The organism is Microbacterium californiense (genome assembly GCF_047246625.1).
Classification (GTDB): Bacteria; Actinomycetota; Actinomycetes; order Actinomycetales; family Microbacteriaceae; genus Microbacterium.
In genome coordinates this window covers 896387-953346 of record NZ_JBFOKQ010000001.1, presented here as the reverse complement: position 1 = coordinate 953346, position 56960 = coordinate 896387, and the positions used below count along the sequence as shown (strand labels likewise).

The following is a 56960-nucleotide window of genomic DNA, read 5'->3' as shown; positions in this document are numbered from 1 at the left end:
GACAGCCTCTCCAGGTCGGCACGCTCGACCCGAAGGAGGTCATGCGCGTCATGGGTGCCCGCGAGGTGCAGCGTTACCTCGTCGGCGGCGTCCAGGGCGTCTACCGTTCGCAGGGTGTGCCGATCCACGACAAGCACATCGAGGTCATCGTCCGCCAGATGCTCCGCAAGGTCACCGTCGTCGATCACGCCGACACGACCCTGCTGCCGGGTGAGATGGTCGACCTCAAGCGCTACCAGCAGATCAACCGCGAGGCCGTGGCCGAGGGCAAGCGCCCCGCGTCGGGTCGCCCGGAGCTGATGGGTATCACGAAGGCGTCGCTCGCGACCGAGTCGTGGCTGTCCGCTGCGTCCTTCCAGGAGACGACCCGCGTTCTCACGCAGGCCGCCATGGAGGGCAAGCGCGACCCGCTGGTCGGTCTCAAGGAGAACGTCATCATCGGAAAGCTCATCCCCGCCGGAACCGGTCTCTCGAAGTACCGCAACGTCACGGTCGAGGCGACCGAGGAAGCCAAGAGCGAGCGCTACCCGAACCGGATCTTCGCATCCGACGGGGCGTACTCGGACGGCGACTTCGGATACGTCGACTTCGACGCGTTCTCGACGGACGACATCACTCCCGGTACGTACAACTGAGTGAGGCGAGAGCCGAGCGAGGTTGCGGAGCGATGACGTCGCGACACAACTGATCGACGAGTGAACGAACGAAGGCCCCGGGGTTCTCCCCGGGGCCTTCGTCGTGCACGCCGGCGGTCAGCCGAACAGGCTCTGGATGATGCTGGCCGTGTAGCCGGTGGGGGCGAGGTTCGAGTACGAGGTGTCGATGAGGATGTCGTCGCGCCAGAACAGCGTCCGCCCGTCGGTGACGGGGTACTGCGCGTTCTGCCAGGTCTTCTCGCAGCGCGTGCCGCCGTCCGGGGTGAAGCACGTGTAGCCCTCGGTGTCGGCGAGGGCGTTGAGCAGGTCGAGCGCGGGACCGCGGTTCATGCTCGAGATGGTGGTCACGAGTCCGGTGGTGTCTGCGCCGGGGTCGCGCCAGATGCAGGTGAGGGTCCCGTCGGCTCCCACCCCGGAGGGCCCCATGGCGGGGTCGTTGAGAGGCGTCTCCCCGAGCTGCGACAGCACGTCGTCCGAGAGGATGGCGCGGCAGTCGGTCGGCAAGGCGACGGCGGCCTTCGTCGGGGTCGCCGAGGGTGTCGGCGACGCAGAGCCGGTCGGCTTCTCGGATGCCGAGGGCGTCGGTTTTGCGCTCCCGCCGGCGCCGTCGGAGGCGGGGGAGCCGCAGGCGCTGAGTCCGGCGACGAGCAGGACGGCCGCCGTGGCGGCGAGGAAGCGAGCCTTCATGGCCACACCGTACTCCCGCCGTCCGCCGCACACCGGGAGGCGGGCGTCGGCGGGGCGCGGTAGTGTCGGCGGGTGAGCAGCAACGAGACCACCTCCGGTTCCGCCGTCGTCATCGGAGACGCCCTGATCGACGAGATCCGCGATGACGCCGGCGTCCGCGAGCTCGTGGGCGGCGCTGCCCTGAACGTCGCGGTCGGCCTCCGTCGCCTGGGCGTGGCGACGACGCTCGTCGCCATGGTGGGCGACGACGAGGCGGGCGCGCATATCCGGGAGTACCTCGACGACCACGGCGTGACCCTCATCGCCGGGCCGGCGCCGCACGGCTCGTCCCGCGCCGTCGTGCAGCGCTCATCGACGGGCGAGCCGGAGTACGTGTTCAACGAGGCCGCGCAGAAGCGCAGCATCCGCTACTCCGACGAGGCGCGGCAGGCGATCGCCGGGGCCGACCTCGTGGCGATCAGCTGCTTCCCGTTCGACGTGCCGGCGGAGGTCGACGCCCTGGCGGAGGCGCTGGCGGGCGCCCGCGTCGCCATCGACCCCAATCCCCGCTCGGGCATGCTCCACGACCGCGACGAGTTCGTTCGCGGGTTCGAACGTCTCGCCGCTGCGGCCGAGATCGTGAAGGTCGGAGCCGATGATGCGGCTCTGCTGTACGACGGCGATCTCGACGCGCTGAGGACGCGTCTGCGGTCGCTCGGCGTTCGGGCGGTGCTCGCCACCGCCGGGGCGGACGGCGCGGTCCTCGAGGGGGAGGGCGTCGACGTCTCGGCTCCGATCTCGCCCCTGCCCGGACGCATCGTCGACACGGTCGGCGCGGGCGACGCCACGCTCGCCGCGGTGGCCGCCGGTCTCGTGGCGGCACCTCCGGACGACGCCGCGGGATGGCAGGAGCTGCTGAAGCGGGCGATGGACATCGCCGCCGCCACCTGCCGTGCCGAGGGGGGTCTGCTGCGCACGCCGGAGTCGCTGGCGGAGGCCGATCGGGGCGTCTTCGGCAGCTGAGGCGCCGATTTCACCCACTCGCTCCGTGCAGGTATGATGGATCTTCGTGCCCCCGGTTGGCTGTTCAAGTCGGACGGGTGCGCTCTGGCGAGTTACCCAAGCGGCCAAAGGGATCTGACTGTAAATCAGCCGTCTTCGACTTCGGGGGTTCGAATCCCTCACTCGCCACCGGAGAAGCCCGGACCCCTCGTGGTCCGGGCTTTCCTCGTTCCGGGTGCGCGGTCAGCGCAGGTACGAGGCCCCGTTGAGATCGAGGACCGCGCCGGACGCCCATTGTGCTCCGGGCGACGCGAGGTAGACGACCGCGTCGGCGATCTCCTCGGGGGTGCCGACGCGTCCGAACGGGCTCTGGTTGCGGATGCCGTCGCCCTCGTCGCCCGCGAGCTTCTGCTCCTGCCGCTCGGTGCCGACGAATCCCGGCGCGACGGTCGTGACGGCGATGCCGTGCGGGGCGAGGGAGACGGCCGCGGACTGCCCGAACGCGTGGAGTCCGGCTTTGGCCGCCCCGTAGGCGGGGAAGTCCGGCTCGCCGCGGTTCGCTCCGCGGGAGCCCACGTTCACGATCGCCCCGGATGCTCCGGCGTCGATGAGGCCCCGGGCGACGAGGAAGGTCATGTTCGAGACGGCCACCAGATCGACGTCCAGCATGCGCGACCAGATCCGGCGCCACGTCGCGTAGTCCGTTCGATCGATCCGGTGGAAGGTGTCGGCGGCGGGTGCCACGGCGGCGTTGTTGACGAGCACGTCGATCGTGCCCAGGGCGGCCGATGCCTCGGCGACGACCCGCTCGGCCACATCGGGGTCGGACAGGTCCCCGCCGACGAGCGCATGCCCTGCCCCGTGGAGGAGGGCCACGGTCTGCTGTCCCGACGCGCGATCGGCGCCGTAGTGCACCGCGACCCGGTCGCCCCGCCTGCTCAGAGCGATCGCGATCGCGCGGCCGATCCCGCGCGAGGCGCCGGTGACGAGTGCAGTGGGCATGCGGGACCTCACAGACGGAAAGGGGAGCCACGTGCTCCGCGTCCAGGCTAACCGCGTCGGCGCCGGCATCCGATCTGCGCCGTCGCCCGCAGCGGGGTGGGTGAGCGACGGGTGAACTGGCGCCGTGCCCGATGCGGGACGGCCCGCGATGCGGTTGCATGGGAGCCGCGTGGCGATCCCCAGTCGTCCGCCTCCGCCCCGCGGAGCGGCCGGGCGCCGCCGGCGGGCCCTTCTCATGACAGCCCCGGCGCCCGGCCTTGTCGAGAACTGGGCCCCGCTCCCCGCCCGTTTCCTAGACTGGGACGATGCGAGCGCTCACCGAAGCCGACGTCCGGGCATCGTTCATCAATGCGGACGACGACGAACTCCGGGTGATGGAGATGCCGCACGATTTCGTGCTCGTGGACTGGGACTACCTCGACTTCTTCGCCTGGCGCGACCCCAGCGCCGGCCGCCGCGGATACGTGCTGGTCCCGCACGAGGGCGAGATCGTGGGGATCGTGCTGCGCGCCTCCGACCCGGGCCGGGGGCGCTCGGGCATGTGCAACATCTGCCACACGATGCAGCCGGGCAACCAGGTGGCTCTGTTCTCGGCCCGACGCGGAGGGGACGCCGGGCGCCGGGGCGATTCCATCGGCACCTACATGTGCGCGGACCTCTCCTGCCACGACAACGTCCGACTGGCGCACCCGCTGGCGCCGAACGAGATCCGCGCGGCCGGCCAGGTGGATCACCGTCTCGACGGCACGCGACGGCGGATGGAGTCCTTCGTCTCGCGCGTGCAGGAGACCAGCTGATCGCGATTACGCTGGAGCCGACGTCCTGTGCTCGAAGGAGAAGCCATGAGCGATGCCATCCTGTTCTCGGTCGATGAGGGGATGGCGCGGCTCACGCTGAACCGTCCCTCGCGCCTCAACGCGTTCAACGCGGAGCTCGCGCACGCCTGGCGCGACGCGACGGTCGAGGCGACGTCGCGGGATGACGTGAAGGCCATCCTGATCGACGCCTCGGGCCCGTCGTTCTGCGCGGGCGGCGACGTGATCGACATGGCGACATCGGTGGGGTCCGGAGACGACATCACGGCGCTCGCCGAGGTCATCAACGTCGGGATCCGCGCGCTCGTCGAGTCGGCGATCCCGGTGGTCGCGGCGGCGCACGGCACCACAGCGGGCGGGGGTCTCGGCATCCTCCTGAGCAGCGACTACGCGGTGATCGGCTCCCGTTCGCGCCTGGGCAGCCTCTACGCCAACATCGGACTGACGCCGGACCTGTCGGTGTCGGCACAGCTGGCGCGGGCGGTCGGGCAGCGACGCGCGCTGCAGCTCGTGCTGCAGGACCGACTGCTCACCGCCGAGGAGGCCGTCGAGTGGGGGCTCGCGGCGGAGTCCGTCCGGGGGGAGGATGCCGCGGCGGAGGCGGCGCTGGTGCGGACGCGCGGCGAGGAGATCGCGCGCTTCTGGCTCGCGGGTGCCGCGGAAGCATACGGGCAGGCCAAGCGCCTCGTGCGGGCGCAGCCGGAGCGCAGCTTCGCGGATCAGCTCGCCGACGAGGCGCGCTCGATCGGCGCGGCCCTCCAGACGCCGGAGGCGCAGAAGCGGATCGCCGCCTTCGCGGCGGCTTCCGCGCGCACGAGCGACTGACCTCTCCTGCACAACGGGCACATCGACAGCGTTGTGCCCGATCAGGCGTCGCGGCCGTTTACCGGACCCATCGCGTGGCAGGATGTTGCCCAAGCCGCTCAACGAGAGGATCGTCATGTCCCAGCCGGAGACCGCGACCACCGAGAAGAAGAACACGTCCCTGCTCATCAGGGGTGCCATCTGGATCGCCATCGGCGCTCTCATCGCCGCGGCGCTGGTCTGCGTCGTCTGGGTGCTCGTCGGAGACCAGGACGGCCTGATCGGTCGGGCGTTCCTGACGATCCTGCTCTTCGCGGGCTTCGCCGGGATCGCGATCCTCGAGGCAAGTTTGGCGCCCAAGCGCCCCGACTGGCTCGCGCTCGCGAGCATGGTCAGCTGGATCATCGCGCTGATCGTCGGGGCCTTCAAGATCTGGCTGCCGGACGACGACTACTACTTCAGCGGTGCGGAGCGCTTCCTCCAGCTGCTGCTGGTCGTCGGGATCCTCCAGCTCGCACTGCTGCACGTGCGCCTGTTCACGCCCGCGGCGCATCGCCACCCGACCACCTTCAACCGGGTCATCTACATCGTGACGGTGGTCTTCCTCGGCGCGCTGGTCGCCATGCTCGTCTTCTTCCTCACCTTCCCCGAGACCTTCGACTACGTCGACCTCTACTGGCGCATCGTCGTGGCGCTCACGATCCTCGCCGCCGTGGGCACAACGCTCGTGCCGCTGCTGAACGCGCTGTTCGCGCCGAAGAAGCCGGCCGCGCCGACCGCGAAGCCGGGCGCATTCGTATCGTGGCCCACGTTCGCCGACGGAATCAGCCCCTTGCCGGCGCTCCCGGACGGGACGCCGGACTGGAACGCCTACTACACCGGGTACCCGTCCGCCGCGCAGCCCCAGGCCGCCCTCGCCGCTCCGGTCGCCTCGTACCCGACCGACCCGGCCGGACAGTTCCCCGTGGCGCCGGCTCCGCAGGCCGCGTCGCCCGCACAGCCGGCTCCGCCCGTGCCGTCCCCGCCCACTCACCCCGCGCCGTCCCAGCCGGCGCCGCCGTCGCCGGCCGCTCAGCCTGCGCAACCCGCTCCGCCGGTGCCGCCGGTGCCGCCGCTGCCTTCCCCCGCAGCCCCGCCTTCGACCGACGCCTTCCCGCCGGCTCCGCCGGCTCCGCGGCCGCCCCAGTGAGCGAGGGCATCGAACTCGAGCTCTCGGAGCTGGCCGGCGAGATCGCCCTCGAGGCGGGTGAGCTGGCGCGTCGGCGGAGGAGCGAGGGTGTGCGCCTGGCCGCCACGAAGACGACGCTCGCCGATATCGTGACCGAGGCCGACCGGGAGGTCGAGCAGCTGATCCGCGACCGCCTGCGCCGCGCGCGGCCGTCGGACGGCTTTCTCGGAGAGGAATCCGGAGCCGCGGCCACCGAGTCCGGCATCACCTGGATCGTCGATCCGATCGACGGGACCGTGAACTACGCCGCAGGCATCCCCGCGTACAACGTGAGCATCGCGGCGGTTCGGGGCACGGCCGAGCCGGAAGCCTGGGAGGGCGTGGCCGGCGCTGTGTTCGCGCCCGCCCTGAGAGAGCTCTTCACCGCCGCCCGCGGTCGGGGCGCATGGCTCGACGGCGTGCGACTGGCGGTGAGCGTCTCCACTCCGGCGGGGGCGCTGCTCGCCACCGGATTCGGGTACGACCCGTCGACGCACGACGGTGACATCGCCACCGTCCGGCGCGTGATGCCGATCGCCCGCGACCTGCGGCGGATGGGCGCCGCCGCCCTCGACCTCGCATATGTCGCCGCCGGTCGACTCGACGGGTACTTCGAACGCGGACTCAAGCCGTGGGACTTCGCCGCCGGCGCCCTCCTCGTGCAGGAGGCCGGCGGATCGGTCACGCGGATCGATCCCGGATCGGCGCGACCGATGGTGGTCGCGGGCGGCCCCGACGTGCACGGCCGGCTGCTCGACATCCTCGGCGCCGAAAGGTGAAGCATTCATGGCTTTCCCAGCCCTTGCAGGGTAGGGTTTATCCGATCGTTATTTTCGCTACCCGAAAGCGAAGACCACCCGAGCGCACCCGAGCTTGACGTACGACCCGAGAGAACAGCTTTGCCCTTCGAGAATCCCCAGGCTGGCACTGCGCCCACACGGCGATCCAGTCGACTCCGCATGGCGGCGTCCGAAGTTCCCGCGACGGTGACCGAGACCACGGTTCCCGCGGCCGCTTCGGCGGAGAGCCCCACCCCGGTCGCCTCGTCCACCCGTGTCGCCCCCGCGGCTCCGGTCGACGAGATCGTCACCCCCTCCTCGCGTCGGGCCGCCCGCCTCCGCGCCGCAGCGCTCGCCGCCGACGAGACGCTCGCGGTCGACGCCCCCGCCGAGCCGATCGTCGAGCCCGATGAGGCGGCCTCCGTCCTCGCCGAGCCGACGCCCGAACCCGCCGACGTGCCCGCCGCGCCGCGCGCCGATGCGACGACGCCGATGGCCGAGGTGCTGATCGACGCCTTCGAGCAGGCGTCCCAGGCGTTCCGCGGCAGCTCCTTCCGCGCCACCGAGACGGCATCCGCGACTCCCGCCAGCGCTGCCTTCCCCTCCGCAGCCGAGATCACCCAGGTCGCCCACCGCCGCGCCGGTCGCTTCCGCAAGACGGTGACCGTCGGTGCGACCGTCGGGGTCATGAGCCTCGCCGGCCTCCTGGCCGTCTCGATGACGCTCCCCGCCGAGGCGCTCGCCGCGGTGCAGGGCACGTCGACCGCCTCCACGTCGCTCGTCGCCGCGCCGGCCGAGAAGGGCAAGAAGTCGAACGACGAGATCCAGGCCTTCGTCACGTCGTCCGATGTGCAGAACGCCTCGCTCACCCGCACCGACAACTTCAGCACCATCTCCCTCGTCGAGGTCGCCGCCGAGCAGGGCATCAACTACTCCAACGAGGTCTTCACCAACGACCCGGAGGCGGCCATCCAGTGGCCGTTCCTCGTGGGCGTCGGCATGAGCTACGGCTACGGCATGCGCAGCGGCCGTCTGCACGAGGGCATCGACTTCGTGCCGGGCAACGGCGCACCTGTGCAGGCGATCGCCGACGGCACGGTGCGCATCGCCACCGAGCAGGGCGGCGCCTACGGCGTGACCGTCTACATCGACCACGTCATCGACGGCGAGGTCATCACGAGCCACTACGCGCACATGCAGTACGGCTCGCTCCAGGTCAAGACCGGCGACACCGTCAAGGTCGGAACGACCATCGGCAAGACCGGCAACACCGGACGCTCCTACGGAGCGCACATGCACTTCGAGCTCATCGTCAACGGATCGACCATCGACCCGCTGCCGTGGCTCCGCGCGAACGCCGGTCGGTACGAGTACTGATCGAGCGGATTTCATGAGGACGCCACAGTGATGGTATTCTCGTGTGGTTGCCCCGCGAGGGGCAGCACGCCCCGATAGCTCAGTGGCAGAGCACTTCCATGGTAAGGAAGGGGTCGTCAGTTCAATCCTGACTCGGGGCTCGCAGCATTCGTCTCTGCGACGCGGATGCGATGCGGCAGGGTAGCTCAGCTGGTCAGAGCGCACGACTCATAATCGTGAGGTCGCGGGTTCAAGCCCCGCTCCTGCTACAGATTCAAACCCCGGTCCTCCGACCGGGGTTTTTCCGTACCCTCGCCGATTCCGGTCGCACGAACGGCTGTTCTGAGGCCTGAGAACAGCCGTTCGCGCGACCGGAGCCGCGAGCCGAACCTCAGGCGACAGTGCGCAGACCCTCCACGAGGGGAGTGGTCGGGCGGCCGATGAGCCGTGCGAGCGTGCCGTCCGTGTGGGCGAGGGCACCGTCGCGGATGCCGGCGTCCAGGGCCGTCACGAAGCCGACGGTCCCCGCGTCCAGTCCCGCCGCTTCGAGTGCCGCGGCGTGCTCCTCGGTCGAGAGCGCACGGTACTCGACCGGGCGGCCGACGACCTCGGTGAGAGCTGCTGCGAGGTCGTCGAAGGTCCAGGCGACGTCGCCGCCGAGCTCGTACGCCTGGCCGACGTGCCCGTCCTCGAGCAGGACGACGGCCGCGGCATCCGCGAAGTCCCGGCGGCTGGCCGATGCGACGCGCCCATCGCCGACGCTCGCCGCGATCGTGCCGGTCTCCCGGGCCTGAGCGAGATCGCCGGCGTAGTTCTCGGTGTACCAGTTGTTGCGGAGGATGACGGCGGGCAGGCCGGAAGCCGCGATGAGCTCCTCGGTCGCCTTGTGCTCAGGCGCGAGGATGAGCGCACTCGTCGGCGCCTGCGGCGCGCTCGTGTAGACGAACTTCGACACTCCGGCGGCGACGGCGGCGTCGATGACCGCCCGGTGCTGGTCCACCCGACGCCCGACCTCGGAGCCGGAGATGAGGAGCACAGTATCGACGTCTTCGAGAGCGGCCGCGACGGTCTCGGGGCGGTCGTAGTCGACGACGGCCGTGCGCACGCCGAGCGCAGACAGATCAGCGGCTCTGGCGAGATCGCGCACTCCGGCGACGATCGATGACGGCTCGGCGCCGCGCTCGAGGAGGCCGGCGATGACGAGACGGCCGAGGTGGCCGGTGGCACCGGTGACGAGAGTGGTCATGGAGTGTCCTTTCGTGGATGACACTCTCGACAACTCGGTCCGCCGCCCGAACCTTCCGAAGCAACGGTACCCACTTTCACGTAAGGTACCCACATGTCGGTGAGTTATGCGGGAATCCGCGCGAGCATGCCCCAGGTCTTCGAGGAGGGCTGCAGCACGCGCGTCGTGCTGGACCACATCATGAGCAAGTGGGGCGTGCTGGTGCTGTCGTGCCTGTCCGACGGCACGCTGCGCTGGGGGCAGCTCCGCCGGGAAGTCGACGGCATCAGCGAGAAGATGCTCGCCTCGACGCTGCGCACCCTCGCCGACGACGGCCTGGTGCACCGGGAGTCCTATCCGACCGTCCCGCCCCACGTCGAGTACAGCCTGACGCCGCTCGGACGCGACCTGATGGAGCGGATGCTGCCGCTGATGCAGTGGGTCGCCCAGCACTCCGACACGATGCTCCGTCGGTCGTGAAACTGCGGATTCCGTCGTGACCACCCCGGGCAGACGGCGGAATCCATCACTCGGAGAAAACGATTGACGCGATAACCGCGTGGGTCGTATGTTCTGAGCATGGCAGCGACGACGCCCATCCACTTGGAACGACCCGACGGCAAGGGACTGGCGGCCGGAACGCTGGGGCTCTGGGGCTCCACAGTCATCGGCCTGGCTTCCACGGCGCCCGTGTACTCGCTCGTGGCGACGCTCGGCTTCGTGGTCCTGGCGGTCGGCGCCCAGGCGCCCATCGCGTTCATCATCGCCTTCGTGCCGATGCTGCTGATCGCGTTCGCCTACCGAGAGCTCAACAACGCCGTGCCCGATTGCGGCACGACGTTCACCTGGGGCACCAAGGCCTTCGGGCCGTGGGTGGGCTGGATGGGCGGCTGGGGCGTCGCGGTCGCGGGCATGGTCGTGCTGGCGAACCTCGCGCAGATCGCCTCGGTGTATTTCTGGTCGCTCATCGGGCAGGACCTCGAGAACAACGACTGGCGGGTCGTGGTGGTGGCCGTGCTCTTCATCGCGGCGATGACCTGGGTGAGCTGGCGCGGCGTCGAGATCGGCGAGCGCATCCAGAACATCCTCCTCGGCATCCAGTACCTGGCCCTCGCCATCTTCGTCGTGACCGCCCTCTGGCAGTTCTTCGCGGGCACCGCTCCGGATGCCACGCCGTTCGACTGGGAGTGGTTGAACCCGTTCGCCTTCACCGACTGGTCGGGCTTCACCGAAGCGATCCTCCTCGCCCTCTTCATCTACTGGGGCTGGGACACCTGCCTCGCGCTCAACGAGGAGACGAAGGACCCGAAGCGCATCCCCGGCCGGGCCGCGCTGCTGACCACCGTCATCCTCCTGGTGACCTACGTCGCCGTGACGATCGCGGCCATGATGTACGCGGGTCTCGGCGAGGCGGGCACGGGTCTCGGCAACGAGGCGAACGCCGACGACTTCTTCCTCGCGATCAAGGACGGACTCCTCGGCCCCTTCGGCTGGGTGCTCGTGGTCTCGGTGATCATCTCGGCGGTCTCGTCCACGCAGACGACGATCCTGCCTACGGCTCGCGGAACGCTCGCGATGGGCGTCTACCGGGCACTGCCCGCGAAGTTCAAGGAGGTGCACCCGCGCTACAAGACCCCGTCGTTCTCGACGATCGTCATGGGGGTGGTCGCCTCCCTGTACTACGTCGGGATGACGCTGATCAGCGACAACATCCTGCAGGACTCGATCCTGTCTCTCGGGCTCGCGATCGCGTTCTACTACGCCATCACCGGCTTCGCCTGCGTGTGGTTCTTCCGCGCCGACATCTTCCGTTCGGCGCGGGACTTCTTCTTCAAGGGCCTGTTCCCGCTGCTCGGCGGCGTGCTGCTGACGGGCGCGTTCGTGCAGTCGGCGATCGACATGTGGGACGTCGACTACGGCTACACGGTGCTCTTCGGCATCGGCGGGACGTTCGTGATCGGCATCGGCTCGCTCGCCTTCGGCCTGGTGCTGATGTTCCTCTGGTACCTCTTCCCGCGGTCGAAGCGGTTCTTCCGCGGCGAGAGCCTCAACCGCGAGACGCAGGTCATGGTGCCCGACGAGCCGAGTGTCACGATCCGCTCGATCGACGGCGGCATCTGAGCGCCACGGCTCGACGGGGCCGGTCCCGCGGGGTGGCGGCGCGGGTGTCCTAGGCTTGCTGACGTGCGCATCCGGCTCGACATCGCCTACGACGGGACCCATTTCCGCGGGTGGGCGCGTCAGCCCACGCTGCGCACGGTGCAGGGCACGCTCGAGGCGGCGCTGGGGCGGATCGTGGGGTCTGACGTGCGGTTCGTCGTCGCGGGACGCACGGATGCCGGAGTCCACGCCTCGGGTCAGGTCGCGCACGTCGATCTGGACGAGGAGCAATGGGCGCGCATCGAGTCGCGTCGCGGACGGGCGGTCGCGGATCCCGCCGCGTCGATCGCTGGCCGGATGCGCGGAGTGCTGGGTTCCTACGCCGACGTGACCGTGCACCGCAGCTGCCGGGCGCCCGAGGGTTTCGACGCCCGGTTCTCGGCCGTGTGGCGGCGCTACCGCTACCGTCTCGCCGACGACCGATCCGGCTACGACCCGCTGCGGCGCTTCGACACCACCGGCATCCGCGGCGATCTCGACGCCGAGGCGATGGATGCCGCCGCCCGCACCCTCATCGGGCTCCACGACTTCGCGGCCTACTGCAAGCCGCGGGAGGAGGCCACCACCATCCGCACGCTGCTCGACTACCGGTGGCGGCGCGACGACGACGGGGTGCTGGTGGCCGAGGTCAAGGCCGACGCGTTCTGTCACAGCATGGTGCGGGCCCTGGTCGGCGCGTGCGCCGCCGTGGGGGAGGGGCGCCTCGACGTCGACGATCTGGTCGTGCTGCGCGACGCCCTGACCCGCACGAGCGAGTTCAAGGTCCTCGCCGCGCGGGGGCTGACCCTCACCGAGGTGGGCTACCCGGCCGACGACCTCCTCGGGTCGCGCGCCGACCAGACCCGCGCGCGCCGCGATCAGGAGGGCGACGCGGCATGACGGCGTCCTCCGTCGCGATCGATCGAGACGGAGCCCGTGCACAGCCACGGCGGGTAGCGTGGACGAGACCATGAAGGTGATCTCCTACAACCTGCAGAAGCACCGTGCCGCGGGCGAGCTCGAGGCTCTCGTCGCCGAGCACGACCCCGACATCCTGTGCCTGCAGGAGTGCGACGTGCAGCACCTCCCCGACCGGATCGACGGGCTGGCGCTCGCCGACGCGACGCAGGGCAACCGGCTCGGGCTGGCGCTCTACTACCGGTCGAGCACGTTCCGACCGCGCGAGATCCGGGCGATCGAGCTCAAGAAGTCCCTCCACGACCGGATCGCGAAGCCCGCGCACGAGCGGATGCTGGGGGTGCGCCTGGCCGACATCGACGCGGGCCGGGACATCATCGTCGCGTCGTTCCACGCGGCGCCGCTCACCGCGCTGAACTCGCTTCGCCGCCACCAGATCAAGGCCGCGCTCACGGCGCTGGCCTCTCTGGGCGACGGGCTTCCGCAGCTGATGGTGGGGGACTACAACTACCCGGTGTTCAAGGAGAACCTCGGCCAGGCGGTGCGCGACCACGGGTACGCGCTCACGCTGAGCGACGACCACACCTACACCCGCTACCGGGTGTTCCGCGGGCACTACGACTTCGCGACGTCGATCGGGTTCGCGGTCGACCGCATCACGACGCTCCCGCAGCGCGCGAGCGACCACCGGCCGATCCTCATCACCGCGCAGCCGCACTGACGGGTTTGGGGAACCGCGCCGAGTGGCGTATGCTGTCTCTTTGGTGCCCGCCTCCTCGCGGAGTCCGGTGCATCATCCGAACGTGAGCCCTCCACTGGCGTGTTCCTCCCTGTAGGGAAGAACCACCCCGGAGTGGGATTCACGAACTTCTCCGTTCGACACAAGAAAGCAGCACTATCGTGACGCGCACTTACACCCCGAAGGCCGGCGAGGTCCAGCGTGACTGGGTCGTCATCGACGCCACCGACGTCGTCCTCGGCCGTCTCGCCTCGCACGCGGCAACGCTCCTGCGCGGCAAGCACAAGCCGACCTTCGCCAACCACATCGACTCCGGTGACTTCGTCATCATCGTGAACGCCGACAAGGTCGCGCTCACGGGTCAGAAGCTCCAGAAGAAGCTGGCCTACCGTCACTCGGGCTACCCGGGCGGCCTCAAGTCGGTCACCTACGCCGAGCTCCTCGAGAAGAACCCGGTCCGCGCTGTGGAGAAGGCCATCCGCGGCATGCTCCCCAAGAACAGCCTGGGCCGCCAGCAGCTGTCGAAGCTGAAGGTGTACGTCGGTGCCGAGCACCCGCACGCCGCGCAGCAGCCCCAGCCGTACACCCTCGACCAGGTCGCCCAGTAAGCGCCGTACAGACTTAAGGACATACTCGTGGCTGACATCCAGGACACCACCGAAACCCCCCAGAGCTTCTCGACCTCGACCCCCGAGTCCGAGGCCGTCGAGGCGGCTCCCCGCCCCGTGCTCAGCGTCCCCGGCGCCGCAGTCGGTCGTCGCAAGCAGGCCATCGCCCGCGTGCGTCTGATCCCCGGCTCGGGCACGATCACGGTCAACGGCCGCACGATCGAAGACTACTTCCCGAACAAGCTGCACCAGCAGCTGATCAACGACCCGTTCACGGTCCTCAACCTCGCCGGCGGCTATGACGTCATCGCGCGCATCTCCGGCGGCGGCCCCTCGGGCCAGGCCGGCGCGCTGCGTCTCGGCATCGCCCGTGCCCTCAACGGCATCGACGAGGAGAACAACCGTCCGACCCTGAAGAAGGCCGGCTTCCTCTCGCGCGACGCCCGCGTCAAGGAGCGCAAGAAGGCCGGTCTCAAGAAGGCCCGCAAGGCGCCTCAGTACTCGAAGCGTTAAGGTCCACTGCTCCGATGCCGATCTTTGGCACGGACGGCGTGCGAGGACTCGCCAATGGCATCCTCACCGCCGACCTGGCGCTCACCCTGGCCCAGGCGACTGCTGTCGTCCTGGGCCAGGGCCGTACTGCGGAGGCTCGCAAGGCCGAAGGCAAGCGACTCACCGCAGTGGTCGCCCGGGACCCCCGCGTCTCGGGTCACTTCCTGACCGCCGCCGTCGCGGCCGGCCTCGCCTCCTCCGGAGTGGACGTGCTCGAGGCGGGCGTCATCCCGACTCCCGCGCTCGCGTTCCTCGTCGCCGATCGTGACGCCGACTTCGGGGTGATGATCTCCGCGTCGCACAACGCGGCGCCCGACAACGGGATCAAGATCTTCGCCCGCGGCGGGGTCAAGCTGCCCGACATCGTCGAGCAGCGGATCGAGGCCGCGATGGACGGCGACAAGCTGCGTCCCACGGGTGCGGGAGTCGGTCGCATCGACCGGTTCTCGGATGCCGAGGACCGCTACGTCGTGCACCTGCTCGGCTCGCTGCCCCATCGCCTCGGGGGCATCCATGTGGTCCTCGACTGCGCGCACGGCGCGGCGTCCGGCGTCTCGCCGGAGACCTTCCGCGACGCCGGGGCCGAGGTGACCGTGATCGGCGCCGAGCCCGACGGCCTCAACATCAACGACGGCGTCGGCTCGACTCACCTCGAGAACCTGGCGGAGGCCGTGGTGCGTCTCGGCGCCGATGTCGGCATCGCGCACGACGGCGACGCCGACCGCTGCCTTGCGGTCGACGCGCAGGGCAACGTGATCGACGGCGACCAGATCATGGCGATCCTCGCGGTGGCGATGAAGGAGCGCGGTCACCTGACCGACGACACCCTCGTCGCGACCGTGATGAGCAACCTCGGACTGCACATGGCCATGCGCGAGCACGGGATCACCGTCCGGCAGACGGCCGTGGGCGACCGCTACGTGCTGGAGGACATGAACGCGGGCGGCTACGCGCTCGGCGGCGAGCAGTCCGGTCACGTGATCATGAGCGAGTACGCCACAACCGGCGACGGCCTGCTCACGGGCCTCCACCTCGTGGCCGAGATGGCGCGTCAGGGCAAGACCCTCGCCGAGCTCGCCTCGGTCATGACGGTCTACCCGCAGGTGCTCATCAACGTCCGCGACGTCGACAAGGACCGCGTCGCCGAGGACGAGGCCGTCCAGGCCGCCGTGCGCGAGCTCGAGGATGAACTGGGCGACACCGGCCGTGTGCTGCTGCGCAAGTCCGGCACCGAGCCGCTCGTCCGGGTGATGGTCGAGGCGGCCGACGGCGACTCCGCACAGGCCTACGCCGACCGGCTGGCCGGCGTCGTGCGCGAGCGTCTGGCCCTCTCCGACGCCTGAGGCTCGGACTTCTCGTCCCGCCCCTCACCGGTGCCCCCGATGCGCTGGTGAGGGCGCGCGACGGGAACCTGCCGTCGCCCTCCCGGTCCGCCGCGACTCAGGACGGTTCGCGCCCGAGCTGCTCGATGTAGCGCAGGAGCACGCCTTCGCGCAGCGCCCAGGGCGAGACCTCGAGCTCGTCCACCCGCAGTGCCGTCATCGCGGCGTGCAGCGAGACCGCCGCCGCGACGATCTGGAAGGTGCGGTCGGGGGTGATGCCCGGCAGCTCCTGACGAGCGGATGCCGGGATCCGCGCGAGCCGCGGGATCCAGGATCCCAGGGCGGCGCGGGGGAGCAGCATCCGCTCCGATCCCGACCACCCGGGCGCGGGATACCCGACCAGACGCGCGAGCGACCGGATGGCCTTCGACGACCCGACGACGTGATCGGGGCGCGGCAGCGGCGCGAAGCGCGGCAGGACCGCGTCGAGCGTGCGCGTCGCATGGGCGCGGAGCCGCTCGACGTCGTCCTCTCCGGGCGGGTCGTGCGGCAGGAACTGCACCGTCATGCGCCCCGCGCCGAGGGGGACGGATGCCGCGGCATCCGGCAGCTCCTCCCCGCCGGCGGCGATCTCGAGAGAGCCTCCGCCGATGTCGAGCAGCAGGATCTGACCGGCCGACCACCCGAACCACCGGCGCACCGCGAGGAAGGTCAGCTCGGCCTCGGTCTCGCCGTCCAGCACCTGCAGCGGCTGGCCGAGCGCCGCTTCGATGCGCGCGATGACGTCGGCGCCGTTCGCGGCATCGCGCACGGCGCTGGTCGCGGTCGCGAGGAGCGCGTCGACGCGTTCGGCCTCGGCGACCCGCCGCGCCTGGACGACGGCGGTCTCGAGCGCGCGCACGCCGTCCTCGGAGATCGCGCCGTCGGGTGTGAGGTACCGCATCAGCCGCAGGACCGAGCGATCGCTCGTCGTCGCGAGCGGGCGCCCTCCCGGGCGCACGTCCGCCGCCAGCATGTGGACGGTGTTGGAACCGATGTCGAGGACTCCCAGGCGCACGGCAAGAGACTACTCCCGCCCCGATACGATGAGTGCGTGACCACCGTCGACCCCACCGAGCCCCTGTCGCCGTATCGCGAGATCGGTCGAGCGGACTGGGCGAAGCTGGCTGCGGACCTCGATCAGCCGCTCACGGAGACCGAGGTGGTCGAGATCCGCGGCATCGGCGATCGGCTCAGCCTGACCGAGGTGCGCGAGGTCTACCTGCCCCTGAGCCGTCTGCTCAGCCTGTACGCCACGTCCACCAAGCGGCTGGGCGCGGCGACGAGCTCCTTCCTGCAGGAGGAGGACACCACGACGCCGTTCGTCGTCGGCGTCGCCGGTTCGGTGGCCGTGGGCAAGTCCACGATCGCCCGGCTGCTGCGCGAGCTGATGAGCCGCTGGCCCGGGACCCCCCGCGTGGAGCTGGTGACCACCGACGGGTTCCTGTATCCGAACGCCGAGCTCGAGCGGCGCGGGCTGATGGAGCGCAAGGGGTTCCCCGAGTCGTACGACCGTCGGTCCCTGATCGAGTTCCTGACGGAGGTCAAGAGCGGCGCCCCCGAGGTGCGGGCGCCCTTCTACTCGCACATGCGATACGACATCGTGCCCGACGCGCACGTCGTCGTGCGGCGTCCCGATGTCGTGATCGTCGAGGGGCTGAACGTGCTCCAGCCGCCGGCGGCGCCCAACGACGTGGCCGTCAGCGACCTCTTCGACTTCTCGATCTACGTGGACGCCGACAGTGCGCACATCGAGAACTGGTACGTCGAGCGCTTCCTCGCGCTGCGCCAGGGGGCGTTCAGCAACCCCTCCTCGTACTTCAACGTGTTCGCGCACCTCACGGACGACGAGGCGATCACGACCGCTCTCGGCTACTGGAACGACATCAACATGCCGAACCTGGTCGAGAACGTGATGCCCACTCGGCACCGCGCCCGCCTGGTGCTGCGCAAGGGCGCCGATCACAGCGTCGAGAGCGTGCTCCTGCGCAAGCTCTGACCGCAGGCGTCCTCCGCGCGTATGTTCGGACGGCTTGCAAAAAGTCCGGCTTACCCTTGTCCCTATGTGTGGAATCGTCGGATACGTGGGCCCGCGCCCCAGCCAGGACATCCTTCTCTCCGGTCTCGCCCGTCTCGAGTACCGCGGCTATGACTCCGCCGGCGTCGCCGTGATCGACGGCGAGGGCACCCTGGGCATGCGCAAGAAGGCAGGCAAGCTCAGCGCGCTGCGCGAGTCGCTCGCCGACGCGCCGCTCCCGGAGGGCACGACCGGCATCGGTCACACCCGGTGGGCCACCCACGGCGGCCCCACCGACGTCAACGCGCACCCGCACCTCGCAGACGACGACAAGCTCGCGCTCATCCACAACGGCATCATCGAGAACTTCGCCGCACTCCGCGACGAGCTCCTCGCCGACGGCGTCGCCTTCCGCAGCGAGACCGACACCGAGGTGGCGGCCGCCCTGCTCGGCCGGGAGTACGCCGGCAACGGCGGAGACCTCGAGCTGGCCTTCCGCGCGGTCGTGAACCGCCTCGAAGGCGCCTTCACTCTCCTGGCGGTGCATCGGGACCACCCGGACCTCGTGGTCGGCGCACGCCGCAACTCCCCGCTCGTGATCGGTCTCGGCGAGGGCGAGAACTTCCTCGGCTCGGACGTCGCCGCATTCGTCGAGCACACGCGCAAGGCGCTGGCCATCGGGCAGGACCAGATCGTGTCGATCACGCCGGACGCCGTGACGGTCGTCGACTTCGCCGGCACCCCCGTGACGCCGGAGCCCTTCGACGTCTCCTGGGACGCCGCGGCGGCCGAAAAGGGCGGCTGGGCGAGCTTCATGGCCAAGGAGGTCTCCGAGCAGCCCGAGGCCGTGGCCAACACGATCCGCGGACGCATCGCCGACGGACAGGTCGTGATCCCGGAGCTCGACGGCCTCGACGAGCTGTTCCTCGGCATCACCCGGGTCATCATCACGGCGTGCGGCACGGCATCCTATGCCGCGCTCGTCGGCAAATACGCGATCGAGCAGTGGGCCCGCGTCGCCGTCGACGTCGAGCTGGCGCACGAGTTCCGCTACCGCGACCCGGTGATCGGCGCCGACACCCTGGTGATCTCCATCAGCCAGTCCGGCGAGACGATGGACACCCTGATGGCCGTCAAGTACGCCCGCGAGCGCGGGGCCCGCACGCTGTCGGTCTGCAACACGCAGGGCGCGACCATCCCGCGCGAGTCGGATGCCGTCGTCTACACGCACGCCGGTCCGGAGGTCGCCGTGGCGTCGACCAAGGCGTTCTCGGCCCAGATCACGGCGCTGCTGCTGCTGGGCCTGCACATGGGGCGCGTGCGCGGCACGGTCGCCGACGCCTCGACCGACGTCACCGAGCTCGCGGAGCTGCCCGAGAAGATCGCCCAGGTGCTCGCCGAGGAGAACGAGCACGTCACCCAGCTCGCGGGCTGGATGGCCGACACCCGCTCGGTGCTGTTCCTCGGCCGCCACGTCGGGTACCCGATCGCGCTCGAGGGCGCGCTCAAGCTCAAGGAGATCTCCTACATCCACGCCGAGGGCTTCGCGGCCGGCGAGCTGAAGCACGGCCCGATCGCGCTGATCGAGCCCGGCCAGCCGGTGTTCGTCCTCGTGCCGTCGCCGCGCCACTCGGCGCTGGTGCACTCCAAGGTCGTCTCGAACATCCAGGAGATCCGCGCCCGCGGCGCCCGGGTCATCGTGATCGCCGAAGAGGGCGACGCCGCCGTGCTCCCGTTCGCCGACGAGGTCATCCGCATCCCGCTCGCGGGCCCGATGTTCGAGCCGCTGCTCGCCGTGGTGCCGCTGCAGGTGTTCGCGATGGCGCTGGCCACCGCCAAGGGCCTCGACGTCGACCAGCCGCGCAACCTCGCCAAGTCCGTCACCGTCGAGTGACGTCGGCCTCGCGGCGCGCGGGTCGATGCGCGCGCCGCGAGTAGGCTGAACGGGTGATCATCGGGACCGGCATCGACCTCGTGGACGTCCCCCGGTTCGAGCGGACCCTCGAGCGCACCCCTCGCCTGCTGGAGCGCCTCTTCGCTCCGGCCGAGCGCGGCCTGCGGCTGCCGTCGCTCGCCGCGCGCTACGCCGCGAAGGAAGCGCTCATCAAGGCGCTGGGCGGATCGGACGGCGTGCACTGGACCGAGATCGAGATCGCCTCGGAGGCGTCCGGCAAGCCCTACTTCGTGCTCTCCGGCTCGACGGCCGACGTCGTCGTCGAGCGGGGCATCCGCACGGTCCATCTCACACTCACTCACGACGCGGGTCTGGCGGCCGCGTTCGTCGTCGCCGAAGGAGAGCCGCTGTGACCGCGCCGTTCCGCGAAGCCACCATCGACATCGACGCCATCGCCGACAACGTCCGTCACTTCCGCCGCCTCACCGGGGCCGAGGTCATCGCGGTCGTGAAGGCCGACGCCTACGGGCACGGCGCCGCCGCCTCCGCGGTGGCCGCGCTCGCGGGAGGCGCCGCGCGACTGGGCGTCGCGGAGATCCCCGAGGCGCTGGAGCTGCGGCGCCAGGGCGTCCACGCGCCGATCGTGGCCTGGCTGCATGCCCCGGGGGAGCGGTTCGACGCGGCGGCCGCGCAGAGCATCGAGGTCGGCATCTCCTCGGTGGATCAGCTCGAGGCCGCCTCCGCCGTCGCGAGTGTGGACCGTCCCCTGGCCGTGCACCTGAAGTTCGAGACGGGCCTGTCGCGCAACGGCATCGCGCCGGCGGACTGGGGACGCGTGCTCGCCGAGGCCGCTCGCCTGGAGCGAATCGGCCGCGTGCGGGTCGTGGGCCTGTTCAGTCATCTGTCGAACACGTCCGAGGCCGACGACCGGGCGGCGCTGGCGAAGTTCGAGGAGGCGGTCGCCGCGGCGGCATCCTTCGGCATCCGCCCGGAGATCCGTCACCTCGCGGCCACGGCGGCGGCGATCGATCTGCCCGAGACCCGATTGGACGCCGTGCGCGTCGGCGTCGGCCTGTACGGGCTGTCGCCGTTCGACGACCGCACCTCGGCGCAGCTCGGGCTGCGTCCTGCCATGACGCTCCGCGGTGCGGTCGCCGCCGTCCGCCGCGTGCCCGCGGGCGCCGGGGTCTCGTACGGCTACGACCATCGGACGACCCGCGACACCACGCTCGTGCTCGTGCCGCTCGGGTATGCGGACGGCGTGCCGCGGCACGCCTCCGGCCGCCTCCCGGTCTCGATCGGCGGGCGCAGGTACACGAACGTCGGCCGGGTCGCGATGGATCAGTTCGTCGTCGACGTGGGCGATGCGGACGTCTCGGTGGGCGACGAGGTGGTCCTGTTCGGCGACCCCACGCTCGGCGTGCCGTCGGCGGCGGACTGGGCGGATGCCGCGGGCACGATCAACTACGAGATCGTCACGCGCATCGGCCCCCGCGTGCCCCGGAGGACGGTATGAGCGTCGACCCGGCCTTCCTCGGCCGTCGGGAGATCCCGACCGCCGGTGAGATGGAGCGCCTCGGGTTCCTGCTCGGAGAGCAGCTCGAGGCGGGCGACCTGCTGATCCTCACGGGACCGCTCGGAGCGGGCAAGACGACCTTCACCCGCGGCCTCGCCGAGGGACTGGGGGTCCGTGGACCCGTGCAGAGCCCGACCTTCGTGATCGCCCGCACCCATCCGTCGCTCGTCGGCCGCGCGCCCCTGGTGCACGTCGACGCGTATCGCCTGGGCTCGGCGGCCGAGCTGGACGACCTCGATCTGGATCTCGAGCGCGCGGTCGTGGTGATCGAGTGGGGTCGGGGCATGGCCGAGGAGCTGGCCGACACCTGGTGGGACGTCGAGCTGGAGAGGCCGGTCGGCGGCGCCGGCGACGACCTGGACGCGTCGGAGCTCGACGCGGACGCGCCGCGCATCGTCACCATCCGGCGGCTCGAGCGCAGCGAGGTCTGAACGCACCTCGTCGACGCGCGGCGCCGAACTCCCGGGGCTCCCCGGGCCCCGTGACGACTACCCTGGAAGGGTGATCCTCGCCGTCGACACCTCTCTCGGAAGCGCTGTCGCGCTCATCGATCCCGACGGCGCGCCCCGCGCCGCGGCCGCCACCGCCGACGCGCTGGGCCATGCCGAGGTGATCGGCGACCTGCTCGTCACGGCTCTGCAGGAGTCGGGCGCCTCCGACGTCTCGCACGTGGTCGCCGGCATGGGGCCGGGACCCTTCACCGGACTGCGGATCGGCATCGCCGCGGCCCGCACCTTCGCGCTCGGCCGCGGCATCCCGGTCGTGCCGGTCCCGAGCCACTACGCCGCCGCCCTCACCGTCATCGAGAGCGAGGGCGTCGCCGGCCCGTTCGCGATCGTCACCGACGCCCGGCGCCGCGAGGTGGCCGTCACCCTCTTCGACGGAACGGATGCCGACGGCATCCCGCGCCTGCTCGCCGACACGGTCCTCGTGCCCCGCGCGGATGCCGGGGCGCATCTCGACGGTATCCGCGCGGTCGAGACCGCCGAGCTGTCGGCCGTGGATCTCGCGCGGGTCGGGGCGCGCGCGCTCGCCGCGGGACGCACGCTCGGCGATGACGAACCGCTCTACCTGCGCCACCCCGACGTGACGCTCCCCGGCGCTCCCAAGCGGGTGGGATCATGAGCCTCCGCCCGGCAACGCCCGCCGATCTCGACGCGATCATGGCGATCGAGCATCGGTCCTTCCCGACCGACGCCTGGAGCGCCGAGGCGATGGCCGCGGAGCTCGCGAGCCCGCACGGGAGCTACCTCGTGGACGAGATCGACGGCGTCGTGGTCGGATACGGGGGCGTGCGGGCGCTTCAGGGCGGTGCGGATGCCGACATCCAGACCATCGCGCTCGACGCCGATCACCGGGGTTCAGGGCGGGGACGCGCGCTGCTCCGGGCGCTGCTCTCCGCCACGGCCGCACGGGGGGCGCGCGAGGTGTTCCTCGAGGTCCGCGCCGACAACCCGGTGGCGGAGCGGCTGTACGCGTCGGAGGGATTCGAGGAGATCGGCCGCCGCCCCCGCTACTACCAGCCGGACGACGTCGACGCGATCGTCATGCGCCTCGACCTGCGCCGGCGCCCGATAGAGACCGCCGCGACGGCGGGAGAGGCGACAGCATGAGCGAGCCCCTGGTCCTCGGCATCGAGACGAGCTGCGACGAGACCGGCATCGGCATCGTCCGCGGTCGCACGCTGCTGTCGAACACCATCGCCTCGAGCATGGACGAGCATGCCCGCTACGGCGGGGTCGTGCCCGAGGTCGCCGCTCGCGCGCACCTGGAGGCGCTGCAGCCGTCCATCGACGCGGCCCTCGCGGAGGCGGGCGTGGAGCTGGCCGATCTCGACGCGGTCGCGGTGACGAGCGGACCGGGACTCGCCGGGGCGCTCATGGTCGGCGTGGGCGCGGCGAAGGGCCTCGCGGTGTCGCTCGGCACGCCGTTGTACGCCGTCAACCACCTCGTCGGCCACATCGCCGCCGACATCCTCACCCCCGACTCGGACCCGCTCGAGTACCCGACCATCGCGCTCCTGGTGTCGGGCGGGCACACCTCTCTGCTGCACGTGCGCGACCTGACCACCGACGTCGAGCTGCTCGGCGAGACCATGGACGACGCGGCGGGCGAGGCGTTCGACAAGGTGGCCCGGCTGCTGTCGCTGCCCTACCCCGGCGGGCCGGAGATCGACCGTGCCGCGCTCGACGGCGATCCGCACGCGATCCGCTTCCCGCGGGGGCTGTCCCGAGCATCCGACATGGCCGCGCACCGGTACGACTTCTCATTTTCGGGCCTCAAGACCGCCGTCGCCCGCTGGGTCGAGCGCTGTGAGGCCGAGGGCCTCGACGTACCCGTCGCCGATGTCGCGGCGAGCTTCCGCGAGGCCGTGGTCGACGTGCTGGTGACCAAGGCGCTCGCCGCCTGCGCCGACCTCGGCGTGCCCCGCCTGCTGCTGGGCGGGGGGGTGATCGCCAACCGACGGCTGCGCGACGTCGCCCTCGAGCGGGCGGCGGCGGCCGGCGTGACCGTGCGCATCCCGCCGCTCTCGCTGTGCACCGACAACGGGGCCATGATCGCGGCGCTCGCCGCCGAGCTCATCTCCTCGGGGCGCGCCCCCTCATCCCTGGAGTTCGGTGCGGACTCGACGCTGCCGGTCACCGAGATCCAGATGGCGGAGGCGGTCCGGGCATGAGCGAGCCGCAGGGCCGCGGAGCGGCGGACCGGACGGACGCCGGCGCGGCATCCCTCTCGGATCGCGCTGCGGGCTTGCCCCCCACGCGGATCGAGCGACCGAGTGGCGAAGTCGAGAATCCCGCCGGCGCGGCCCGTCTGCCCGGAGCGCGACGAGACGGGTACACGAAGATGCCGACGGGTCCGGTCGGCATCGAGCCGATCGTCGCGCGCGGCCCGGAGCTCGACGCGCCGCCGTCGCGAGCGGAGTGGGAGCCGTCTGCCGGTGGAACTCCCGGCGACGACGCCCGCCTCGCGCCGTGGGCGCTGCTGGCGGCGATCGCGGCCCTGTGCGCGTCGTTCTTCGTCGGCTGGGGCATCCCGCTCGCGGTCGTGGCGGTGATCGCGGCGGTGATGTCGCTGCGTCGGCCGGTCGAGAGCCGCATGATGGCGCGATGGGCGCTCGTCCTGGGGCTCTGCGCCATGGTGTACAGCCTCGGCTGGCTCGTCTGGGCGGGGATGCAGTTCGAGAGCTGGGGATGATCCCATGGCCGACGCCGATGAAGTCGTCGAACTCCGGGCTCTGCAGCGCAAGGCGTACGGTCGCGACGGGCGACTGACGCCGCACGACGCGGCCCGTCTGGAACACCTCCTCGCCCACCGGCCGCACGTCGACCCTGCGACGCCGCCCGCCGTGGGCGTCCCCCCGGAGGACCCGTCGGCCTCCGTCGGCCCCTCCGATCCCCTGGGGGCGGCGTTCGAGCCCGGGGCGGAGGCGTCCCCCGCGCCGACGACCCGCCGACCCCTCGGAGGCGCATGGCGGCAGTGGGCGGGGGCGGCGGCCGGAGCGCTCCTGGTGGGCCTCGGCGCGGGATGGCTGCTGTTCCACCCGGTCGGGAGCCCCGCGGTGCCGCTGACGTCGGAGCAGCAGCGGTGGCAGGACGCGTTCGCCGCGGAAGAGGGCTACGACCGCGGATCGGTCCGCGCGATCACCGTCGTGGACGATGTCGTCGTATGGATCGGCACGAAGCAGCAGGGGGACTGGACCTGCCTGGTGCTCGGCGACGGCACGACCACCTCCCCGGCGTGCAACCCGACCGAGTCGGTGCGCACGAGCGGACTCTACGCCTCGCTCACCTCCTACGTCTCGGAGGGGACGATGCGCCAGGTCTCCGCGAATCTGCACCTCGCCGCCGACGGCGCGCCGGCGGTCGTGACGAACACCGCGCAGTACTCGCCGACCACCACGACCGGCTGGGCGAGCGCCCGGGAGGAGCGCATCGCGGCCAACCTCGTGCGGCTCGGCTTCGATCCCTTCAGCGTGTGGATCGCGGGATACGACGACGGCGTCCCGGTGTGGATCGGCGTGCGGTCGGCCGCCGGGCAGACATGCCTCGTCTACGACGGCTCCGGCGATGCGCCCGAGATGGCGTGCGACCAGTTCGAGGCGGAGAACACCGGCCGCCCGGGCATCACGCTCGTGCATGTCGACCCCGAGACCGGGCTCAGTTCCACGCTGGTGTATACCCTGGGGCCGGGGGCGCAATACCTGACGATCACGCGGGAGCAGGGATTCGTGGGAGAACGGGATGACTGACGTCGAGGAGCTGCGGGCGCTGCAGCGCAAGGCCTACGGTCCGGAGGGCGGACTCACCGGGGCGGAGGCGTCGCGGCTCGACGTGCTGCAGGAACGCGTCCGCCTCTCGAGCGCCGGGAGCGCGGTCGCCGCGGAGCCGCGAGACCCGGTGGCCGGAACGGACGGTCCGCCCGTCGAGGACCGGGGCCGCACGCAGGTCGTGCCCGTCCGCTCGGCGGACATCGCTTCCCCCGTCCCGTCCCGGTCCGGCTCCGACCCCTCCGACCCCGCCCCGGACGCCGACGGCGCAGCGGCCGGGTCCTCCGGCAGTGCGGGGTGGCGCAGCCGGCCCTTGCGAGAGCAGTGGCGGCTCGCGCTCGGCGCGGCCGCGGTGCTGCTCGCGGTGGGCGTCGGCGCGGGATGGATGCTGTTCGCCCCGCACTCCGGAGGCATCCCCCTGACCGCCGAGCAGGAGGAACGGGGCCGGGACTTCGCGGACGCCGGGGACTTCGATCCCGGAACGCTGCGCGCCGTCGGACGCGATGAGGACGCGGTCGCGTGGTACGGGACCAAGAAGGACGGCGAGCTCGCGTGTCTGCTGCTGGACGTCGGCGGCGTCAGCGACACCGAGTGCGTGACGGCGGCGGACGTGCAGCCCTTCGCGCTCTCCACGTCCGTCATGGCGCCCGTGGGGACGACGGACGACGGCGGCGAACCCACGAGCGTGAGCGCCTATGTCGCCCTGTCGACCGACGGGCAGCCCATGGTCGGCATCCACCGATGGACCGCCGCCAGCACGGTGCTGTCCGGCTTCGCGGGCGACGAGCGCGACCGCGCGGAGGAGCTCGTCGCGGACGGGTACGTCGGCAATCTGTCGATCATCGGCTCGTTCGCAGACGGGCCCGTGTGGCTGGCCGAGCGCTTCACCGACGAGAGCGAGCCGGAGACCTGCCTGATCGTCGACGGAGCCGACAGAGCGACCCAGTGCGCGCCGAGCGAGACGGCGCGGCAGGACGGCATCTCCGTCGTGGCGGTGGACGGAGGTCGCGATCCGTCGCGCGCGACGGTGCTGACGCTGTCGTACACCCAGACCCAGGTGCCGTACCTCACCATCGCCGAGAACGTCGAGACGACGGCCATCCGCGTCGAGGGCGATCGGCTCGACGTCGGCGGCGAGCACGGCGACCCCATCGAGGTCCGTTCCGACGACCCTGACAACTGATCGCCCGCGGAGGGCTACGCGGCGGCGCTCACCCGGTCCGCCAGGACCGCCCTCCGCTGGTCGCCGACGCGCACCAGCAGCAGTGTGGCCTGCTGCGTGCCGCGCAGCGACAGTTTGCGGCGGAAGACCGCCGGATCGATGTCGACGCCGCGCTTCTTGATCTCGAGGCTCCCGATGTCATTCGCCGCCAGCACCGCGTTGATCGCCTTCGGGTTCGCAGCCACGGTCTCTCGCACGCGGAAGGACTGCACGAACGGGCTCGTCACCGCGGCATCCGACGTGAGGTAGGCGATGCGAGGGTCGAGCATGCCGGCGTCCAGGCTGCGGGCGACGTCGCCGATCAGCCGCGCGCGGATCACGGCGCCGTCCGGCTCGTGCAGGAATGCCCCCAGCTGCCGCACCGGGGCGTCTTCGGCATCGGCCTCCGCCGTGAGCTCGTGCGAGCGGTCGCCGCGGATCACGAGCGCCGCGCGTCGCACACCGGGACGCGCCAGCATCCCCGTCCAGAGCACCAGCTCGACCACGCTGCCGTCCGCACTCACCCACTGGGCCTCCGCGTCGGCGGGAAGCGCGTCGCGGTCGTGCGCCGGACCGAGTTTGATGCCGGTGGGCACCCGCGAGGCGAGGGCGAACGCCCAGTCGAGCGAGGGGGAATAGTCGTCAGCGGAGACGCGACGCGTCTCGCTGTGGCCCGCGGTGCGACGGGCGGGGTCCATCCACACCGCGTCGCAGCCGTCGAGATCCGCCTCCTCGGCGGGGCCGTGCTGCACGTGGGCGTCGTCGCCGAAGGGAGCGAGGTTGTAGGCGGCGATGGCGGCCGTGACCTCGTCGGCGTCGACGGCGCGCACGCCGAGCCCCGCGCCGGCGAACGCGAGGGCGTCGCCGCCGATGCCGCAGCCCAGGTCGGCGACGCGGGTGACGCCGGACTGCCGCAGACGCTGCGCGTGCCGAGCGCCCACGCCCAGGCGGGTGGCCTGCTCGAGTCCCGCGCGGGTGAACAGCATCCGCCCGGCGAACGGGCCGAACTTCGCCGCGGCTCGGGAGCGCAGATGCGCCTGTCCCACCACCGCCGAGACGAGGTCGGGGGAGTGGCCGGCGCTCCGCAGCCGGGACACCGCCCGCGCGACCTCGGCGGTCGACTCGATCGGGCCGAGCCCGTCGAGGAGGGCCAGACCCTCGGGGGTCAGCAGGGCGCGCAGCTCGGACATCTCCACCCGATCAGCCTACGGCGGCGGTCGATTGGCACTCGCATTGCATGAGTGCCAGCCGAGCGCCTAGACTGGCGTTAGCACTCTCGGGTTGAGAGTGCGAACAAGTCTTTCGTGTCAGCGTCAAGAAAGAAGAGGTAGACCGTGTCGGTTTCCATCAAGCCGCTCGAGGACCGCATCGTCATCAAGCAGGTCGAGGCCGAGCAGACCACCGCGAGTGGCCTGGTCATCCCCGACACCGCCAAGGAGAAGCCCCAGGAGGGCGAGGTCGTGGCGGTCGGCCCCGGTCGCATCGATGACAACGGCAACCGCGTTCCGCTCGACGTCGCCGTGGGCGACCGCGTGCTCTACAGCAAGTACGGCGGCACCGAGGTGAAGTTCGGTGCGGACGAGTTCCTCGTGCTCTCCGCTCGCGACGTCCTGGCGGTCGTCGTCCGCTGAGACCGCGTCTCTCGGGAGGGCCCGGATGCTTCGGCATCCGGGCCCTCTCTGCATCCGGCCAGATCCCGTCGGAATCCTGCCGAAGTCGAACGCGGGGACTGCGGCCGCGGGGGCGCGCCTCGCCCCGGGCATAGGGTTGTGCGGTGAGTTCCGCGTCGCGCATTCCCTCCCGGCAGGCATCGGGCGTCGCGTTCGCCGGCGGAGCCTACGTCCTCTGGGGGTTCCTGCCCCTGTACTTCCTGCTGCTCGCCCCGACCGGTCCGTGGGAGGTCGTCGCATGGCGGGTGATCCTGTCCCTGGTCTTCTGCATGATCCTGCTCACGGTCCTGCGGGGGTGGGCGGCGCTGCGCGTGATCCTGCGTCAGCCGAGGCTGCTCGGCTGGACGGCCCTGGCGGGGCTGCTGATCTACGTCAACTGGCAGGTGTTCCTCATCGGCACGCTCACCGGGCACGTCGTCGAGACCAGCCTCGGCTACTTCATCAACCCGATCACGACCGTGCTCCTCGGTGTCTTCGTCCTCCGGGAGCGGATCCGCCGCCTGCAGTGGGCGGCCATCGCGATCGCCGCCGTCGCCGTCGTCGTGATCGTCGTCGCCTACGGCGACTTCCCCTGGATCGCCCTCTCGCTCACGCTCTCGTTCGGCGTCTACGGCCTCATCAAGAAGAAGATCGGACCGGCCGTCGATGCCGTGAGCGGGCTGACCCTCGAATCCTTCTGGCTGGTCCCCATCGCGGTGGTGCAGCTCGTCCTGGTGGCGCAGACGCCGGAGGGGATCACGATGGGCGCCCACGGCGCGGTCCATGCGGTCCTCCTCGCGTGCGCCGGCATCGCCACGGCCGTGCCTCTGCTGCTGTTCGCGGCCGGGACGCGACGCATCGACCTCACCGTGATCGGGATGATCCAGTTCATCACCCCCGTGATGCAGTTCGTCATCGGCGTCGTCTTCCTCCGCGAGCCGATGCCGGCCGAGCGCTGGGCGGGTTTCGTGATCATCTGGATCGCCATCCTGGTCTTCGTGATCGACCTCGTGCTCGCGGGCCGACGCGGCCGCCGGACGCCCCGCCCCGAGATGGCCTGAATCCCGCGCGTCTCCGGGTGTGTCGGATCGTTAACGCACCGAAACACTTGCGACGCCTGCGCGAGGACTTCACGCCCTAGTGTTAGAGCACCCGACTGTGGTCCCGTCCACTTTCAGTTACGCAAGGGAGCATTATGAAAGCACTGAAGGGCTCGCGCTCTGCGAAGGTCTTCGCCGGCATCGCGCTGCTCAGCGCGTCCGCCATCGTCGTCGCCGGCTGCACCAGCACGCCGTCCGAGGACTCGGACGGCGGCGGCGAGCAGCCCGCGGCCGACCTCACGCTCAAGCTCGGTTCGCTGCTGCCGCAGACCGGTTCGCTGGCGTTCCTCGGCCCGCCCATGGAGTCGGGTTCCGGCCTCGCGGTCCAGGAGATCAACGAGGCGGATGCCGGCATCACCATCGATCTGACCGCTGAGGACGAGGGCGACACCGACACCAAGGCGTACGAGACGTCGATCACGAAGCTGCAGGGTGCCGGTGTGTCCGCCATCGTCGGCGCCGCGGCCTCCGGAGTCTCGAAGCTGATCCTCGACGGAAACGTCAGCTCCGGCATCCTCCAGATCTCGGCGTCGAACACCTCGCCGGACTTCACCGACTGGGACGACGACGGCCTGTACTTCCGCACCGCGCCGAGCGACCTGCTCCAGGGCGAGGTGCTCGGCAACCTGATCGCCGAGGACGGCGCGAAGACGCTGGGCATCATCTACCAGAACGACGCCTACGGCACGGGCCTGAACGCCGCCATCACGGAGACGTTCGAGGGCACCGGCGGCGAGGTCGTCGAGTCGGTCTCGTTCAACGTGGGTGACGCGCAGTTCGACGCCCAGGTCGAGTCGATCAAGGCTCAGAACCCGGACGCCGTGGCGATCGTCTCGTTCGACCAGTTCCTGACGATCGGCCCGCTGCTGGTGAACGCCGGCATCTCGGCCGACAAGTTCTACATGGTCGACGGCAACCTGTCGGACTACGGCGACGAGATCCCGGTCTCGCTCGAGGGCGCGCAGGGCACCAAGGCCGGCCCGGCGCTCGAGGACGACTTCACCGAGCGTCTCCAGACGTACTGGACCGGTGAGGGCAACCCCGAGGTCAACGACTTCACGTACGCGGCAGAGGCTTACGACGCCGTCGTGCTGGTCGCTCTCGCTTCGCTCGCCGCCGGCTCGACCGAGGGTGCGGCGATCGCCGAGAAGATGCAGGAGGTCTCGGGCGGTTCCGGCGACGGCGAGAAGTGCACGAGCTTCGCCGAGTGCGCCGAGATCATCAACGGCGGCGGCACGGCCGACTACGACGGCTACTCCGGCGACGTCACGTTCGACGAGAACGGCGACCCGCAGGGTGCCACGATCGGCATCTACAAGTACACCGCCGAGAACGTCATCGAGCGCACCAACTGAGATCGCGTGATCTGATCACCTGATCCACCGCGAAGGCCCCGGATGCTGCATCCGGGGCCTTCGTCGTGTGCGAGCAGCCGCGGGCACGGCAGCTGCGGGCTCGAGGGGCATGGAGAAGGGGGCGGGATGCCGATGCATCCCGCCCCCTCGGTCCGTTCGTGCAGCCGTCAGGCGGCGTCCGTGCCGAGCGTGCCCAGATACAGCCCGATCACCTTCGGGTCGTTCAGCAGCTCGCGTCCGGTGCCCTCGTATGCGTCCTTGCCCTGGTCGAGGACGTAGCCCCGGTCGCAGATCTGCAGGCACCGACGGGCGTTCTGCTCGACCATGATGGTCGTCACGCCCGCCTTGTTGATGTCGGAGACGCGGATGAAGGCGTCGTCCTGCCGCACGGGGGAGAGGCCGGCGGACGGCTCGTCGAGCAGCAGCACCGACGGGTCCATCATGAGGGCGCGGGACATCGCGACCATCTGGCGCTCGCCTCCCGAGAGCGAGCCCGCGCGCTGCTTGAGGCGCTTGCCCAGCTCGGCGAAGATGCTGGTGACGAACTCGAGGCGCTCCGCGTAGATCCTGGGGTTCTGATAGAGCCCCATCTGCAGGTTCTCCTCGATGGAGAGCGACGGGAAGACGTTGTTCGTCTGCGGGACGAACGCGACGCCGCGCTTCACGAGCTTGTCGGCCTTGAGGCCCACGATGCTCTCGCCGTTCAGGGTGATCTCGCCCTCGCGGACGTTGACGAGCCCGAACATGGCCTTCAGCAGCGTCGACTTGCCGGCGCCGTTCGGCCCGATGATCCCGATCAGCTCGCCCTGACGGGCGACCAGGTTGGCGCCGTTGAGGATGTTGACACCGGGCAGGTAGCCCGCGTGCACGTCCCTGAGCTCGACGACCACGTCGCCATCCGGCTGCACGGAGCCGCTCGTTGCTTGCTCGCTCATGCGGTGCCCTCCTTGTCGGGGTCGGTCGAGCCGGTCGACTCGAGCTCTGCTTCGGCCTCGGCCTCGATCTGCTCCCGGAGCCGGGCGGCCTCGGCATCCGCGACGACCGGGATGCGCCCGGTGACCGCGCCGAGATCGACGTCCTGGTGCGCACCCAGGTAGGCGTCGACCACCGCGGGGTCGTCCATGACCTGGTCGGGCGGGCCCTCGGCCACGACGCGGCCCTCCGCCATGACGACGACCCAGTCGGCGATGTGCCGGACCATGTGCATGTCGTGCTCGACGAAGAGCACGGTCATGCCCTCGTCCTTCAGGTCGAGGATGTGATCGAGCAGCGACTGCGTCAGAGCCGGGTTCACGCCGGCCATGGGCTCGTCGAGCATCACGAGGGTGGGGTCGCTCATGAGCGCGCGGGCCATCTCGAGGAGCTTGCGCTGGCCGCCCGAGAGTGCCGCCGCGAAGTCCTTCTCCTTGGCGTCGAGCTTGAAGCGGGTCAGCAGCTCGCGCGCCTTCACCTCGATGTCGGCATCCTGCTTGCGCCACAGAGCCGGGATCAGGCTGGACCAGAAGCCCTCGCCGCGCTGGCCGGTCGCCCCGAGCTTCATGTTCTCGAGAACGGTGAGCAGCGACAGCGACTTCGTGAGCTGGAAGGTGCGGACCTGCCCCATCCGGGCGACCTTGAATGACGGGATGCCCGAGAGGTTCCGGCCGTCGAACGACCAGGTGCCGCTGTTGGGGCGGTCGAAGCCGCAGAGCAGGTTGAACAGTGTGGTCTTGCCCGCACCGTTGGGCCCGATCAGCGCCGTGATGGCGCCGCGCGGGATCTCGAGGTGGTCGACGTCGACCGCGGTCATGCCGCCGAAGCGGCGCTGCACGGCGTCGACCACGAGGATCGGGTCGACCTTCTCCACGCCCGGGCGCGCCGGGCCCTTCGTCAGGCCGGTCGTCTTCGGACGACGGATGCTGCCCGTGGTCGGCACGACCGCGGGGGTCTCCGGCACGGGTTCGGGGGTCAGTTCATTTGACAAAGGTCATCTCCCTCTTGTCTCCGAGGATGCCCTGCGGGCGGAAGATCACGAGCAGCATGAGCGCGATGCCGACGAAGATGTAGACCAGCGTCGCGGCCTGGCTGTCGGACATCGGCAGGAGGCCGGCCTGCGCCATCTGGGGCAGCAGGTTCGCCATGAAGGCGAAGACCAGCCAGAACAGGACCGCGCCGAGCGTCGGACCGAACACGGTCGCGGCGCCGCCGAGGAGCAGGATCGTCCAGAGGAAGAACGTCAGCGACGTCGAGTAGCTGCCCGGGACGACGGCCGACGGGAGGACGAAGACGATACCGCCCGCGGCCCCGATCACACCACCCACGACGAGCGCCTGCATCTTGTAGGCGAAGACGTTCTTCCCGAGCGAGCGCACGGCGTCCTCGTCCTCGCGGATGCCCTTGAGGACCCGTCCCCAGGGGCTGCGCATGAGCGCCCAGACGAGGAGGATCGCGATCGCCAGCAGGATGATGCCGAACACGCGGTTCCACAGGTCGTTCGCGCTGTAGGTCCACGGTCCGAAGCCGTAGGTGCCCTGCGGGAACGGGTTCGCGTCGCGGAAGCCGCCGTTGTACTGCGCGAGGCCGTCGGCCGAGTTGGTCCACTCGTCGAACAGCTGCGTCGTGAAGAGCAGGCGCACGATCTCGCCGGCGGCGATGGTCGCGATGGCCAGGTAGTCCGCGCGCAGGCGGAGCGTCGGGATGCCGAGGAGCACGGCGAACAGGGCGCCGCCGAGGAGGCCGATCAGCATGCCGACGAACCAGGGCAGGCCGAAGCTGAGCACCGAGATCGCGTAGCCGTAGCCGCCGATGGCCATGAAGGCCGCCATGCCGAAGTTGAGCAGACCGGCGTATCCGAAGTGCACGGCCAGGCCGGTCGCGGCCATCGCGTAGGCGATGGTGACCGGGCTGAACAGGTAGACGGCCGTGTTGGAGAAGATGCTTCCGAAGTCCATGGCGGTCAGCCCAACCTTTCCTTGCGACCGAGCAGTCCCTGGGGCCTGACGAGGAGGATCACGATGAGCACCACGAGGGCGCTCGCGTACTTCAGGTCGGACGGGATCCAGAGGGTGGAGACCTCGACCGCGATGCCGACGATGAGGGAGCCGACGAGGGCGCCGAACGCCGTGCCGAGTCCGCCGAGCGTGATCGCCGCGAAGATCAGCAGCAGCATCTGCATGCCCATGTCCCACTTCACGCCGGGGCGGAAGTAGCCCCAGAGCACGCCCGAGATGGCGGCCAGCGTGCCCGCGAGGATCCACACGTACCGGATGACCCGGTCGACGTCGATGCCCGAGGCCGCTGCGAGCTGCGGGTTGTCCGAGATCGCGCGCGTGGCCTTGCCGATGCGGGTGCGGGTGAGGAAGAACGCGACCGCGAGGATCACGACGATGCTGACGCCCATCGCGATCATGTCGATGTAGGACAGCGAGATCGGTCCGAGCTGAATGGGCGTGGGGCTGGCGCCGGGCAGCTGCCGCGTGCCGCCGCCGATGAAGTACTGGAAGAGGTACCGCAGCGCCAGCGAGAGGCCGATGCTGACGATCATCAGCTGCACGACCCCGAGGCCGCGGCGCCGCAGCGGGCGCCACAGGCCGGCGTCGAGGGCCCAGCCGAACAGACCGCCGCCGATGACCGCCGCGGCGATGCCGAGCCAGAGCGGCAGGTGCCAGAAGGTCGTCGTCACGAGGGCGACGAGGCCGCCCCAGGTGACCATCTCGGCGTGCGCGAAGTTCGACAGGCGCGTCGTGCCGTAGATCAGCGCCGCGCCCATCGACGCGAGCGCCAGGAGCAGGCCGAAGTTCAGGCCGCCGACGAGCCGCGACAGCAGCTGGTCGAGGAACGTCACGGTGACGCGCTCGCCCTCGCCGAGGAAGAGGTTGAGGATCTTCGTACCGGTCAGACCGAACTCGACCTCGAAGGACGCCGTCGTCCCGGAGATCGGCTGCGTGCCCTCGGGCAGCTGCGTCGCGTCGACGATCACGCCGTCGGGGAGGGTGTCCTCGTCGACTGTGATCGTGTACGTCTCCTTCTCGGGCACGTACAGACGCCACTTGCCGTCGGCATCGGTCTCGGTCTCGGCCTCGAAGCCCTTGCCCTCGATCGACAGCTCGACGCCCTCGACGGGCTCGTTCTCGAACGTGATCACGCCGCCGAAGTAGTAGTCGGTGACCTCTTGGCCGTCATCGGTCGTCTCGGCCGACGCGGAGAGGGCGGGCTGCAGCACGATCGCGCCGAGTGCGACGAGCACTCCGATGAACGCGACGAGCCAGGGCCTCTTCCGCTGGACGGCGATTGTTGTGGGTCTCACGCAACCTCCACTGTGAGTGCTGCTTCGCACGGGACTGTCCGCCTCGGGTTGGACGACGAACTTGACTGTAGTGTGCGCCGTGCGTTTCGCCTACACCCGCGCGCCGATCGAGATGAGAGCGGTACCGAAGGACCGGGGCCGCCGCCGGGAATGTTCTCGCAGGCGAGACGCTTAGAATCTTCATACGGTTTCCGGTCGGTCCGACCGATCGCACGTTCTCGGAGTCGCGCGGCACGCGCAGGAGGAGCATTCATGGAACAGCACGATCCCTTCGGCTTCGTCGGCCTGACGTACGACGACGTGCTCCTCCTCCCGGGGCACACCGATGTGATCCCCAGCGAGGCCGACACCTCCTCGCGGGTGACGCGCCGCATCTCGGTCGCGACGCCGCTGCTGTCCAGCGCGATGGACACGGTGACGGAGGCCCGCATGGCCATCGCCATGGCGCGCGAGGGCGGGCTCGGCATCCTGCACCGCAACCTCTCCATCGCCGACCAGGCCGCGCAGGTCGACCGGGTCAAGCGCAGCGAGTCGGGCATGATCACCGACCCCATCACCACGACGCCGGACGCGACGGTCGAAGAGGTCGACGCGCTGTGCGCGCAGTACCGGATCTCCGGCCTTCCCGTGGTCGACGCGGACGGCCGCCTCGTCGGCATCATCACCAACCGCGACATGCGTTTCGTGTCGGGCTTCGAGCGCCAGTCCACGCTCGTGAAGGACGTCATGACCTCGGAGGGCCTCGTCACGGCCCCGGTCGGCGTCGCGGCGGGCGAGGTCATCGCGCTGTTCGCGAAGCACCGTGTCGAGAAGCTCCCGCTCATCGACGAGGACGGCAAGCTCGCCGGGCTCATCACCATCAAGGACTTCGACAAGAGCGAGAAGTACCCGCTGGCCACCAAGGACGATCAGGGCCGCCTGCGCGTCGGCGCCGCCATCGGCTTCTTCGGCGACGCCTGGGAGCGGGCCGAGGCCCTCCGCGACGCCGGGGTCGACGTGCTCGTCGTCGACACCGCCAACGGCCAGTCCCAGGGCGTCATCGATCTGGTGAAGCGCCTCAAGGCGGACTCGTCGTTCGCGCACATCGATGTCATCGGCGGCAACGTCGCGACCCGCGAGGGCGCGCAGGCGCTGGTGGACGCCGGTGTCGACGCGGTCAAGGTGGGCGTGGGCCCCGGCTCGATCTGCACCACCCGCGTCGTCGCCGGCGTGGGCGTGCCGCAGGTCACGGCGGTGTACGAGGCCTCGCTGGCCGCGCGTCCCGCCGGCGTGCCGGTCATCGCCGACGGCGGGCTGCAGTACTCGGGCGACATCGCGAAGGCGCTGGTGGCCGGGGCCGACGCGGTCATGCTCGGCTCGCTGCTCGCCGGGACCGACGAGTCGCCCGGCGAGATCGTCTTCCAATCGGGCAAGCAGTTCAAGCAGTACCGGGGCATGGGCTCGCTGGGCGCGATGCAGACCCGCGGCAAGCAGACCTCGTACTCGAAGGACCGCTACTTCCAGGCCGACGTCCCCAGCGACGACAAGCTCATCCCCGAGGGCATCGAGGGGCAGGTGCCGTACCGCGGCCCGCTGTCCGCCGTGGCCTACCAGCTCGTCGGCGGCCTTCGGCAGTCGATGTTCTACGTCGGGGCGCGCACGATCGAGGAGCTGAAGCAGCGCGGCAAGTTCGTGCGCATCACGTCCGCCGGGCTGAAGGAGTCGCACCCGCACGACGTGCAGATCGTCGTCGAGGCGCCCAACTACAAGAAGTAGGGCCCGCGAGGCGCACGAAAGGAACGGATGCCGCGGCATCCGTTCCTTTCGTTTTTCGGTGCAGACCGCAGCGGCCCCGGTCCGATGGGGTATGCCACAATCGTGATGAACCACCCGCTCGCCCTTCCCGCGTGCTCCGGATGATGAAGGCATCCTCTGCATGACCGTCCCCACGGTCGGGAACTCCCCAAGGAGAGCCGAACATGTCAGAAGATGTGACCCGAGTTCTGGTCGTCGACGACGACGAAGACCTCGCGCTGCTGGTCAAGACGGTGCTCCAGCGTCGGGCCGGCTGCGTGGTCGACATCGCGCCCGACGGGCTGGCCGCCGTGGCGCGCGTCTCGGAGATCCGCCCGGACGTCGTGATCACCGACATCGAGATGCCGGGACTCAACGGCCTCGACCTCCTCGCGCAGCTGCGCACCCGTCTGCCGGCCGTTCCCGTCGTGGTGATGACGGCCCACGTGTCTGTGGAGTACGCGGTCTCGGCGCTGCGGGCGCAGGCCGATGAGTTCCTCACGAAGCCGCTCGACAACACCCGCCTGGTCGAGGTGGTCACCCGTCTCGCCGAGGAGGGGCGTCGCCGTCGCGCGGAGGGCCGCCGCACCGAGAAGGTGCTCGCGGTCGGCGCGCACCCGGACGACGTCGAGATCGGCGTCGGCGGAGCCCTCTCGGCGCACGCGGCCGCAGGCGACGAGATCACGATCCTCACGCTCTCGCGAGGAGCCCGCGGGGGCGATGCCGACAGCCGGCAGCACGAGTCCCTGGCCGCCGCAGAGCTCCTCGGCGCGCGGCTGTTCCTCAAGGACCTCGTCGACACCGAGATCTCGGGCGGCGGATCGACCGTGCGACTGATCGAGGAGGTGGTCCAGCAGATCGAGCCGACCATCGTCTACACGCACTCGCCCCACGACCGGCACCAGGACCACCGGGCCGTGAACGAGGCGACGACCGTCGCCACCCGTCGCGTCGGCACCGTCGCCTGCTACCAGAGCCCGTCGTCGACGATCGAGTTCCGCCCGACGCGCTTCGTGCGCATCGACGGGTTCGTCGAGGCGAAGCTGCGGCTGCTCGAGTGCTTCGGCTCGCAGACCTCGAGCCGCGACTACCTCGCCCCGGACTTCGTGCGCGCGACGGCCCGCTACTGGTCCCGCTTCGGCGAGGGCGAGTCGGTCGAGCCGTTGGAGATCATCCGCGAGTCGGCGGCGTTCGCCGTCGCCCGCGAGCACCTCGCGAAGCAGGAGGGCTGACATGGCGCGCGTTCTCGTGACCGGCGTCGGCGGTCCCGCCGGCGTGGCCGTCATCCGCTCGCTCCTGCGTCGTCCGGAGCTCACCGTCTTCGCCGCCGACATGGACGGATGGGCGGCGGGACTGTATCTGGTGCCCGCCGAGCAGCGCCGTCTGGTGCCGCCCGGGAAGGCCGAGGACTTCGTGCCCGCGCTGGCCCGCATGGTCGCCGACGACCGGCTCGACCTCGTCATCTCCACCGTCGACGTCGAGCTCATCGCGCTCGCGCGTCGTCGCGACGAGCTCGCGCCGGCCGTGCTCGCCGCGCCCTCCGCCGACACGCTCGACACCGCGCTCGACAAGCTGCTGCTCGCCGAGCGCTGCGCGCCGACCGGTCGCGCCCCGCGGACGGTCCTCGCCGGTCCCGACGCGCTGGCCGTGGACTGGGAGTTCCCCGTCTTCGCCAAGCCCCGACAGGGTGCGGGGAGCCGCGGCATCCGCCTGGTCGCGGACCGGGCCGCGCTCGAGGACCTGCCCCTCGACGAGGGACTCATCGTGCAGGACTACCTGCCGGGGGAGGAGTACTCGGTCGACGTCATCGCGGATGCCGAAGGCCGGGTCGTCGCCGCCGTCCCCCGCACACGCGCCCGGGTGGACTCGGGAGTGGCTATCGCCGGTCGCACGGTCCACGACCCGGAGCTCGAGGAGACCGCCGCCGCCGTGGCGCAGGCGATCGGGCTCGTGGGCGTCGCGAACGTCCAGCTCCGGCGCGACCGGTCCGGGGCGGCCGTCCTGCTCGAGGTGAACCCGCGTTTCCCCGGCGCGCTGCCGCTCACGATCGCCGCCGGCGTGGACATCCCGTCGCTGGTCGTCGACCTGTTCCTCGGCGAGACGCTGCCGGAGCGCCTGGCGTTCCGCGAGATCGCCTCCGTGCGCTTCCTCGAGGACATCACGGTCGAGATCGACGACGTGCTCGTGTCGGAGCACGCCGGCCACCAGGACGAGTCATGAGCGCGGACATACTCCGCGGCGACCACCACGTGCACTCCACCTTCTCGGACGACGCGGTCTCGACGCCGGAGGAGAACGTGGCGGCGGCGGTCGCGGCCGGCCTCGACACGCTCCGTCTCGTCGACCACGTGCGCCGCGACACGACCTGGGTGCCCGAGTACGTGCGGGCGATGCGGGCCCTCGAGGTCCCGGACGGTCTGACGGTGCTCACCGGCGTGGAGGCGAAGGTGCTCGACACGGCGGGGACGCTGGACATCCCCGCTCTGCCCGAGGGCATCGACCGGATCCTCATCGCGGATCACCAGTTCCCCGGATCCGAGGGGCCGCTGGGGCCGACCGCCGTCCGCGAGCGCATGACCGCCGGGTGGTCGTCGTCGGACGTGCTCGACGACTTCGTCGCCGGCATCGTCGCCGCCATGGAGCGGCACCCGGGCAACCAGCTCGCCCACTGCTTCTCGCTTCTGCCGAAGATCGGTCTCTCGGAGGACGATCTGGGCCCCGAGCGCCTGCGGGCGTGGGCGGAGACCGCCGCCCGCACCGACACCCTCGTGGAAGTGAACGAGAAATGGGCATGCCCGGAACCCGCGGCCCTCGGCGCGTTGCGCGCGGCGGGAGCGACGCTCGTCGCCTCGACCGACAGCCATGAGGCGGGCACCGTCGGGAAGTACACCCGCGTGAAGGCGCTGGTGGAGAAGGAGGTGGCGTCGTGATCGCCGACCTGGAGTGGTGGCAGACCGTCATCGTGGTCATCCTGATGCTCTGCATCCTGCTGGGCACGCTCCCCGTCATCAACACCGGCATCCAGTTCCTGTCGCTGCCGCTGCACGCCTTCCGCAACCACTACGGGCAGGCGGCGCCGTACCACCCGAACGTCGCCGTGATCATCCCCGCCTGGAACGAGGGCAAGGTCATCGGCCCGGCGATCGAGCGGCTCCTGCAGCTCGAGTACCCGACCGACCGTCTGCGGATCTACGTGGTCGACGACGCCTCCACCGACGACACCCCCGACATCGTGCTCGCGAAGGCGGCGGCCTACCCCGGCCGCGTCATCCACCTGCGTCGCGAGGTGGGAGGCCAGGGGAAGGCCCACACGCTCAACCACGGGCTGGACACGGCGCTGGCGGACCCCTGGACCGAGGCCGTCCTGATCATGGACGCCGACGTGATCTTCGCCCGCAACGCGCTGCGCAAGCTCACGCGGCACCTCGCCGACGAGAAGGTCGGCGCGGTCACCGCCTACATCGCCGAGGGCAGCCGCGACCGCAACTACCTCACCCGCTTCATCGCGGTCGAGTACGTGATCGGGCAGCTCTCCTCGCGACGGACCCAGAACGTGCTCGGCGCGATCGCCTGCCTGGCCGGAGGCGCCCAGCTGCACTCCCGCGCCAACCTGGAGGCGATCGGCGGACGCATCCCGACCGGGACGCTCGCGGAAGACACCATGACGACCTTCGAGGGGCAGCTGAAGGGGCGGCGGGCGGTCTTCGAGCCGCACGCCGTCGTGCTCGCCGAGGAACCGCGCACGATCGACTCGCTCTGGAAGCAGCGCCTGCGCTGGGCGCGCGGGAACGTGCAGCTCACCGGGATCTACCGCAAGCTCTGGTTCCGACCGAGCCGGCACCACCAGCTGGGCAGCTTCTCGTTCGGACTGGCCTGGTTCACGATCCTGCTGCTCCCGGCGTTCATGCTGTTCGCGGCCGTCTCGCTGCTCGCCCTGCTGCTGTTCCACAGCGACGTCGCCGAGTTCGTTTTCCGGTTCATGTGGATCTCCGCCGCATGCATCTACATCTTCTCCATCCTGTTCTCCGTGCAGCTCGACGGACGGATCGGCTGGCAGTCCTGGCGCGAGGCGATCATGTTCCCCGGGCTGGGAGCGCTCCTGCTGATGGTGGTGGCGCTGTTCCCCGGGGCTCTCGACGGCATCGTCCGTGCGCTCGGGGGCACGGTCACGGACCAGACCCTCCTGGTCTGGACGATCTTCTTCTACCTGTGGGGTCCGATCTCGATGCTCGGCATCTGGCTGGCGAGGGCGGTCGAGCCCCTCCCGGGCGGGCGCTTCTTCGCGGGGCTCCTGCTCTACGTCTGCGGGTACGGCTCGCTCCTGTGCGCCATCACCGTGGACTCGTACGTCAAGGAGTGGCGTCGTGCCGACGCCGCGTGGATCAAGACCGAGAAGGTCGGACGGGTCGACTCATGAGCGAGATGCCATCACCGGAGACCGAAGCGCAGGAGATCGCGGCGGACGCGCGCGCCGAGCGTCGGCTGATCTGGCAGGCGGCGCTCGCCCTGGTGGTCGTCGTCGGCGTGGTCGTCGTCCGAGAGCTGTTCCTTCGATGAGCGGACGGCCGCTGGCGCTGGTGGTGGAGGACGACTCCGACCAGATGTCGCTGCTGCGCCGCTACCTCGACCGGGAGGGGTACGACGTCTTCCCGGCGTGCGACGCGGAGACCGCGATCGCGGCCTTCCCCGACATCGATCCGGAGCTGGCGGTGCTCGACCTGCTCCTGCCGGGGATCTCCGGTCACGAGTGCGCGCGGCTCGTGCAGGAGGCCTTCCCCCGGTGCTTCCTGGTCATCAGCTCGGTGCTCGATCCGCTGGAGTACCCCCGGGCCGACGCGGCGCTGCCGAAGCCCGTGATCCGCTCCGCCCTGCACCACGCCCTCGCCGGAGCGGGACGATGACCGCGTCGACCGAGATCGCCCCCGAGCGCGGGTGGCGGCGGTACTTCGACGACCCCACGCCGCTGATCAAGCAGGCGCCGACGCTCATCGCCGTGGTCATCGCCGCGCTGCTGATCGTCGTCCTGCCCGACTTCCCCCTCACGGAGATGGCGGTCGCGCTGACCGGCATCGGCATCGTGCTGGCCGTCACCGTGCTGGCGGCGGTGCTGGGCGCCCAGGGCATCCGTGACGGATGGCTGGTCATGATGATCCCGATCATCGACATCCTCAGCATCGGTCTTCTCCGCGCGGGCACCGGCGGATCGCAGTCGCTGTTCACGTCGCTCGTGCTCCTGCCGGTGATCTGGATCGCCGCGGCGCCGGGCTTCCGGCACGTCTTCATCGTCGCCATCACGACGTCGTTCGTCTTCCTCATGCCGTACGTCGTCGATCCGCCGTCCGACACGGTCTCGTGGCTCCGCGCGGTGATCAGTCCGCTGGTGTTCGCCGCGGTCGGCGCGATCGTCAACGAGCTGTCCCGCCTGCAGCGTCTGCGCACGGCGCAGGCCGAGGCGCTGGTCTCGGAGCGCACGGCCGCGCTCGCCGCCAACGTCGAGATGGTCGAGCAGGTGCGTGCCAGCGAGCAGGAGTACCGCGAGCTGACGGAGTCGTTCCAGAGCCTCTGGAAGTCGATCACGGGCCAGGCGGTGATCGCGACCGACAACGACGGGATGATCACGAACTGGAACCCCGGCGCGGTGCGCCTGCTGGGCATGTCCGCCGAGGACGCCGTGCAGCAGGTGCGCGTGGATCGGTTCTTCCCGCCCGACGTCCTCGCGCAGTTCGCGGACGCCGACGACGCGGGGGACGCCTCGTCCGGAGGTCTGCCCGCGGGCCTGGCCGCCCTGTTCCGCAAGGCCGACTCCGGTCTCTCGGTCGAGGCGGACGTCGATGTCGCGACGGTCGCGGGCACGACGGTTCCGGCCCGCGTCACCATCACGCCCTACCAGAACGCCCACGGCGCCCGTCAGGGCTACCTCCTCGTCATCACCGACGAGACGAAGGCGGTCGAGGTGGCCCGCATGAAGGATCAGTTCGTGGGCATGGTCTCGCACGAGCTGCGCACGCCGCTGAGTTCCATCATCGGATTCCTCGACCTGCTCCAGGACGACCCGGCGCAGCCTCTCACCGACGAGCAGAAGGAGTTCGTCTCGGTCATCGAACGCAACGCGAAGCGACTGCTCAACCTGGTCGGCGATCTGCTCTTCACAGCGCAGGCCGAGTCGGGTCGGTTCCCGCTGGAGCGGGAGGATGCCGATCTGCGCGAGATCGTCGAGTCCGCCGTCGCGTCGGCCGGTCCGCAGGCCCAGAGGGAGGGCATCGAGGTGCTGTCCGAGGTGCCCGCCGAGCCGGTGCGGATGTCGGTGGATCCCGGAAGGCTCGGACAGGCGCTCGACAACCTCCTCTCCAACGCGATCAAATTCACGCCGGAGGGTGGCAGCGTCACCGTGCGGGTCGACGTGCAGGACGGGATGGTCCGGCTGTCGGTGGCCGACACCGGGATCGGCATTCCGGAGGACGAGCAGGGGATGCTGTTCACCCGCTTCTTCCGGGCGTCCACGGCCACCCGCAACGCGGTGCCGGGCGTGGGGCTGGGGCTCACGATCACCCGGGCCATCGTGCTCGCGCACGGCGGGGCGATGGACGTGAGCAGTCAGGAGGGCGTGGGCACGGAGTTCCGCATCCTCCTTCCCCTGGCGCCCCGGACGGAGGCGCTGCGTCTCACCGACCTGCGCGGCGCCTGATAGCCTGGTCGGCTCGCTCTCCTGCGGGCGGAAGGACGGCACCGCACCGTGGGCTATATCGATGTTTCCGGCGTCTCGCTGACGCTGCCGGATGGCAGGCCGCTGCTCGACGAGGCGACGTTCCGCGTCGGACAGGGATCCACCAGCGCGCTCATCGGACCCAACGGCGCGGGGAAGACCACCCTGCTGCGCATCATCCGCGGTGAGCAGAGAGCCGACGACGGCGTGGTGACGATCGACGGCGGCCTGGGCGTCATGGACCAGTTCGTCGGGCACGGGACCGCGGGGCAGACGGTGCACGAGCTCCTCGTGCAGGTGGCGCCCCGGCGCATCCGCGCCGCCGCCGAGGCGCTCGAAGCGGCTGAGGACGCCCTGATCGATCGCGACGAGCACGACACCCAGATCGCCTACGCGACGGCGATCGCCGAGTACGCGGATGCCGGCGGCTACGAGCACGAGACCGTGTGGGACCAGTGCACGGTCGCCGCGCTCGGCCTCCCGTTCGAGCGCGCGCGGTTCCGGGAGCTCACCTCGCTCTCGGGCGGCGAGCAGAAGCGCCTGGCCCTGGAGGCGCTGCTCCGCGGCCCGGACGAGGTCCTGCTCCTCGACGAGCCGGACAACTACCTCGACGTGCCGGCGAAACGGTGGCTCGAGGAGCAGCTCCGGCAGACGTCGAAGACCGTCCTCCTCGTCTCCCACGACCGAGAGCTGCTGGCCCGTGCGGCCGACCGCATCATCACCCTGGAGCCCGGGGGAGCGGGCGCGTCGGCGTGGGTGCACGGCGGCGGCTTCGGCACCTACGCGCAGGCGCGGAGCGACCGGCTGGACCGTCTCGACGAGCTGCGTCGCCGGTGGGACGAGCAGCACGAGAAGCTGCGGATCCTCGTGGCGAACCTCAAGGTCAAGGCGTCCGCGAACGACGGCTTCGCCTCCCGCTACCAGGCGGCGCAGACCCGCCTGCGCCGGTTCGAGGACGCGGGGCCGCCCGAGGAGCGGCCGCCCGCGCAGGACTTCGACATGCGCCTGCGCGGCGCGCGCACCGGCAAGCGGTCGGTGATCGCCGAGCGCCTCGAGCTCACCGGTCTGATGCGGCCCTTCGACGCCGAGATCTGGTACGGAGACCGCATCGCGGTCCTGGGATCGAACGGATCAGGCAAGTCGCACTTCCTGCGCCTCCTCGCCCGCGGAGGCAGCGACCCGGATCCGTCGCTCGGACACGTGACCTCCACGGGCGAGCAGCTGAGCGAGGTCGCGCACACCGGACGGGCGGTGCTCGGGGCGCGCGTCGTGCCGGGGCTCTTCGCGCAGACGCACGCGCACCCGGAGTTCGTCGGGCGCACGCTGCTGGAGATCCTGCATCGCGGCGACGACCGGCGCGCAGGTCTGCCGCGGGATGCCGCGAGCTCCGCACTGGACCGCTACGGCCTGGTGCGCCAGGCGCAGCAGACCTTCGAGTCGCTGTCGGGCGGGCAGCAGGCGCGGTTCCAGGTGCTGCTGCTGGAGCTCTCCGGCGCAACGCTGCTGCTGCTCGACGAGCCGACCGACAACCTCGACCTCGAGTCGGCGGAGGCGCTCGAAGGCGCGCTCGGGCGCTTCGACGGCACGGTGCTGGCCGTGACGCACGACCGCTGGTTCGCGCGCTCGTTCGACCGGTTCCTCGTCTTCGGCTCGGACGGCTCCGTGTACGAGTCGCCCGAGCCGGTGTGGGACGAGCGCCGGGTGGTGCGACCGCGCTGAACCCTGCGGCGGGCGGCCGCCGACGGATGCCGATGCCGCGGCCCCGGCGATCCGCTCGGGGGTCTCAGGGCAGTCGGAAAGGCGCGGCGGCGCGTGCGCCGTCGTCGAGGGCGAGTTCGGCGAGCGTCTCCCCGATGCCGGTCGCGAACTTGAAGCCGTGGCCCGAGAACCCCGCGCCGACGACGATCCGACCGCGCCGATCGAGCACGAAGCGGCCGTCGGCGGTCGAGGTGTAGGTGCAGCTGATCGGCACGGCGCTCGCGGGATCGAGCCCCGGCATCCATTCCCGGACGTACTCCGCCACAGCCGCCTGGTGCGTGGGCCGGTGCGGACGGGCGTCCGGATCGACCTCGTCGCCGACCCCGTGGAAGCCGACCTTGACGCCCTCGCCGGGCGTCGGCATGCCGTAGACCGTCGCCGGATGGCGCTCGGGGTCGACGTAGTGGTTGAACGACGGCCAGGCGTGCCCCGTCCGGGGCGCGAAGTGGGCGGGGGTCTCCTCGGTGACCCTCAGCGGCGGCAGACCGATCCCCGGGAGGATGCCGGTCGACCAGGCCCCGACCGTCACCACGACCGTCTCCGCCTGCAGCACGGCGCCCTCGGCGAGTCGGATCCGGACGTCGCCGCCCTCGTCGTCGATGCCCGTGGCCGGGGTGCTCCATCGCACCTCGCCGCCGGCCGCGACGATGCGCCGCTCCAGCTCGACCAGGGCGTCCGCGGCGCGCACGACCCCGGCATCCCGCGACCACAGGACGTCGTCGTCGAAGCGCATGCCCGCCCAGCGGGCGCGCGCCTCCCCGGCGCTGAGCATCGACGCCGCGATGCCGCGGTCCGACAGACGCGCGGCGATCGTCGGCAGGTCGACCGATCCGTGGGTGACGAGCCCGTGCAGACGGAGCAGCGGCGCCCCGCCGACCACGCCCAGCGCGTCCCAGCCCGCGCGCGAGCGCTGCAGGAGGTCGAGGTAGTGATCCTCGATGTAGGCGTCGTTGAAGTTGCGGGTCGCGCCGTGCGACGCCCCCTGGCGGTGCCCGCGTGCAAAGCGCTCCAGCACCAGCGGTCGCTCTCCGCGGCGCGCGAGCGCCCAGGCCGTCGCCAGACCCATCACGCCGCCGCCGATCACGACGATCCTCCCGGCATCCCTGTGCATGCACCCTCCGCTGCGTCGGTTCCAGTCTCGCAGCCGTCGTCGCGTCCGGTGCCCGGGTAGGCTGGGGTGGTGACCATGGAGATCGAGCTCGGCCGAGGCAAGCGCGCCCGTCGCGCATACACGTTCGACGACATCGCGGTGGTGCCCTCGCGACGCACCCGCAACCCGGAGGATGTGTCGACCGCGTGGACGATCGACGCCTTCGGCTTCGAGATCCCCGTGCTGGGTGCGCCGATGGACTCCGTCGTCAGCCCCCGCACGGCCATCATGCTCGGTCAGTTGGGCGGCCTCGGCGTGCTCGACCTCGAGGGCCTGTGGACGCGGTACGAGAACCCCGAGCCGCTGTTCGCCGAGATCGCCGGTCTCGGTGACGACGAGGCGACCGTGCGCATGCAGCAGCTGTACTCGGAGCCGATCAAGCCGGAGCTCATCACGCAGCGGCTCGCCGAGATCCGCGAGGCGGGCGTCACCGTCGCCGGCTCCCTGACCCCGCAGCGCACGCAGGAGCACTACGACACCGTCGCCGCCGCCGGCGTCGACCTCTTCGTGATCCGCGGCACCACGGTGTCGGCCGAGCACGTCTCGAGCGTGGCCGAGCCCCTCAACCTCAAGAAGTTCATCTACGACCTCGACGTGCCGGTCATCGTCGGCGGGGCCGCGACGTACACCGCGGCGCTGCACCTGATGCGCACCGGCGCGGCCGGCGTGCTGGTCGGATTCGGCGGGGGAGCGGCGTCGACCACCCGGGCGACCCTCGGCATCCACGCCCCGATGGCCACGGCCGTCTCCGACGTCGCGGCCGCACGGCGCGACTACCTGGACGAGTCGGGCGGCCGGTACGTGCACGTCATCGCCGACGGCGGCGTGGGCACCTCGGGCGACGTGGTGAAGGCCCTCGCGATGGGGGCGGATGCCGTCATGCTCGGCGTGGCCCTGGCCCGCGCCACCGACGCTCCGGGCGGCGGGTTCCACTGGGGGCCCGAGGCCCACCACCCGAAGCTCCCGCGCGGACGCCGCGTGCGGGTCGGCGGCATCGGCACCCTCGAGGAGATCCTCTACGGTCCCGCTCCGGTCGCCGACGGCACGGCCAACCTGATCGGCGCGCTGCGCAAGTCGATGGCGACCACCGGATACTCCGATCTCAAGGAGTTCCAGCGGGTCGAGGTCGTGCTCGCCCCCTACGAGGCCTGAGACCCCGAACGTCGTCGTGTCGTCGCCTGCGCCGCTGTTTCCGCCGACCCTCCGCGAGGTGATGCTCCGCGGGCGCTGGATCGGCATGCTGCTGTTCTGCCTCCTCGTCGCCGGCGTGTTCGCGTGGCTGGGGCAGTGGCAGCTGGAGCGCGCGATCGAGACCGATCCGCCGGAGCCGGGAGCCACGGAGCAGGTGCAGCCGCTGACCGAGGTCGTCGAGCCGGGTCAGTACCTCGCCGAGCCGCTCGTCGGCCAGAAGGTCGAGACCTCGGGAACATGGGTGCCCGAGGACTTCCTCGTGGTGTCGGAGCGCTTCAACGACGGAGTCGAGGGCTACTGGGTCACCGGTCAGCTGCGGGTGGCGGAGCGCACCTCCCTCGCGGTGGCGTTGGGCTGGGCCGCCGACCGCGAGACGGCGGATGCCGCGATCGCCGAGCTGGAGGAGTCGGCGGGAGAGGATGCCGTGCAGATCACCGGTCGTGTGATCTCCGACGAGGGGCCCGCGGTGCCCCCGCACGACGAGCCCGACCGCATCGACCGCATGTCACCCGCCGCCCTGCTGGGTTTCTGGCACGACACCGAGCAGCTGGACGTGTACCGTCCCTATCTCGCGGCCTCGGAGGCGACCTCCGGGCTCGAGGACATCTCGTCACCGGCGCCCGACGAGCGGTCCGCGGTGAACTGGCTCAACATCTTCTACGCCGCGGAGTGGGCGATCTTCGCCGGGTTCGCGTTCTACCTCTGGTACCGCCTCGCGAAGGACGCCTGGGAGCGCGAGGTCGAGGACTTCGAAGAGGCGAGCGCGGCCTCCGCCTGACGCGGCGCGACGACGCCGACCGGCATCCGAGCCGTCCGGTGAGCAGTGGGTGACCAATCGACGAACACTGTTGAGGATGTCGGACCCTCTCCGTAGGCTCGCTGGCATGCGCTCGCTCGGGGATCCCGGGCGTACGCGCGACAGGCTCCACGAGGGCCCGCCGTCACCGAAATCCACAACGTCGAGGAGACCGAACGCATGTCAGCCCCCCACGACGACGCCCGCCCGGGCGTCGAGTCGTCTGCACATCGGAAGCGGGGGCGCAGCGGCGCTCTCGCCGTGACCACGGCCGTCGCGCTGACCCTCGGGTCGCTCGGCACCGTCCCCGCCTTCGCCGAGGAGCCGAGCGAGGGCTCGACGGCCCCCGCTTCGCCGACGCCGGCCGAGACGCTCGCACCCCCGGCCGCTTCCGAGACGCCGGCTCCGGAGCCGAGCGCCCCCGGTGCGACGACTCCCGCACCGGCGGAGGAGGCCGCGCCGGCGGCCCCGGTCGAGCAGACCGCGCCGGCTGCGCCGCCGGCCGCGCCCGCCGAACAGACGGCGGCACAGGCCGCCGTCGCCGCCACGCACACGATCGCCGAGGTGCAGGGCTCGACCGACGTCTCGCCGGTGAACGGGCAGACCGTCACGGTCGAGGGCGTCGTCACGGCGGACTACCGCACGGGCGGGTACAAGGGCATCGTCATCCAGACCCAGGGATCGGGCGGCGCCGACGACGCGACGCCCGGGGCCTCCGACGGCATCTTCGTGTATCTCAACGCGCTCGCGCCGACGCTCGACATCGGCGATCTCGTCTCGGTGACGGGATCGGTCAGCGAGTACTTCGGCCAGACCCAGCTCTCCCCGTCGACCCTCGCGGGCATCGAGGTGCTGGCGGAGGACGCCGGGGTGCCTGCGGCCACCCCGCTCCCCGACACCGTCCTCGGCACCGACCGGGAACAGTACGAGAACATGCTCGTCGCTCCCGCGGGCACCTACCGCGTCGCCTCCAGCCACCAGCTGTACAACTTCGGCACGCTGTGGCTCAACGCCGGCGACCTGAACGTCAAGAGCACCGAGACGACGCGTCCCGGTGACGAGGCCGCGGCGATCGCCGCCGCCAACCGGGCGAACCGCATCCTGCTCGACGACGCCTGGTCGCTGCAGATCAACAACCGCAACCACCCCGGCGACCAGCCCTACTTCACGGCCGACACCGTCGTGCGCAACGGCGACGTCGTCGACTTCAGCGACACGGGCTACATCCTCCAGTGGGGCTTCGACGACTGGCGCCTGCAGCCGACCGTGCCGATCGACGACGCGTCTCCGGCCGAGCTCAAGGCCGGCTTCGAGTCGACCAACCCGCGGACCGAGACGGCTCCGGACGTGGGCGGCGACGTGCAGGTCGCGTCGTTCAACGTGTTCAACTACTTCACGACGCTCCAGACCGAGAACGCCGATGCGCGCGGGGCGGCGGACGCGGAGGAGTTCGCGATCCAGCGGTCCAAGATCGTCGCCGCCATCAACGGTCTCGATGCCGACATCGTGTCGCTCATGGAGATCGAGAACTCGGTCAAGCTGGGCAAGCCGATCGACACCGCGCTGGCCGATCTGGTCGACGGGCTGAACGATGCCGCCGGCAGCGAGGTCTGGGCCTACGTCCCGACGCCGACCGCCCTGAGCGATGCGGCCACGACCGACTTCATCACCAACGCGATCATCTACAAGAAGGATGCGGTCTCGCCGGTCGGCGACAGCGCCACCGTGATCGACGAGTCGGTGTGGGGCAACGCCCGTGAGCCGATCGCCCAGGCGTTCGACATCGACGGCCGCGTGGTCACGGTCGTCGCGAACCACCTGAAGTCGAAGTCGCCGCCCGAGAACGCGGGCGCCGAACCGGCCGACGGCCAGGGCTTCTTCAACGCGGACCGCGTGGCCCAGGCGGAGTCGATCCTCGACTTCACCGCGCAGCTCGAGGAGACCAGCGGCAGCAGCGACATGCTGCTCATCGGCGACTTCAACGCCTACAGCGAGGAGGACCCGATCGAGGTCTTCACCGCGGCGGGGTGGAGCGACGTGGTCGCCGACGAGACCGACGGCCAGTACACCTACACGTTCGACGGCGAGCTGGGCTCGCTGGACCACGTGATCGCCTCGCCCTCGCTCTCCCCCTCCCTCACCGGCGCCGGCGTCTGGGGCATCAACTCGCCGGAGTGGAGCGACCGCGGGTACGCATTCGGCGCGACCGAGGCGGGCACTCCGTACCGGTCGAGCGACCACGACCCGATCATCGTCGGCATCGACGGCGACGTTCCGCCGGTGAGCATCGACGTCGTCACGATCAACGACTTCCACGGGAGGATCGAGGCCGACGGTGCCGCGGCAGGAGCCGCAGTGGTGGCCGGAGCGGTGCAGCAGTTCCGCGCCGCGAACCCGAACACGATCTTCGCCGGCGTCGGCGACCTGATCGGCGCGTCGACGTTCACCTCGTTCATCAACGACGACAACCCCACGATCGACGCGCTCAACGCCGCCGGTCTCGAGGTGAGCGCCGCCGGGAACCACGAGTTCGACCAGGGCTGGGAGGACCTGCGCGATCGTGTGCAGGACCGCGCGGACTGGGAGTACATCTCGTCCAACGTCTTCGTGACCGAGACGGGCGAGCCCGCGCTCGCACCCGCCTGGATCAAGGAGCTGCAGGGCGTGCGCGTCGGCTTCGTGGGCGCCGTGACCGAAGACCTCGATTCGCTCGTCTCGCCGGAAGGCATCGCCGACCTCGAGGTGCGCAGCATCGTCGACTCGGTGAACGACGTGGCCGACGACCTGCGTGACGGCGACGAGTCCAACGGCGAGGCGGATGTCGTCATCCTCCTCGTGCACGAAGGGGCGGAGAGCACCGACCTCGCCGCCGTCACGCCCGACTCGCCGCTCGGCGAGATCGTCTACGGGGTGGACGGCGACGTCGACGCGATCGTGTCGGCGCACACCCATCTCGCCTACAACCACGTCATCGACGGCCGACCGGTCATCTCGGCGGGGCAGTACGGCGAGAACCTCGGGCTCATGAACCTGCAGGTCGACCCGGTCAGCAAGGAGCTGCTCTCCATCACCAACGAGATCAAACCGCTCACCCAGGACGGCAAGGCGCTGTACCCGGCCGTGCCCGAGGTCGCCGCGATCGTCGCGACGGCCAAGGCCGAGGCCGATGAGCTGGGTGCGATCCAGGTCGGTGCGATCACAGCCGACTTCAACCGCGCACGGCAGTCCAACGGCGCCGAGAACCGCGGCGGCGAGTCGACCATCGGCAACTTCGTCGCGGACGTCCAGAAGTGGTCGACGGGCGCCGACATCGCGCTGATGAACCCGGGTGGGCTGCGCGCGAACCTCGCGTACGCGTCCACGGGGCCCTCGGATCCCGCCGGCACCGTCACCTACCGCGAGGCCGCGAACGTGCAGCCCTTCGCCAACACCCTCGTCACGCTCACCATGACGGGCGAGCAGATCGAGGGGGTGCTCGAGGAGCAGTGGCAGCCCACCGGGGCGGCGCGGCCGTTCCTCAAGCTCGGCGTCTCCGAGGGTCTGGTGTACACCTACGACCCGACGGCGGCCCAGGGAGAGAGGATCACGTCGATCACACTCGACGGCGCACCGATCGATCCCGCGGGCTCGTACACGGTCGCAGCGAACTCCTTCCTCGCCGCCGGGGGTGACAACTTCGTCACCTTCCGCGAGGGTACGGACAAGCGCGACACCGGCAAGATCGACCTGCAGTCGATGGTGGACTGGTTCGACGAGAACGGCACGGCCCGACCGGATCAGGCGCAGCGCGCGGTCGGCGTCACGGTCAGCCCCGCGGATGCCGACGGCTTCAGCGCCGGCGACCAGGTGACCGTGTCGCTGTCGTCCCTCGCCTTCAGCGGGGGAGAGGCGGCGCCGGGCGAGGTGACGCTGTCGCTCGGCGACACCGTGCTGGCGACGTCGGCGGTCGACCCCACGATCGTGGACACCACCGACGAGGCGGGGCGCGCGACGCTGACCTTCGCGGTTCCGTCCGGGGTGTCGGGCGAGCAGCAGCTCACGGCGGCGGTCGCATCGACCGGGACGTCGGTGCAGATCCCGATCACGATCGCGGGCGAGGAGGAGTTCGCCGGCACGATCGGACTCGGCAGCTCGAAGGTGGCTGCGGGCAAGAAGCTCGAGGTCACCGGCACGGGCTACGAGCCCGGCGAGAACGTGACGCTGCAGCTGCGTCCGAACAAGGGCGCGGCGATCGACGCGGGCACGGCGCAGGTCCGGGACGACGGGTCGTTCACGGCTTCCGTGACGGTGCCGAAGAGCGCCCCGGCCGGGAAGTACACGGTCGCGGCGACGCAGGCCGACGGCGACGAGGCCACCGCCTCCGTCACCGTCACCCGCGCGGGCGGAATCGGGGGCGTCATCCGTGACATCTTCGACTGGCTGTGGGATCTCCTGACCGGGTGGTTCTGACCCCCACCGAGGTGCGATGACGCGGAGGCCGTCGGGAGCGATCCCGGGGGCCTCCGGCGTCGTGCCCGGCTCCGCCGCCGACGGATTCGCGGCCGACGCGCGCCGACTAGACTGGTCGCATGCCCGAACCGAAAGTCGCCAGCTTTCCGGCGATCCGCGGCGCGCTGAAGTTCTACCAGATCGCCTCGATCATCACAGGAGTCATGCTGCTCCTGCTGCTCGCCGAGATGGTGCTCAAGTACACGCCGATCCACCTCGAGCTCTTCCTGGGCGGATCGGGCGGGCCGCTCTGGTTCGCGGGCGTCATCGCCGGGGCGGACTGCCAGTGGTGGTCGCTCTTCGCCCCGTGGACGAACTCCTGCGAGATGACCTCGCTGGGTGACGGTTTCAACCTGTCGCTCTTCATCCTGGTCGCGCACGGCTGGTTCTACGTCGTCTACCTCTTCGCCTGCTTCCGCATGTGGAGCCTCATGCGCTGGCCGTTCCCGCGCTTCATCCTCCTCGCGCTCGGCGGTGTCGTCCCGCTCCTCTCGTTCTTCATGGAGACGGTGGTCGCCCGCGAGGTCAAGACCTATCTCGCCACCCGCGAAGCCGCCGAGGCGCCTGCGACGGGTTCAGGGACCGACGTGTCCAAGGAAGGTGTCCGTTGACCGAGAAGTCCGAGACCCCGCAGTCCGAGACCGAGCAGCGCCCGGCGCTCGTCGTCGACTTCGGAGCCCAGTACGCCCAGCTCATCGCCCGGCGCGTGCGCGAAGCCGGCGTCTACAGCGAGATCGTGCCGCACACCGCCTCGGCGGAGGAGATCGCCGCCCGCAACCCGGTGGCCATCATCCTCTCCGGCGGTCCCTCGTCGGTCTACGAGGAGGGCGCCCCGCGCCTCGACCCGGGCGTCTTCGACCTCGGGGTCCCGACCCTCGGCATCTGCTACGGCTTCCAGTACATGGCGCAGACGCTCGGCGGCGAGGTCGCCCACACGGGTCTGCGTGAGTACGGCGCGACGGATGCCGTCATCACGGGTGACGGCGGCACGCTGCTCGCCGGTCAGCCGGCCGAGCAGAACGTCTGGATGAGCCACGGCGACCAGGTGTCACGCGCCCCCGAGGGCTTCGACGTGCTCGCGGCCACCGACGCCACCCAGGTGGCGGCGTTCGCGAACGAGGAGCGCGGGCTCTACGGCGTGCAGTGGCACCCCGAGGTGAAGCACTCCGACCACGGCCAGCGGGTGCTCGAGAACTTCCTCCACCGCGGCGCGGGCCTCGCCTCCGACTGGAACAGCGACAACGTGATCGCGGAGCAGGTCGAGCGCATCCGCCAGCAGGTCGGCGACGCGCGCGTCATCTCGGCGCTGTCCGGCGGCGTGGACTCGGCGGTGTCGACCGCCCTCGTCCACAAGGCGATCGGCGACCAGCTGACGGCGGTGTTCGTCGACCACGGCCTCCTGCGCAAGGGCGAGCGCGAACAGGTCGAGAAGGACTACGTCGAGTCCACCGGCGTGCGCCTGATCACGGTGGACGCCGCAGAGACCTTCCTCGGCCATCTGAGGGGCGTCACCGACCCCGAGGAGAAGCGCAAGATCATCGGGCGAGAGTTCATCCGTGCCTTCGAGAAGGTGCAGCTCGACCTCGTCGAGGAGGCGAAGGCCGACGGCGGCGCCCCGGTCAAGTTCCTCGTGCAGGGCACCCTCTACCCGGATGTCGTCGAGTCCGGCGGAGGCGCCGGCACGGCCAACATCAAGTCGCACCACAACGTGGGCGGCCTCCCGGAAGACCTCGACTTCGAGCTGATCGAGCCGCTCCGCGCGCTCTTCAAGGACGAGGTCCGCGCGATCGGACGCGAGCTCGGCATCCCCGAGGCGATCGTCGGCCGTCAGCCCTTCCCGGGCCCCGGCCTCGGCATCCGCATCATCGGCGAGGTCACGGCTGAGCGCCTCGAGATCCTGCGTGAGGCCGACGCCATCGCCCGCGAGGAGCTCACGAAGGCCGGGCTCGATCAGGAGATCTGGCAGTGCCCGGTGGTCCTGCTCGCCGACGTCCGCTCGGTGGGCGTGCAGGGCGACGGACGCACCTATGGTCACCCGATCGTCCTGCGTCCCGTGTCGAGCGAAGACGCGATGACCGCCGACTGGACGCGCCTGCCCTACGACGTGCTGTCGAAGATCTCCAACCGGATCACGAACAGCGTGCGCGACGTCAACCGTGTGGTGCTCGATGTGACGTCGAAGCCCCCGGGGACGATCGAGTGGGAGTGACGGGCGAGGGTGCGTCCGTCGCCTGAGGTCGGGCAGTCGCTGCCGGACGCCGAATACCTGGTGCTCTCGAGCCGGCTGATCCCGGACCTCGACGGCGGGTACACGATCGCGACCCTGTCGCGCGCGCGTCAGCTCGCCGGGGCCGGCGTGGCCGACGGGCTCGGACCGCAGCTGCTGACGTTCGATCCGGGCACCGCCGAGGACCATGCGCGACACCGGGAGACATTCGTGTCGCGCGGGATGCTCACCGACGCCTCGCGTCTGCGGAACCTCTTCGACGAGGCGACGGATCCCGGCGGCGGGGCTGCGGCATGGCTGCGCAAAGCCGCCGATCCCGTGCTGTACGCGAGCGAGGGCGTGGAGTACCGGGTGCTCAGGGATGCCGCCTCCCGGCCTTTCGCCGCCCTTCCCGTGATCGCGGGCGACCCGGACTGGCACCGGACCGTCGAGCCCGTGCAGGTGTACGACGCCGCCGGGCAGGTCATCGGGGGTGTGCCCGGCTTCGGCGGCCTGTACCGAGCGTGGCTCGCGCATCTCGTGGCCGGCTTCGGCGAGCGGCCGATCGTCGTGATCTGCGAGGCGCGGCAGCTGGGCGAGCTGATCTCGGAGTGGTCCGACCCCCGGGTCCGCATCCTGCACACCATTCACACCATCCACCTGGAGGCGCCCTATACCGCCGACGCCCCGGTGAATGCGCTGTGGACGCGGTGGCTCGGCATCGCCGACCGGTTCGATGCGGTGATCTGGCCGACCGCCACGCAGCGCGACGACGTCTTCGCGCGTTTCGGCGGAGATGCGCGGCACGAGGTGGTCCCCAACCCCATACCCGCCGTCGAGAGCCGGGACGACCTGCGCGAGCCCGGCCTGGTGGTGGTGCTCGGTCGCCTCGCGCCGGGGAAGCGGATCGACCAGGCCATCCGGGCGTTCCTCGCCGCGGACGTCCCGGGAACGCGCCTGGAGATCTGGGGCGGAGGTCCCGAGCAGCAGCGCCTCGCCGACCTCATCGACGAACTCGGCGTGGGAGACCGCGTGGTGCTCGCCGGATTCACCGACGATCCGGGCCGTGTGCTCGATCGGGCGTCCGTCGTGCTCACCGCCACCGCGTTCGAGGGGCAGCCGCTCTCGGTGGTGGAGGCCCTGCTGCACGGCACACCGGTCGTCTCGTACGACGTGCGCTACGGCATCCGCGATGTGCTCGCCGGGGGCGGCGGGGTGCTCGCGCCCAGCGGTGACGTCGACGCCCTGGCCGTGGCTCTGCGCGGCGTATTGAGCGACCCCGAGCACTGGGCGCGGCTGAGCGCCGAAGCCCCGGCGGCGGCCGCGGAGTGGAGTCCCGAGACCTCGCTGGACGCTCTGACCGCCGTGATCGCCGGCGCCGTGGGGCGCCCGGCGCGCCGCTGATCCGAGCGCCTCGACCGGGATTCGCAAGAAAGTTCGGCGGATGTGTCGATCCGACCCGTTCGCGTTCGACGTCTTTGATGAGAGGGTCGAGAGACGATCCCACGATCAAGGAGAACATCATGAAGTTCATGCTCATCATGCGTGCGACCGACGAGGCCGTCGAGGCGTATAAGGACCTCCCGTTCGACGAGGTCATCGCGGCCATGGGCGCGTACAACGAGTCGATGATGAAGGCGGGCGTGCTCGCCGCCGGCGAGGGCCTCACCGACGCCGCCGAGGGCTTCGTCGTCGACTTCAGCGCGGAGACGCCGCTGG

54 protein-coding genes and 3 tRNA genes (2 of these 57 running past the window's edge) are annotated in these 56960 nt (G+C 70.7%); 47 read left to right on the top strand and 10 right to left on the bottom strand.

The genetic code is table 11. The features are described from left to right. Positions 1-635, top strand: partial view of a DNA-directed RNA polymerase subunit beta' gene (gene rpoC / locus AB3M82_RS04570; protein ID WP_412955850.1) — the end only. Its footprint begins 3241 nt before the window's first position; the window shows 635 of its 3876 coding nt (coding positions 3242-3876); its start codon lies off the left edge, out of view; the stop codon is at positions 633-635. A gap of 117 nt (positions 636-752) precedes the next feature. Here rpoC and AB3M82_RS04565 read toward each other — a convergent pair whose 3' ends face one another. Further along, the gene (locus AB3M82_RS04565) at positions 753-1343 is read right to left on the bottom strand and encodes a DUF3558 domain-containing protein (protein WP_412955848.1); all 591 of its coding nucleotides are present in this window, start codon (positions 1341-1343) and stop codon (positions 753-755) included. Positions 1344-1415: 72 nt separating this feature from the next. On the opposite strand from AB3M82_RS04565, the gene AB3M82_RS04560 reads away from it, so the two are divergent. Together AB3M82_RS04560 and AB3M82_RS04555 are read left to right on the top strand one after the other, a co-directional pair. After that, positions 1416-2345 (top strand): PfkB family carbohydrate kinase, encoded by a 930-nt coding sequence (locus tag AB3M82_RS04560; protein WP_412955847.1) that lies wholly within the window; start codon positions 1416-1418, stop codon positions 2343-2345. 86 nt (positions 2346-2431) lie between these two features. Further along, positions 2432-2513 (top strand) — tRNA-Tyr (locus AB3M82_RS04555). A gap of 54 nt (positions 2514-2567) precedes the next feature. On the opposite strand, the gene AB3M82_RS04550 is transcribed toward AB3M82_RS04555, so the two are convergent. Continuing rightward, positions 2568-3326, bottom strand: a complete 759-nt coding sequence (locus AB3M82_RS04550; RefSeq protein WP_412955846.1) for an SDR family NAD(P)-dependent oxidoreductase — start codon at positions 3324-3326, stop codon at positions 2568-2570. A gap of 305 nt (positions 3327-3631) precedes the next feature. Here AB3M82_RS04550 and AB3M82_RS04545 point away from each other — a divergent pair, with 305 nt between their 5' ends. The 7 genes from AB3M82_RS04545 to AB3M82_RS04515 all read left to right on the top strand — a co-directional run bounded on the left by AB3M82_RS04545 (position 3632) and on the right by AB3M82_RS04515 (position 8556). Beyond that, positions 3632-4123, top strand: coding sequence for an FBP domain-containing protein (locus AB3M82_RS04545; protein WP_412955844.1), 492 nt, complete (start codon positions 3632-3634; stop codon positions 4121-4123). Between the two features lie 45 nt (positions 4124-4168). Next, positions 4169-4966: an enoyl-CoA hydratase/isomerase family protein gene (locus AB3M82_RS04540; protein ID WP_412955843.1), complete on the top strand. Its 798-nt coding sequence runs from the start codon at positions 4169-4171 to the stop codon at positions 4964-4966. A 115-nt stretch (positions 4967-5081) separates the two neighbouring features. Next, positions 5082-6134, top strand: coding sequence for a hypothetical protein (locus AB3M82_RS04535; protein ID WP_412955841.1), 1053 nt, complete (start codon positions 5082-5084; stop codon positions 6132-6134). Continuing rightward, positions 6131-6931, top strand: coding sequence for an inositol monophosphatase family protein (locus AB3M82_RS04530; protein WP_412955839.1), 801 nt, complete (start codon positions 6131-6133; stop codon positions 6929-6931). The genes AB3M82_RS04535 and AB3M82_RS04530 overlap by 4 nt, the downstream gene beginning before the upstream one ends. 180 nt (positions 6932-7111) lie before the next feature. After that, positions 7112-8308 (top strand): M23 family metallopeptidase, encoded by a 1197-nt coding sequence (locus AB3M82_RS04525; protein WP_412955838.1) that lies wholly within the window; start codon positions 7112-7114, stop codon positions 8306-8308. Positions 8309-8376: 68 nt separating this feature from the next. Next, a tRNA-Thr gene (locus AB3M82_RS04520) sits at positions 8377-8448 on the top strand. A gap of 34 nt (positions 8449-8482) precedes the next feature. Next, a tRNA-Met gene (locus AB3M82_RS04515) sits at positions 8483-8556 on the top strand. Positions 8557-8678: 122 nt separating this feature from the next. Here the strand turns inward: AB3M82_RS04515 and AB3M82_RS04510 are convergent. After that, entirely contained in the window at positions 8679-9533 is an 855-nt protein-coding gene (locus AB3M82_RS04510; RefSeq protein ID WP_412955836.1) for an SDR family oxidoreductase, read from the bottom strand. Positions 9534-9626: 93 nt separating this feature from the next. Between AB3M82_RS04510 and AB3M82_RS04505 the strand changes: the two genes are divergently transcribed. The 7 genes from AB3M82_RS04505 to glmM all read left to right on the top strand — a co-directional run bounded on the left by AB3M82_RS04505 (position 9627) and on the right by glmM (position 15811). After that, positions 9627-9992: a winged helix-turn-helix transcriptional regulator gene (locus AB3M82_RS04505; RefSeq protein ID WP_412955835.1), complete on the top strand. Its 366-nt coding sequence runs from the start codon at positions 9627-9629 to the stop codon at positions 9990-9992. Between the two features lie 99 nt (positions 9993-10091). Then, positions 10092-11633 (top strand): APC family permease, encoded by a 1542-nt coding sequence (locus tag AB3M82_RS04500; RefSeq protein ID WP_412955833.1) that lies wholly within the window; start codon positions 10092-10094, stop codon positions 11631-11633. Positions 11634-11696: 63 nt separating this feature from the next. After that, positions 11697-12551, top strand: coding sequence for a tRNA pseudouridine(38-40) synthase TruA (gene truA, locus AB3M82_RS04495; RefSeq protein ID WP_412955832.1), 855 nt, complete (start codon positions 11697-11699; stop codon positions 12549-12551). 70 nt (positions 12552-12621) lie between these two features. Beyond that, complete coding sequence (locus AB3M82_RS04490; RefSeq protein WP_412958008.1) at positions 12622-13290, top strand: endonuclease/exonuclease/phosphatase family protein; 669 nt, start codon at positions 12622-12624, stop codon at positions 13288-13290. A gap of 179 nt (positions 13291-13469) precedes the next feature. Next, positions 13470-13916 (top strand): 50S ribosomal protein L13, encoded by a 447-nt coding sequence (gene rplM / locus AB3M82_RS04485; RefSeq protein ID WP_067121576.1) that lies wholly within the window; start codon positions 13470-13472, stop codon positions 13914-13916. A 27-nt stretch (positions 13917-13943) separates the two neighbouring features. Beyond that, complete coding sequence (rpsI, locus tag AB3M82_RS04480; RefSeq protein WP_412955830.1) at positions 13944-14429, top strand: 30S ribosomal protein S9; 486 nt, start codon at positions 13944-13946, stop codon at positions 14427-14429. Positions 14430-14443: 14 nt separating this feature from the next. Then, positions 14444-15811 carry a phosphoglucosamine mutase gene (glmM, locus tag AB3M82_RS04475; protein ID WP_412955828.1) on the top strand — a complete coding sequence of 456 codons (1368 nt, stop codon included), beginning with the start codon at positions 14444-14446 and terminating at the stop codon, positions 15809-15811. A 97-nt stretch (positions 15812-15908) separates the two neighbouring features. Here glmM and AB3M82_RS04470 read toward each other — a convergent pair whose 3' ends face one another. Then, positions 15909-16847 (bottom strand): Ppx/GppA phosphatase family protein, encoded by a 939-nt coding sequence (locus AB3M82_RS04470; protein WP_412955826.1) that lies wholly within the window; start codon positions 16845-16847, stop codon positions 15909-15911. A 36-nt stretch (positions 16848-16883) separates the two neighbouring features. On the opposite strand from AB3M82_RS04470, the gene coaA reads away from it, so the two are divergent. From coaA to AB3M82_RS04415, 11 genes are all read left to right on the top strand, one after another. Further along, a complete protein-coding gene (gene coaA / locus AB3M82_RS04465; protein ID WP_412955824.1) occupies positions 16884-17828 on the top strand; it encodes a type I pantothenate kinase in 945 nt (314 codons plus the stop codon). A gap of 64 nt (positions 17829-17892) precedes the next feature. Beyond that, positions 17893-19740 (top strand): glutamine--fructose-6-phosphate transaminase (isomerizing), encoded by a 1848-nt coding sequence (gene glmS / locus AB3M82_RS04460; protein ID WP_412955822.1) that lies wholly within the window; start codon positions 17893-17895, stop codon positions 19738-19740. Between the two features lie 53 nt (positions 19741-19793). Then, positions 19794-20153 (top strand): holo-ACP synthase, encoded by a 360-nt coding sequence (locus AB3M82_RS04455; protein WP_412955821.1) that lies wholly within the window; start codon positions 19794-19796, stop codon positions 20151-20153. Next, on the top strand, positions 20150-21256 hold the full coding sequence (alr, locus tag AB3M82_RS04450; RefSeq protein ID WP_412955820.1) for an alanine racemase: 1107 nt from the start codon (positions 20150-20152) through the stop codon (positions 21254-21256). The genes AB3M82_RS04455 and alr overlap by 4 nt, the downstream gene beginning before the upstream one ends. Next, positions 21253-21747, top strand: a complete 495-nt coding sequence (gene tsaE / locus AB3M82_RS04445; RefSeq protein WP_412955818.1) for a tRNA (adenosine(37)-N6)-threonylcarbamoyltransferase complex ATPase subunit type 1 TsaE — start codon at positions 21253-21255, stop codon at positions 21745-21747. The genes alr and tsaE overlap by 4 nt, the downstream gene beginning before the upstream one ends. Positions 21748-21817: 70 nt before the next feature. After that, positions 21818-22441, top strand: a complete 624-nt coding sequence (gene tsaB / locus AB3M82_RS04440) for a tRNA (adenosine(37)-N6)-threonylcarbamoyltransferase complex dimerization subunit type 1 TsaB (protein WP_412955816.1) — start codon at positions 21818-21820, stop codon at positions 22439-22441. Next, positions 22438-22929, top strand: a complete 492-nt coding sequence (gene rimI, locus AB3M82_RS04435; protein WP_412955814.1) for a ribosomal protein S18-alanine N-acetyltransferase — start codon at positions 22438-22440, stop codon at positions 22927-22929. Before tsaB ends, rimI begins: the two co-directional genes overlap by 4 nt. Further along, on the top strand, positions 22926-23993 hold the full coding sequence (gene tsaD, locus AB3M82_RS04430; protein ID WP_412955813.1) for a tRNA (adenosine(37)-N6)-threonylcarbamoyltransferase complex transferase subunit TsaD: 1068 nt from the start codon (positions 22926-22928) through the stop codon (positions 23991-23993). The genes rimI and tsaD overlap by 4 nt, the downstream gene beginning before the upstream one ends. Further along, on the top strand, positions 23990-24514 hold the full coding sequence (locus AB3M82_RS04425; protein ID WP_412955811.1) for a hypothetical protein: 525 nt from the start codon (positions 23990-23992) through the stop codon (positions 24512-24514). The genes tsaD and AB3M82_RS04425 overlap by 4 nt, the downstream gene beginning before the upstream one ends. Positions 24515-24518: 4 nt before the next feature. Beyond that, the gene (locus tag AB3M82_RS04420) at positions 24519-25568 is read left to right on the top strand and encodes a hypothetical protein (protein ID WP_412955810.1); all 1050 of its coding nucleotides are present in this window, start codon (positions 24519-24521) and stop codon (positions 25566-25568) included. Next, positions 25561-26769: a hypothetical protein gene (locus AB3M82_RS04415; protein ID WP_412955809.1), complete on the top strand. Its 1209-nt coding sequence runs from the start codon at positions 25561-25563 to the stop codon at positions 26767-26769. The genes AB3M82_RS04420 and AB3M82_RS04415 overlap by 8 nt, the downstream gene beginning before the upstream one ends. A 14-nt stretch (positions 26770-26783) precedes the next feature. Here the strand turns inward: AB3M82_RS04415 and AB3M82_RS04410 are convergent, their stop codons facing one another. Next, a complete protein-coding gene (locus AB3M82_RS04410; RefSeq protein ID WP_412955807.1) occupies positions 26784-27983 on the bottom strand; it encodes a THUMP-like domain-containing protein in 1200 nt (399 codons plus the stop codon). A gap of 138 nt (positions 27984-28121) precedes the next feature. Here AB3M82_RS04410 and groES point away from each other — a divergent pair, with 138 nt between their 5' ends. The 3 genes from groES to AB3M82_RS04395 all read left to right on the top strand — a co-directional run bounded on the left by groES (position 28122) and on the right by AB3M82_RS04395 (position 30891). Then, positions 28122-28418, top strand: a complete 297-nt coding sequence (gene groES / locus AB3M82_RS04405; protein ID WP_017203655.1) for a co-chaperone GroES — start codon at positions 28122-28124, stop codon at positions 28416-28418. 143 nt (positions 28419-28561) lie between these two features. Beyond that, positions 28562-29497 (top strand): EamA family transporter RarD, encoded by a 936-nt coding sequence (rarD, locus tag AB3M82_RS04400; protein WP_412955805.1) that lies wholly within the window; start codon positions 28562-28564, stop codon positions 29495-29497. A gap of 134 nt (positions 29498-29631) precedes the next feature. Continuing rightward, positions 29632-30891, top strand: a complete 1260-nt coding sequence (locus AB3M82_RS04395; RefSeq protein WP_412955804.1) for an ABC transporter substrate-binding protein — start codon at positions 29632-29634, stop codon at positions 30889-30891. Positions 30892-31058: 167 nt separating this feature from the next. Here AB3M82_RS04395 and AB3M82_RS04390 read toward each other — a convergent pair whose 3' ends face one another. The 4 genes from AB3M82_RS04390 to AB3M82_RS04375 are packed head-to-tail and all read right to left on the bottom strand — an operon-like array spanning position 31059 to position 35176. Beyond that, the gene (locus tag AB3M82_RS04390) at positions 31059-31826 is read right to left on the bottom strand and encodes an ABC transporter ATP-binding protein (protein WP_412955802.1); all 768 of its coding nucleotides are present in this window, start codon (positions 31824-31826) and stop codon (positions 31059-31061) included. After that, on the bottom strand, positions 31823-32788 hold the full coding sequence (locus AB3M82_RS04385) for an ABC transporter ATP-binding protein (protein ID WP_412958007.1): 966 nt from the start codon (positions 32786-32788) through the stop codon (positions 31823-31825). The genes AB3M82_RS04390 and AB3M82_RS04385 overlap by 4 nt, the downstream gene beginning before the upstream one ends. A gap of 55 nt (positions 32789-32843) precedes the next feature. Next, on the bottom strand, positions 32844-33821 hold the full coding sequence (locus AB3M82_RS04380) for a branched-chain amino acid ABC transporter permease (RefSeq protein ID WP_412955801.1): 978 nt from the start codon (positions 33819-33821) through the stop codon (positions 32844-32846). Positions 33822-33826: 5 nt separating this feature from the next. Then, positions 33827-35176 (bottom strand): ABC transporter permease subunit, encoded by a 1350-nt coding sequence (locus tag AB3M82_RS04375; RefSeq protein WP_412955799.1) that lies wholly within the window; start codon positions 35174-35176, stop codon positions 33827-33829. Positions 35177-35428: 252 nt separating this feature from the next. Between AB3M82_RS04375 and guaB the strand changes: the two genes are divergently transcribed. The 9 genes from guaB (at position 35429) to AB3M82_RS04330 (ending at position 45371) form a co-directional block, all read left to right on the top strand. Then, complete coding sequence (guaB, locus tag AB3M82_RS04370) at positions 35429-36931, top strand: IMP dehydrogenase (protein WP_412955797.1); 1503 nt, start codon at positions 35429-35431, stop codon at positions 36929-36931. Positions 36932-37134: 203 nt separating this feature from the next. Then, positions 37135-38181, top strand: coding sequence for a response regulator (locus tag AB3M82_RS04365; RefSeq protein WP_412955795.1), 1047 nt, complete (start codon positions 37135-37137; stop codon positions 38179-38181). 1 nt (position 38182) lies between these two features. Continuing rightward, positions 38183-39169 (top strand): ATP-grasp domain-containing protein, encoded by a 987-nt coding sequence (locus tag AB3M82_RS04360; RefSeq protein ID WP_412955793.1) that lies wholly within the window; start codon positions 38183-38185, stop codon positions 39167-39169. Beyond that, complete coding sequence (locus AB3M82_RS04355) at positions 39166-39879, top strand: PHP domain-containing protein (RefSeq protein WP_412955791.1); 714 nt, start codon at positions 39166-39168, stop codon at positions 39877-39879. The genes AB3M82_RS04360 and AB3M82_RS04355 overlap by 4 nt, the downstream gene beginning before the upstream one ends. Next, positions 39879-41366 carry a glycosyltransferase family 2 protein gene (locus tag AB3M82_RS04350; protein WP_412958006.1) on the top strand — a complete coding sequence of 496 codons (1488 nt, stop codon included), beginning with the start codon at positions 39879-39881 and terminating at the stop codon, positions 41364-41366. The genes AB3M82_RS04355 and AB3M82_RS04350 overlap by 1 nt, the downstream gene beginning before the upstream one ends. Continuing rightward, positions 41363-41506 carry a hypothetical protein gene (locus AB3M82_RS04345; protein WP_412955790.1) on the top strand — a complete coding sequence of 48 codons (144 nt, stop codon included), beginning with the start codon at positions 41363-41365 and terminating at the stop codon, positions 41504-41506. The genes AB3M82_RS04350 and AB3M82_RS04345 overlap by 4 nt, the downstream gene beginning before the upstream one ends. Further along, positions 41503-41850 (top strand): response regulator, encoded by a 348-nt coding sequence (locus AB3M82_RS04340; RefSeq protein WP_412955788.1) that lies wholly within the window; start codon positions 41503-41505, stop codon positions 41848-41850. Before AB3M82_RS04345 ends, AB3M82_RS04340 begins: the two co-directional genes overlap by 4 nt. Then, positions 41847-43634: an ATP-binding protein gene (locus tag AB3M82_RS04335; RefSeq protein WP_412955786.1), complete on the top strand. Its 1788-nt coding sequence runs from the start codon at positions 41847-41849 to the stop codon at positions 43632-43634. The genes AB3M82_RS04340 and AB3M82_RS04335 overlap by 4 nt, the downstream gene beginning before the upstream one ends. A gap of 48 nt (positions 43635-43682) precedes the next feature. Beyond that, positions 43683-45371 carry an ABC-F family ATP-binding cassette domain-containing protein gene (locus AB3M82_RS04330; protein WP_412955784.1) on the top strand — a complete coding sequence of 563 codons (1689 nt, stop codon included), beginning with the start codon at positions 43683-43685 and terminating at the stop codon, positions 45369-45371. A gap of 64 nt (positions 45372-45435) precedes the next feature. Here the strand turns inward: AB3M82_RS04330 and AB3M82_RS04325 are convergent, their stop codons facing one another. Further along, on the bottom strand, positions 45436-46521 hold the full coding sequence (locus AB3M82_RS04325; protein WP_412955783.1) for an FAD-dependent oxidoreductase: 1086 nt from the start codon (positions 46519-46521) through the stop codon (positions 45436-45438). A gap of 75 nt (positions 46522-46596) precedes the next feature. Between AB3M82_RS04325 and AB3M82_RS04320 the strand changes: the two genes are divergently transcribed. The 7 genes from AB3M82_RS04320 to AB3M82_RS04290 form a co-directional block, all read left to right on the top strand. Beyond that, complete coding sequence (locus AB3M82_RS04320) at positions 46597-47712, top strand: GuaB3 family IMP dehydrogenase-related protein (protein ID WP_412958005.1); 1116 nt, start codon at positions 46597-46599, stop codon at positions 47710-47712. A 61-nt stretch (positions 47713-47773) separates the two neighbouring features. Then, positions 47774-48529 (top strand): SURF1 family protein, encoded by a 756-nt coding sequence (locus AB3M82_RS04315; RefSeq protein WP_412958004.1) that lies wholly within the window; start codon positions 47774-47776, stop codon positions 48527-48529. Positions 48530-48727: 198 nt separating this feature from the next. After that, positions 48728-52996, top strand: coding sequence for an ExeM/NucH family extracellular endonuclease (locus AB3M82_RS04310; RefSeq protein ID WP_412955782.1), 4269 nt, complete (start codon positions 48728-48730; stop codon positions 52994-52996). Between the two features lie 119 nt (positions 52997-53115). Continuing rightward, positions 53116-53646 (top strand): DUF3817 domain-containing protein, encoded by a 531-nt coding sequence (locus AB3M82_RS04305; protein ID WP_412955781.1) that lies wholly within the window; start codon positions 53116-53118, stop codon positions 53644-53646. Beyond that, positions 53643-55244 carry a glutamine-hydrolyzing GMP synthase gene (gene guaA, locus AB3M82_RS04300; RefSeq protein ID WP_412955780.1) on the top strand — a complete coding sequence of 534 codons (1602 nt, stop codon included), beginning with the start codon at positions 53643-53645 and terminating at the stop codon, positions 55242-55244. The genes AB3M82_RS04305 and guaA overlap by 4 nt, the downstream gene beginning before the upstream one ends. Positions 55245-55253: 9 nt before the next feature. Further along, positions 55254-56645 (top strand): glycosyltransferase, encoded by a 1392-nt coding sequence (locus AB3M82_RS04295; protein WP_412955779.1) that lies wholly within the window; start codon positions 55254-55256, stop codon positions 56643-56645. A 119-nt stretch (positions 56646-56764) separates the two neighbouring features. Next, positions 56765-56960, top strand: the beginning of a protein-coding gene (locus AB3M82_RS04290) for a YciI family protein (RefSeq protein ID WP_412955778.1). 230 nt of this gene lie beyond the right edge of the window; only the first 196 of its 426 coding nucleotides appear in the window; its start codon is at positions 56765-56767; its stop codon lies beyond the right edge, outside the window.

Bases quoted from the DNA above. Each gene is read 5' to 3' on its own strand.
- AB3M82_RS04565 (WP_412955848.1), bottom strand. From the start codon at position 1,343: ATGAAGGCTCGCTTCCTCGCCGCCACGGCGGCCGTCCTGCTCGTCGCC.
- AB3M82_RS04550 (WP_412955846.1), bottom strand. From the start codon at position 3,326: ATGCCCACTGCACTCGTCACCGGCGCCTCGCGCGGGATCGGCCGCGCG.
- AB3M82_RS04545 (WP_412955844.1), top strand. From the start codon at position 3,632: ATGCGAGCGCTCACCGAAGCCGACGTCCGGGCATCGTTCATCAATGCG.
- AB3M82_RS04540 (WP_412955843.1), top strand. From the start codon at position 4,169: ATGAGCGATGCCATCCTGTTCTCGGTCGATGAGGGGATGGCGCGGCTC.
- AB3M82_RS04535 (WP_412955841.1), top strand. From the start codon at position 5,082: ATGTCCCAGCCGGAGACCGCGACCACCGAGAAGAAGAACACGTCCCTG.
- AB3M82_RS04525 (WP_412955838.1), top strand. From the start codon at position 7,112: ATGGCGGCGTCCGAAGTTCCCGCGACGGTGACCGAGACCACGGTTCCC.
- AB3M82_RS04510 (WP_412955836.1), bottom strand. From the start codon at position 9,533: ATGACCACTCTCGTCACCGGTGCCACCGGCCACCTCGGCCGTCTCGTC.
- AB3M82_RS04505 (WP_412955835.1), top strand. From the start codon at position 9,627: ATGTCGGTGAGTTATGCGGGAATCCGCGCGAGCATGCCCCAGGTCTTC.
- AB3M82_RS04500 (WP_412955833.1), top strand. From the start codon at position 10,092: ATGGCAGCGACGACGCCCATCCACTTGGAACGACCCGACGGCAAGGGA.
- AB3M82_RS04490 (WP_412958008.1), top strand. From the start codon at position 12,622: ATGAAGGTGATCTCCTACAACCTGCAGAAGCACCGTGCCGCGGGCGAG.
- glmM (WP_412955828.1), top strand. From the start codon at position 14,444: ATGCCGATCTTTGGCACGGACGGCGTGCGAGGACTCGCCAATGGCATC.
- glmS (WP_412955822.1), top strand. From the start codon at position 17,893: ATGTGTGGAATCGTCGGATACGTGGGCCCGCGCCCCAGCCAGGACATC.
- tsaE (WP_412955818.1), top strand. From the start codon at position 21,253: ATGAGCGTCGACCCGGCCTTCCTCGGCCGTCGGGAGATCCCGACCGCC.
- rimI (WP_412955814.1), top strand. From the start codon at position 22,438: ATGAGCCTCCGCCCGGCAACGCCCGCCGATCTCGACGCGATCATGGCG.
- tsaD (WP_412955813.1), top strand. From the start codon at position 22,926: ATGAGCGAGCCCCTGGTCCTCGGCATCGAGACGAGCTGCGACGAGACC.
- AB3M82_RS04425 (WP_412955811.1), top strand. From the start codon at position 23,990: ATGAGCGAGCCGCAGGGCCGCGGAGCGGCGGACCGGACGGACGCCGGC.
- AB3M82_RS04420 (WP_412955810.1), top strand. From the start codon at position 24,519: ATGGCCGACGCCGATGAAGTCGTCGAACTCCGGGCTCTGCAGCGCAAG.
- AB3M82_RS04415 (WP_412955809.1), top strand. From the start codon at position 25,561: ATGACTGACGTCGAGGAGCTGCGGGCGCTGCAGCGCAAGGCCTACGGT.
- AB3M82_RS04395 (WP_412955804.1), top strand. From the start codon at position 29,632: ATGAAAGCACTGAAGGGCTCGCGCTCTGCGAAGGTCTTCGCCGGCATC.
- AB3M82_RS04390 (WP_412955802.1), bottom strand. From the start codon at position 31,826: ATGAGCGAGCAAGCAACGAGCGGCTCCGTGCAGCCGGATGGCGACGTG.
- AB3M82_RS04380 (WP_412955801.1), bottom strand. From the start codon at position 33,821: ATGGACTTCGGAAGCATCTTCTCCAACACGGCCGTCTACCTGTTCAGC.
- guaB (WP_412955797.1), top strand. From the start codon at position 35,429: ATGGAACAGCACGATCCCTTCGGCTTCGTCGGCCTGACGTACGACGAC.
- AB3M82_RS04365 (WP_412955795.1), top strand. From the start codon at position 37,135: ATGTCAGAAGATGTGACCCGAGTTCTGGTCGTCGACGACGACGAAGAC.
- AB3M82_RS04360 (WP_412955793.1), top strand. From the start codon at position 38,183: ATGGCGCGCGTTCTCGTGACCGGCGTCGGCGGTCCCGCCGGCGTGGCC.
- AB3M82_RS04355 (WP_412955791.1), top strand. From the start codon at position 39,166: ATGAGCGCGGACATACTCCGCGGCGACCACCACGTGCACTCCACCTTC.
- AB3M82_RS04345 (WP_412955790.1), top strand. From the start codon at position 41,363: ATGAGCGAGATGCCATCACCGGAGACCGAAGCGCAGGAGATCGCGGCG.
- AB3M82_RS04340 (WP_412955788.1), top strand. From the start codon at position 41,503: ATGAGCGGACGGCCGCTGGCGCTGGTGGTGGAGGACGACTCCGACCAG.
- AB3M82_RS04335 (WP_412955786.1), top strand. From the start codon at position 41,847: ATGACCGCGTCGACCGAGATCGCCCCCGAGCGCGGGTGGCGGCGGTAC.
- AB3M82_RS04325 (WP_412955783.1), bottom strand. From the start codon at position 46,521: ATGCACAGGGATGCCGGGAGGATCGTCGTGATCGGCGGCGGCGTGATG.
- AB3M82_RS04320 (WP_412958005.1), top strand. From the start codon at position 46,597: ATGGAGATCGAGCTCGGCCGAGGCAAGCGCGCCCGTCGCGCATACACG.
- AB3M82_RS04315 (WP_412958004.1), top strand. From the start codon at position 47,774: ATGCTCCGCGGGCGCTGGATCGGCATGCTGCTGTTCTGCCTCCTCGTC.
- AB3M82_RS04310 (WP_412955782.1), top strand. From the start codon at position 48,728: ATGTCAGCCCCCCACGACGACGCCCGCCCGGGCGTCGAGTCGTCTGCA.
- AB3M82_RS04305 (WP_412955781.1), top strand. From the start codon at position 53,116: ATGCCCGAACCGAAAGTCGCCAGCTTTCCGGCGATCCGCGGCGCGCTG.